The sequence below is a fragment of the Rhizobium chutanense genome (assembly GCF_002531935.1).
Taxonomy (GTDB): Bacteria; Pseudomonadota; Alphaproteobacteria; order Rhizobiales; family Rhizobiaceae; genus Rhizobium; species Rhizobium chutanense.
In genome coordinates, this window is the sequence record NZ_NWSV01000002.1 from 278,396 (window position 1) to 336,066 (window position 57,671).

The following is a 57,671-nucleotide window of genomic DNA, read 5'->3' on the forward strand; positions in this document are numbered from 1 at the left end:
GTCAGCAGTTTTCTGCTCCGGCGGCTTGGCCTGCTCGATACTGGTCGTGGCTTCGCCAGACACGTCCGTCGGCGACCCATTGGGCTTCGGAGAAACGTCTGTTGTCCCAACCTCTGGAAGCTTCACATCGTCTGGGACGGGCTTTGAAGCAGGCGTCTCTGTTTCAGGTTTTTCCGCAGCAGCCTGTGTCGGCATCTGCTGCCGTCCCGCATCGTGCTCCGGCGGAGTTAATGCGGGTTTGACTTCGCCTTGAGAAGATTTTCCTGCTACCGAATTTTCGGGGCCGCGATTCTTATCGCCAAACCCGATGACAGGGTTGAGGGTCGGCATCGGCTTCGCCTGCTCAGGCACTTTCTTAGCCGGCGGTGGAGGTGGTGGCGGCGGTGGCGGTTTCTTCTTAGCCTCTTCCGGCGGCTTCGGGTCCGGTGGCTTTACCTCGGGCTTGGGCTCCGGCTTCTTCTCCTCCGGCGGCGGAACGAGTTCCACCTTGACGCTCTCGTCTTCAGCAGGTTTCGGCTCAATCTTCGGCAGCCCGAAAATGAGAAGTGCAACGATGGGGACATGCAGAAGCACGGACGCGACAACGCCCCAGCGGATTTCAGGCCGCTGTTTTGCCGTTTCGTGATTCGTCTCCGCCAGTTCCACCTCGTCTGTCACAGCGCCGATGTGGCCTCTAAAGCCGGCAGCATCAAGCCACAAAAGCAAAAAACTGCGTGATCGCCATCGCCGTCACTGGTCGGCGGCTCCATCGTCGGCCACCAGATCGTGCTCCTGCCATTCGGCCTGCGGAATGGCATCGCCGAGGAGAAAGGCGAAGGACACCACCTTGCCGGAGCCGGCATCGAGCCCGCATTTGAACTGGATGTTGTACCATTTGCGCTGGCTGCGGAAGGCGCCGCCCCTCACCTCGACGCTATTGCCGCGGACTTTCTCAGCCGCCATCGCATAGGGCGCAAGCGCATCGGGACGCATATCGGGCCGCGCCCGGCGGACCTGCTCCATCGCCTCTAGGTCGCAGAGCTGCAGATTGCGCTCGCCGCCGGCAAGGCCACGCAGCGCTTCGCGGGCGCGCCGGCTGCGCGGATCCGATAACACCGTCTCCGAATACAGCCGGTCCGCCTCAACGAAGGCATCAGGCTTCGGCGGCACAGCAGCGACGGAAGCCACTTCGGGCGACGTCACGACCGCCGGCGCCTTCTCTTGATGCGGCGGAGCGATCTCTCGGGCGGCCGCGCTCACATCCGGCTTTGGCGCAATGCGCGCAGGCGTCGCGACCGGCTGCGCTGTCGCCGAAGGTTTGGCCGCCTCGAGAACGATATCGACCGTAATGCCCTCGTCCGTCAGCGGCGCCGGCGGCTCAGGTCTCGGAAGCAGCAGGAGCAGCAGCGCGAGCATGACGGCATGCAGCGCGAACGAGGCGAGAGCGCCCCGCTCGATGCCTTCCTCCCGATTTTCCCATGCCAATTCCATCGCTCAGGAAACAGCTGTCGGGCAATCGAAGGCGACCATGAAACCCAGGAACACTTTCATAAGAGCCTGCCGATGCACCACGAGGAATGAAGAGCAGAGCGACAGTGCCAGTCTGACGCGAGTTGCGCAACCTTATGATCGCCGATAGCGGTCCCTTGTCGCGAACAACGTCGCGATCAACCAAGCGAGCCGATGATCTCGCGATAGGCGGCCTCCGGAAATGCCTTCAGTGTCTGGGTGCGGACATTGCCGCCCATCGCCAGCGAGAGGCCGAACCGCGCCATGACGGCATCGTCGGGCGCTTCGCAGACAGCCACCATGTCGTGGCCGCCCATCGTCAGAAAGAACTGGTTGAAGGAGCCGCCCATGTCGCCGAGCAGTTTCTTCGCCGCATCCAGCCGCTTTGACGAGTCGCGAACGTTGCGCACACCTTGGTCCGTCCAATTGATCAAGACAATGTAAGTGGTCATCTCGCACCTCCCAACGGAGGATTCGCCCGACACGGGCATGCGTCGGTCCTCGCTCGCGCATCGCGATCGATTTCCTCCCCCGTGGCCGGACTATAATCTTGTCACCACCGAGCGACAAGAAAGCCGCCGGGATCATTGGTATTAGGCGTGTCGCCCGAAAGTGTGGAGCCGTTGGAAATAACCGCCTGCAGGTGAAACAAAGACCAGAAGCAAAAAGCCGGGCACAAGCCCGGCTTCCGCAATCGTAGAAGTCTTGTCGCCCTCAGCTGTCCAGGAAGCTTCTGAGCTTTCTCGAGCGGCTCGGATGCTTCAGCTTGCGCAGCGCCTTCGCCTCGATCTGGCGGATACGTTCGCGGGTGACCGAGAACTGCTGGCCGACTTCTTCGAGCGTGTGGTCGGTGTTCATGCCGATGCCGAAGCGCATGCGGAGCACACGTTCCTCGCGCGGCGTCAGCGAGGCGAGAACGCGGGTCGTCGTCTCGCGCAGGTTCGCCTGGATGGCCGCGTCGATCGGCAGAAGCGCATTCTTGTCCTCGATGAAATCGCCGAGATGCGAATCCTCTTCGTCGCCCACCGGGGTTTCGAGCGAGATCGGCTCCTTGGCGATCTTCAGGACCTTGCGGACCTTTTCGAGCGGCATGGCAAGCTTTTCGGCCAGTTCTTCCGGCGTCGGCTCGCGGCCGATCTCGTGCAGCATCTGGCGCGAGGTACGGACGATCTTGTTGATCGTCTCGATCATGTGCACCGGAATACGGATCGTGCGGGCCTGGTCGGCGATCGAGCGGGTGATCGCCTGACGGATCCACCACGTCGCATAGGTCGAGAACTTGTAACCGCGGCGGTATTCGAACTTGTCGACCGCCTTCATCAGGCCGATATTGCCTTCCTGAATGAGGTCGAGGAACTGCAGGCCGCGGTTCGTGTATTTCTTGGCGATGGAGATGACGAGGCGAAGGTTCGCTTCGACCATTTCCTTCTTGGCGATGCGCGCTTCGCGCTCGCCCTTCTGCACCATGTGCACGATGCGGCGGAATTCCGAGATCGAAATGCCGGTTTCGGTCGCCAGATTCTGGATCTCCTGGCGGATATCGCGGATCGTCGTGTTTTCGCCGCGGGCAAATTCCTTCCAGCCGCGGGCGGCCAGATTGCCGATCGACTTCATCCAGTTCGGATCGAGCTCGGCGCCCTGGTACTGTTCCAGGAAGCTGTCGCGCTTGACGCCGTAGGATTCGGCCAGACGCAGCAGACGGCCTTCGTTGGAAACCAGGCGCTTGTTGATGTCATAGAGCTGCTCGACCAGCGCGTCGATGCGGTTCTGATTCAAGGACAGAGACTTGACCGCCTTGATCAGTTCATCCTTGAGCTCCTTATAGCGGCGCTCCTGGGCAGTCGACAGCGTCCCGGAAGCCGACAGGCGCTGCTCGACCTGCTGGTCCTGCAGCTTGCGCAGCTTCTTGTAGGTCTCGGCGATCGTATCCAGCGTCTCCATCACCTGCGGGCGAAGCTCGGCTTCCATGGCCGCCAGCGAAAGGTTGGATTCGTCCTCGTCCTCTTCCTCCTCCTCGGGAGGCAGGCCCTCGCCGCCGACATCGGTGATGTCGTCGTCGCCGGAGCGGGCGCGGCGGGTCTTTTCCTTCTCCTCGGCGGCCTTGCGGTCGGCCTCGATCTTCTCGGGGCTCTGGAACTGCGGGGCAGCCTTGGCTTCGGGACCGGAATAGGTCGTTTCGAGATCGATGATCTCGCGCAGCAGCGTCGTGCCTTCGTTGAGTTCGTCGCGCCAGATGATCAGCGCCTGGAAGGTCAGCGGGCTCTCGCAGAGGCCTGCGATCATCGTTTCGCGGCCGGCCTCTATGCGCTTGGCGATCGCGATTTCGCCCTCGCGGGAGAGCAGCTCCACCGAGCCCATCTCGCGCAGATACATGCGAACGGGATCGTCGGTACGGTCGGTCGGTTCTTTCTTTTTGGCAGTCGCAAGCGCAGTGCCGCTTGAGGGGGCGAGTTCGCCGCCTTCGCTCTCTTCGTCGCCGCCGCTATCGTCGTCATCGCCGCCGCCGGCAGCGCCGGCTTCCTCGGCTTCCTCGTCCTCGATGACGTTGATGCCCATGTCCGACAGCATCGACATCGTGTCTTCGATCTGCTCGGACGTCACTTCTTCGGACGGCAGGACCGCATTGAGCTCGTCCATCGTCACATAGCCGCGCTTCTTGGCGGCCTTGATCATCTTCTTGACCGCGTCGTCGGAAAGATCGAGAAGAGGGCCGTCGCTTGCGCCGTCGCGTTCGACTTCCGCGTCTTCGTTCTCTTTGACCTTGGTTGCCATTTATATCGTCGCCTTCCTGACGCTATCCAATCTCGCTACGGTGAATGGGCCGTCTCAGGGCCAGACGCGTCGCTCGCGCCGCCCTCGAATCACCTTTGCCCACCTAACGGGATGACATTTAAAGCCTGATTAACCACGATAGCCGGCACCGGACAGCAAAGCTTTTTTGCTTTTGGATTTCCGGCCATGGTTGCGCGATCCGCCTTGACCCAGTTCACCGTTTCAACAAGTCGAACGGTGATTCCCACATTTTTTGCTCTCGTCAAGCTTTTCCACAAAAAAAGCCCACGAAAAATCGGAAAAAGCCTTATCCACAGGCTTTGAACCGCGGCAGCGATTGCGAACCTTATTTAAGAGGCGGCAAACAAAAGACAAGGGCAGCAAGAATTTTGCCTGCTGCGCCAGTTGTTTCTGCCGTTTTGCAGTCCTGCCGGCGATCTATTCGCCTCTGTCCGGACGAATATTGGCTATTTTGCCTTGCCGTCATAGGCCGTCACCGTCAGCGTACCGAGATCGATCGCCGGAATGCAGCGCAGATTGACCGAGGCCATCGCCGCACCGTTCGGGCTCACACCCTCCCCGAACGGCGCGATGCCGCAATTGGCGCAGAAGTGATGCCGGATGACATGTCTGTTGAAAGTATAGGTCGAGAGTTTCTCTTCCGGCGTCTTCAGCACCAGCTTGTCGCGCGGCACGAAGGCCAGAAGCCCGCCGCGCCGGCGGCAGAGCGAACAGTTGCAATCGAGCGCTTCGGTGAATTCGCCTTCGACCTCGAAAGCCACGTTGCCGCAATGGCAGCTTCCTTCATAAATCATGCCTTCCTCCTCACATCCAATCCATGACGACCTTGCCTGAGTTGCCCGACCGCATCGCCTCGAAGCCGTCGCGAAATTCGCCGATCTTGATGCGATGAGTAATGATCGGCGCCAGATCGAGGCCGCCCTGGACGAAGGCGATCATCTTGTACCAGGTCTCGAACATTTCGCGGCCGTAAATGCCCTTGAGATTGAGCATCTTGAAGATCACCTTGTTCCAGTCGATCTCGAAACCGGCCGGCGCGATGCCGAGAATGGCGATCTTGCCGCCATTGTTCATCTTGTCGATCATGTCGCGAAAGGCGGGGGCCGCGCCCGACATTTCGAGCCCGACGTCGAAGCCCTCGGTCATGCCGATCGCCTTCATCACATCGGCCAGATTTTCCTTGGAGGCATCGACGACATGGTCGATGCCGAGCTTGCGCGCCAGATCCAGCCGGTGCGGATTGATATCGGTGATGACGACCTTGCGGGCGCCGGAACGTTTGGCGACCAGCGCCCCCATGATGCCGATCGGCCCGGCACCGGTGACGAGCACGTCCTCGCCGACGAGATCGAAGGAGAGCGCAGTGTGCACGGCATTGCCGAACGGATCGAAGATCGCGGCGATTTCGTCCGAGATATCGTCCGGGATCGGCACCACATTGCTTTCGGGAATGCAGACGAACTCGCCGAAGGAACCCGGCCGATTGACGCCGACGCCGAGCGTGTTGCGGCAAAGATGCCCCCTGCCCGCCCGGCAGTTGCGGCACTTGCCGCAGACGATATGGCCCTCGCCGGAAACCCGCTCGCCGACATGATAACGGGTGACCGCCGAACCGATCTCGGCGATCTCGCCGGAAAATTCATGGCCGACGACCATCGGCACCGGGATCGTCTTCTGCGCCCACTGGTCCCAGTTCCAGATATGCACGTCGGTGCCGCAGATCGCCGATTTCTTCACCCGGATCAGCACATCGTTCGGCCCGACCTCCGGCACCGGCACGTTCTCCATCCAAAGCCCGACTTCCGGCTTCGCTTTGACCAGCGCCTTCATCATGTTCGACATATCTGTGTTCCTTGGCTCCGTATCTGTCGCAGCCCCTCATCCGCCTGCCGGCACCTTCTCCCCGCGCGCGGGGAGAAGGGGTATGTCGCACCGGCTTCGTCAACCCTCGACGCTGCGTTTGGCAGGTCCCCTCTCCCCGTTTTTGACGGGGAGAGGGTTAGGGTGAGGGGCAAACCCCATGCTCAAATCACACCCAGTTCCCGCCCAGCTTCGGCAAAGGCCGCAATCGCCCGCTCCACATCCCCCTTCGAATGCGCCGCCGACATCTGTGTGCGGATGCGAGCCTGGCCTTTCGGCACGACCGGGAAGGAAAAGCCGATGACATAAATGCCCTTCTTCAGCATCAGCCCCGCCATGTCCTGCGCCAGCTTGGCATCGCCCAGCATGACCGGGATGATCGGATGGCCTTGCCCGGCGAGCGTGAAGCCAAGCTTGGTCATCTCGCTGCGGAAGAGATCGGCATTATCAGACAGGCGCTTGCGCAAGGCATCGCCGTTTTCGATCAGGTCGAAGACTTTCAGCGAAGCAGCCGCGATAACGGGCGCCAGCGTATTCGAGAACAGATAGGGCCGCGAGCGCTGCCGCAGCCATTCGACGATCTCCGCCTTGGCCGAGGTATAACCGCCGGAAGCGCCGCCAAGCGCCTTGCCCAGCGTGCCGGTAATGATGTCGATCCGGCCCTCGACGCCGCAATATTCCGGCGAGCCGCGGCCATTCCTGCCGACGAATCCGACCGCATGGCTGTCGTCGACCATGACCATCGCACCATATTTCTCGGCGAGATCGCAGACGCCGCCGAGATTGGCGATGATGCCGTCCATCGAGAAGACGCCGTCGGTGGCGATCAGCTTGAAGCGGCTGCCTTCGGCCTTTTTCAGCTCCTCTTCCAGCGCCGCCATATCATTGTTGGCGTAGCGGAAGCGCTTGGCCTTGGAGAGACGCACGCCATCGATGATCGAGGCGTGGTTCAGCGCGTCGGAAATGATCGCATCCTCTTCGCCGAGCAGCGTTTCGAATAGGCCGCCATTGGCATCGAAACAGGAGGAATAGAGGATCGTGTCTTCCATGCCGAGGAAGGAGGAGATGCGGGCTTCGAGCTGCTTATGCTCCTCCTGCGTTCCGCAGATGAAGCGCACCGAGGCCATGCCGTAGCCATAGCGGTCGAGCGCCCGCTTGCCGGCCGCGGCCAATTCCTCATTGTCGGCGAGGCCGAGATAGTTGTTGGCGCAGAAATTCAGCACGCGCTCGCCGGAGATAACGGCGATTTCGCCAGCCTGCTTCGAGGTGATGACGCGTTCGGACTTGTAGAGGCCGGCATCCCTGAGAGAGGCCAGTTCAGATTGCAGGTGGGAGAGAAATGCTTTTGTCATTGTAAGCGGCCTTTTCTCCAAAACATTCTCCGATCGGCGCTGCAATTAGCACAAAGCAAGTGCAGATGTCGCCGATCCGGTACGAAATATTTTCGTCGCCAAAGACCGCGGACTACTGGTCGTGCGAGAGAATGATCTCCAGGAACGCATCGCCATAGCGCTCGAGCTTCGACTGGCCGACACCCGATATGCCCAGCAACTCCTTGCGGCTCCTCGGCCGTTCGGTGGCAAAGGCGATCAGCGTCGTATCGGGGAAGACGACATAGGGCGGCACGCCGAGCGATTTGGCGATCGACATGCGCTCGGCCCTGAGAGCCTCGAAGAGACTGCCGTCTGCGCCGGACAGGCCCGATTTGCGCTCGCTGCGCTCGGCCTTCTTCGTGCGCCGTTCCGAGGCCGGCCGGTCCTTGCGGAAGAACACCTGCCGCTCGTGCTTGAAGACGGCGCGCGCTTCCGGCTCCAGCTTCAGCGCCCCGTAGGCATCGTGGTCGATACGGATCAACCCCATGGCCAGCAGCTGACGGAAGACCGATTGCCAGGTGCGCGCCGGAAAATCCTTGCCGGCGCCGAAAACAGGCATATCGACATGGCCGAAACGTTCGGTCTTCTCATTGGCATTGCCGACGAGGACGTCGATGACATGGCCGGCGCCGAAACGTTCGCCGGTCCGGTAGACGGCGGCCAGCGCCTTGATCGCTGCTTCCGTGCCCTCCCAGGTCTCGACCGGCTTCAGGCAGGTGTCGCAATTGCCGCATTGGCCGGCATGAGCCTCGCCGAAATGGGCAAGGATCGCCTGCCGGCGGCAGGAAGCGGTCTCGCAGATTGCCAGCAAGGCGTTAAGCTTGGCGCGCTCGACCCGCTTGATCTCGTCGGCGGCATTGCCCTCATCGATCATCCGGCGGCGCTGGATGACATCGGCCATGCCATAGGCCATCCAGACCTCAGACGGCAGGCCGTCGCGCCCGGCACGCCCGGTCTCCTGGTAATAGGCTTCCACCGATCCCGGCAGATCGAGATGGGCGACATAACGGACATTCGGCTTGTCGATGCCCATGCCGAAGGCGACAGTAGCGACCAGGCAGAGGTTTTCCTCCTTGAGGAAAGCGTCCTGATTGGCGTCGCGAACGGCCCTGTCCATGCCGGCATGATAGGCACGCGCGCGGATGCCCTGCCCGTTCAGCCACTCGGCCGTGTCCTCGACCTTGGCGCGTGACAGGCAATAGACGATGCCGCTGTTTCCCTTGTGACCGGAGAGAAACCGCAGGAGCTGCTGGCGCGGCTGGTCGCGCTCGACGATCTCGTAGGCGATGTTCGGCCGGTCGAAGCTGGTGGTGAAGACCTCGGCATTGTCGAGCCCCAGCCGCTCGATGATATCGTCGCGCGTATGCGGATCGGCCGTTGCCGTCAGCGCCACCCTGGGCACGCCGGGATATTGCTCGCCGAGACGGCCGAGCTCGCGATATTCCGGCCGGAAATCATGGCCCCATTGCGAAACGCAATGGGCCTCGTCGATGGCAAACAGCGCGATCTTTTCATTGGCGATCAGCTCGCGGAAACCGTCGGTCAGGATGCGCTCGGGTGTGACGTAGAGAAGATCGAGCTTGCCCGCCGAAAGCGCCCGGCGAACCTCGACGAATTCCTCGCGCGACAGCGATGAATTGAGCGCTGCGGCCCGGATGCCGAGCTGCTTCATCGCCTCGACCTGATCGCGCATCAGTGCAATCAGCGGCGAAACGACGATGCCGACGCCGTCCCGGCAGAGCGCCGGGATCTGGAAACACAGCGATTTGCCGGCCCCTGTGGGAAAGAGCACCACCGCATCGCCGCCGGAAACCAGATGTTCGACCACCTGCTGCTGCTTGCTGCGGAAGGAGGAATAGCCATAGACCTGCTTCAACACCTCGAGCGGCGCGCGGCCGGCGGAAAACAGCGCATCGGAAGCGGAAAAGCCCGGTTCATTGCGTTCGGTCAGCGACATCAGTGGTTCGCCGCCCCTTTGACGCGGCCGGAAAGCACGCCGAAGCCGTCGATGATCGCCTCCTGATTCTCCAGGCGCACGCCTTCGAAATGCACTTCCTGCTGCGCCCGCATCAGCTGAACGATCGCCTCGCCGTCGCCGGCTTCGGTCGCCAGCGCAATCTCGCGTTCGAGTTCCATCTTCTGCCGGCGCAGCGCCTTCGCGCGTTTGTGAAAGGCGAGCGCCTGGCGGTAGCCCTCACGCGCATCCTCCATCGCCGCCTCTTCGGTCGCCGTCCAGAGCCGCGCATTGCGCACCTGCTGGTCGAGGCTCTTGATGAGCGGACCGAAACCTTCGAATTCCAGCCGCTCCGTCAGATATTCGCGCGTCAGGTGCGGGCCGGCGACGGCAGCGGCCGCCCCCAGCATCGCCGACCAGAGCCGCTGCAGCTCGCGGCTGTCATATTCGATTGCAGCGATCTCGTCATAATCGTCGATCATCAGGGCCGGATGATTGACGACGGTCAGCGCCAGCACGCTTTCGCGCAGCGCCGTAATGTCCCGATGTCCGCGCACGGGGCCCGAGCGGGCGAGCCGGTCGGAAATGAGGCTGGGGCTTTTCGGCCCTGCCTTGCCGGCATTGTCGCGGCCGTTCCGGGAATTGCCGTTGCCGTTGAAACCGCGGCGCTCGCCGCTGCCGCGGTTCTGGAACTGCGGCTGGAAGAAGGTGTTCAGCCGGTCGCGTATATCCTGCTGGTAGTGACGGCGCACATTCTCGTCGGCGATGACGGCGACCAGCTGCTTCAGCCGCGCTTCAAGCTCGGCGCGCGCCTCGGGCGTGTCGAATTTGCCGGTATTGACCTCGCGGCTCCACAGCATCTCCGAAAGCGGCTTTGCCTGGCTCATCACCTTGTCGAAGGGCGCGCGGCCTTCGTCGCGCACGAGGTCGTCCGGGTCCTTGCCATCAGGCAGAAGCGCGAAGCGGACGGAACGGCCGGGCTTCAGATGTGGCAGCGCCAGTTCGGCGGCGCGATTGGCGGCGCGGATGCCGGCGCCGTCACCGTCGAAGCAGAGCACCGGCTGCGGCACCATCTTCCAGAGCAGCTCGAGCTGATTTTCGGTGAGCGCCGTGCCGAGCGGCGCGACGGCATTCTCGACGCCCGCCTGATAAAGCGCAATCACATCCATATAACCTTCGACGGCGATGATGGTGCCGCTCGCATTGTCGTCCTGATCGCCGCGGCCAGGGCCCTGGATGGCGCGGCGGGCGCGGGCGAAATTGTAAAGCACATTGCCCTTGTGGAAGAGTTCCGTCTCGTTGGAGTTCAGATATTTCGCCGGCGCGTCGGCCGACATGGCGCGGCCGCCGAAGGCGATCACCTTTTCCCGCGACGAGAGGATCGGAAACATGATGCGGTCGCGGAAGCGGTCGTAAGAAACCGGCACGTTTTCATGGACGACCAGGCCGCAGGCCTCGATCTGCTCCTTGGTGACGCCCTTGCCGGCGAGGAATTCCTTCAGCGCATTGCGGCTGTCGGGCGCATAACCGAGACGGAAAGTCTCGATGGTGCGCCCGGTCAGCCCGCGGTCGCGCAGATAGGCGCGCGCTCTCGCCCCGTTGGCCGTCTGCAACTGATCCTGGAAAAATTGTGTCGCCATTTCCATGACGTCGATCAGCGAGCCCCGCTCCTTCTCGCGCTTCTCCATCACAGGATCGGCAAGCGGCATCGGAACGCCTGCCATATCGGCGATCTGCTGCACCGCCTCGGGAAAACTCAAGCCCTCCAGCTCGGTGAGGAAGCGGAAGTGGTCGCCGGTGACGCCGCAGCCGAAGCAGTGATAGCGACCCTTCCGGTCCTCGCAGTGGAAGCTCGGCGATTTCTCTCCATGGAACGGGCAGCAAGCCCAGTAATCGCCGCGCGACACGTTGGTCTTGCGTTTATCCCAGCTCACGCGGCGCGCGATCACGTTCGAAATCGGAACGCGGTCGCGAATATCATCGAGAAAGGTGTTGGAAAAGCGCATCTATACCTCTTGGCCAGCCTCCATATAAGCTGGTTTGCCGCTCCACGCCACGAAACTTGTCACCAAAACCCGCTATTCACAGGCAAGTGCACCCGTCCCCGGCGGCGTCGGTTATCCAATCAAAAACACGTTATCGCCCCCTGCGACAGGGTGCGACATTATTGTCTTTCAAGCGTTGAAATTCCGCCGCCGTAAATGTCTCGGCAAGCGTGGCGGCCCTTGATGGAGCCGAATTAAATCGTTTTAAAACAGCCACTTATCGTCTGCATCGATTGAACGGCCTTATCCCGCCGCCGCCAGCCGAACCTTCGCTTCGACGGCTCTAAAAACGACGTTTTCGGCAATCATTATTTTTTTGTAATTTGAATAAGCCGCCAGCCCGCAATAGGTTCGATCTCAACAAAGCGATCCCCAAGCGAAGCACCATCCCTACCCCCGGCGCCGCTTCGCAAGGGTGCCTTTGCAAACACCCTCCGGCTTGGGCCTCGGCCCTGCGTGCCGGTGGAAGCAAAGAGCAAGAAGGCAGGAGCGCCCCCAGCTCCTGCCTTCTTAAATTTTAAGCTCCCTTGCGACAACTCTCCCTTTGAAATTAACCGCTTATAGACAAAACCGTTGACAGGCGGCGCTTGCATGAAAGATGTATGCGCCGAACTCCTGGACCTCTCCAAATGGCTTTTACCGCGGACAATCTCGCAGCAGACGATCGCTTTCTCGCGGCGATCCTCAATTGCGCCGATCAGATGCTCTCGATCTATCGCGAGAGCCCTCGCATCGCCTCGATCTTCGCCGCGCAGCAGCGCTGGCTGATGGCCCATGCCGGCTTCGCGCTTCATTACGGCCACCCCGACGACGGCAGGAGCGGCGGCCTCTATTCCGGCCGGTTCATCGATTTCTCGGTCAGGAACGACATCGCCAGCCGCAACACGGCTGCGGCCTTCATGCAGGAAATGCTGGCTTACCGCTTCCTGCGAACGGTTCCCGGCCCCGACAAGCGCACACGCTATCTGGAACCCACGGAGATCGCCGAACAGCATTTCACCCGATGGCTCGTCGCCCATGTGATGATCCTCGACAGTCTCGACGGCGGTGGACGCGCCGACAGGATCACCGCCGATCCCGCGGCAATGATGGCCGCCATCCAACCGCGGATCGCCAAGGCGATTATCGGCAGCGAAGCGGTGCGCAATCCGGGGCCTACCTTCAATCTTTTCAACTGGGCAAATACCGGCGGGCTGGTGATGGATTACCTGATCTCGCGCCTTCCGCAATTTCCCCGGACGGCCGAACGCGTCGTGGTCGGCCCGCTGTCGCTCCGGGAAATCCGCGAGCAGTTCATGATCTCCAACACCCACCTGAAGCGGCTTCTGACGCAGGCAGCGACCATGGAAAGCGTCGGCTGGACCGAGCCCTCCCGCAAGGGCGACTTCTGGCTGTCGGGCCGCTTCATCATGGAATATTGGAATTATCAGGCGGCGAAGTTCGCCATCATCGATGCCGCCGCCGAAGCAGTGCTCGGGCCTGCGGTTCAGGACGAACCGCAGGCGAGACGGGTGGTGTGAGACTTATCCGTTCAGCAGTTCCTTGACGGTCGCCGACGCCTTGGCGAAATCCATCTGGCCGGCATAACGCTCCTTGAGCGCCGCCATCACCTTGCCCATGTCCTTGACACTCGAGGAACCCGTCTCCGCGATAACGGCCGAAATATTGGCGCGCACCTCACCATCAGAAAGCTGCTTCGGCATGAAATCCTGGATGACGGTGATTTCGGCGCGCTCTTTTGCGGCAAGCTCCGGCCGTGAATTCTCCTCGTAGATCTTGGCCGATTCGTCGCGCTGCTTCACCATCTTGGCGAGGATCTGCAGGATCTCGTCCTCGCTCGCCTGCTCCTTGCCGGTGCCGCGATTGGCGATATCGCGGTCCTTGATCGCAGCCTGAATCAGCCGGACGGTGGAAAGCCGCTCCGAATCCTTGGCCTTCATCGCCTCTTTGAGCTGGGTGGCGAGTTGATCGCGCAGCATGGTCTTTTCTCCTTTTTTGATGCCGCTTCATAAACCACGCCGATGCGGCGGATCAAATAAATTGCGCGATCGGCGGGATAAAGGGCAGGAAAACAGCCGCAATCTCGGCTACAAAGAGTTGACCGTAAGCGATTGCGTGGCTATCTACCGCCACCTGCACCAAAATTCGTGATCAGGCCTGAAGACGCGCGGCTTAGCCGTGCCCACACGCCTGCGAGATCAAATGGCGACGAGCGCGGCAACGCGCGCCGACCGCCGGAAACGGGATGAAGATGACCGCGACAGCACCCTGGACAATCGAAAAGCCGACCGCCCTGCTCGTTCTCGCCGACGGCACGGTGATCGAAGGCAAGGGCATCGGCGCTACCGGCAAGGTGCAGGCCGAAGTCGTCTTCAACACGGCGCTGACCGGCTACGAAGAGATCATGACCGACCCTTCCTATCTCGGCCAGATCGTCACCTTCACCTTTCCCCATATCGGCAATATCGGCACCAACGATGAAGACATCGAGGATCTGACGCCTGCCGCCCGCCACGGCGCCGTCGGGGTCATCTTCAAGGCCGACATCACCGAACCGTCGAACTACCGTGCCGCCAAGCATCTCGATCAATGGCTGAAGGCACGCGGTATCATCGGCCTCTGCGGCATCGATACGCGCGCGCTGACCGCCTGGATCCGTGAGAACGGCGCCCCGAATGCGGTGATCGCCCACGATCCGAACGGCGTCTTCGACATCGAGACGCTGAAGGCCGAAGCCAAGGCCTGGAGCGGCCTCGAAGGTCTCGACCTTGCCAAGGTCGCTTCGTCGGGTCAGTCCTCGCAATGGACGGAGACCCCGTGGGTCTGGAACGAAGGTTACGGTGAACTCGGCGCAGCGGATGCGAAATACCACGTCGTCTGCCTCGACTACGGCGTCAAGCGCAACATCCTGCGCCTGTTTGCCGGCCTCGACTGCAAGGTGACCGTCGTGCCGGCAGCAACGAGCGCGGAAGACGTGCTCGCCATGCAGCCGGACGGCATCTTCCTGTCGAACGGCCCGGGCGACCCGGCGGCAACCGGCGAATATGCCGTGCCCGTGATCAAGACGCTTGTTAAAACCGATATTCCGGTCTTCGGCATCTGCCTCGGCCACCAGATGCTGGGCCTCGCCCTCGGCGCCAAGACCGAGAAGATGCATCAGGGCCATCACGGCGCCAACCACCCGGTCAAGGACCATACGACGGGCAAGGTCGAGATCGTCTCGATGAACCACGGCTTCGCGATCGACTCGAGGTCGCTGCCCGATGGCGTTGAAGAGACTCATATTTCGCTCTTCGACGGCACCAATTGCGGCCTGCGCGTGCTCGGCAAGCAGGTCTTCTCCGTCCAGCACCATCCGGAAGCCTCCCCCGGCCCGCAGGACAGCCACTATCTCTTCCGCCGCTTCATCAACATGGTGCGCGAAAAGAAGGGCGAACCGGCGCTCGCCGAACGCTGATTTCAATACCGCCCATTTCAGATGAAGGCTCGTCCCAGGCGAGCCTTTTTCTTTGCCCGCATATTGACCTCAACTTAACTTGAGGAACTACAGAAGCGACTGCAGACATCTCATGCAGGAGAAAAATGGATGAGCGGAGCTTTCTTTCGAGTCGACAAGTTCATCGTGCCGGTGGCAGCGCGCGAGGAATTCCTGGTCAATGTGATGATGACCCACAAGGTGCTGGAGGCCCAGGAAGGCTTTATCGATCACACGGTGCTGGAACAGATCGCCGGTCCCGGCGAATACAATTTCGTGACGATTGCCCAATGGGAAAGCGCTGATGTCGTCGAGCGCGTGCGGGCGGCCGTTGCAGCCGCCCACAAGGCTGCGAATTTCGATCCGCAGGAATTGTTTGCGCGCCTCGGCATTCGCGCCGATATCGCCAGCTACAAGCCCGTCGCGGCTTGAAGATAAGGGATCGCCGGCTCAGGCCTCGGCGGTCGCCCCCTCGCGGCGAAGCAGAAGGTAGAAGCGTGCGCAGAGCATGACGGCGGCGGCCGCCAGCCCGACGAGGAAGCCGAACCAGATGCCGATGCCGCCGAAGCCCAACGGGAAGGCAAAGGCCCAGGCCAGGAAGAAGCCGATCGGCCAATAGGCGATCAACGCCATGATCATCGGCACGCGCGCGTCCTTGAGGCCGCGCAGCAATCCATTGGCGATCACCTGCAGCCCGTCGACGAGCTGGAAAAGCCCGGCAACGACGATGAGAGGCCCGGCATAGGCAAGCACTTCGGGCGCCTCCGGCGAATTGACGTCGAGGAACCAGCTGCCAAGGAATTGCGGCATGCTGGCAAAGAGCACCGAACCCACCGCTGAGATGGCGCAGGCAAGCATGAGCACCATGATCGAAGCCCGCACCAGCCCATCGTAATCGCCTTGCCCGTGGGCGACGCCGATGCGAACCGTCGCCGCCTGGCTGAGGCCGAGCGGGATCATGAAGGCGATCGAGGCCCATTGCAGGGCGATACCGTGGGCGGCAAGCTCGATCGTGCCGATATAGCCCATCAGCAGCGAGGCCACCGTGAACAGGCTGACCTCGGCAAGGATGGTGACGCTGATCGGGAAGCCGAGCCGGATGACCTCCAGCAGCGCATGCCAGTCGGGCTTCCAGAAACGCACGAAGATCTCGTAGCGCCGCGTTTCCTCCCGCCGCTGAACGAAAGCCAGGATGAAGAGGAAGCCAGCCGTCTGCACGACGACCGAAACGATCGCAGCACCTTCGAGCCCCATCGCCGGAAAGCCGAAATGGCCGAGCACCAGAGCATAGGCGAAGATCGCATTCAGCCCCAGCGTGGCGATCGTGACGTTGAGGATGATGCCCGCCTTGCCGATGGCGCTGACCAGCGCCCGCATGACGTTGAAGAGCAGCGCCGGCAGCACGCCAAACTGGCCGATCATGATATAGCCGTGGGCAAGCCTGGCCACCTCCGGCTTCTGCTGCGCGAAGCGAAGGATCTGCTCCGAATTGAAGAAGGCCGGCTGCATGACAAGCCAGTAGGCGATCACCACCCAGAGACCCATGCGCAGCGACCGGCGCACCGAAACGACGTCGCCGCGGCCATAGGCCTGCGCCACCATCGGAATGACGGCGATGGCAAAACCCGAGCCGAAGATCAGGATGGTGAACAGGAACTGGGCCGACAGCACCATCGCCGCCAGATGTTCGGCGCCGAGACGGCCGACGATCATCACGTCGGTGGTGTTGATACCGAGCTGGGCGAGTTGCGCGCCGATCAGCGGAATGCCGAGCGCCAGCGTTGCACGGAAATGTGCACCCCAACGATTATCGGTTGTCGGCGCAAGCCTGCGCGCGTCGATCGGCGTGTCCATGACACTAGTCCTGTGATTGAAATCGCATCGCCGCAGCTCGCGGCAAAATATCATTCCGGACTTAGATCAAAGCCCGGCGAAGAACTACCCCAAAACAGGCAGATGATGAAAAATTCATCATCACATCAGCATTCCTGATCGATCAACCCGCCGCTTCCAGCGCCTCGGCCGGCTGACGGACCCGGACCCGCACGAGGAATACGCCGGCGGCCACCAGGATGAACAGGGCGGCCGTCAGATAGGGGGCGCCGGCAAAGGTGACCGGTGCCTCGGGTCGGGTGAAATAGCTGAACAACTGCGTGAAGATCAGCGGACCGACAATGGTGGTGATGCTGCTGAGACTGGTCAGCGCGCCTTGCAGCTCGCCCTGCGCCGAGGGCGGCACCTTGCCGGCGGCGATGCTGCGCAACGGCGGATCGGCGACGTTTTCCATCACGGTCGCCACGATCACCACATAGACCACCCAGCCCTCCCAGGCAAAGGCGTAACCGGTCAGCCCTGCAGCCGAAAAACAAAGGCCGAGGAGCGCTGTCTTCCATTCGCCGAGCAGAGGCACGACACGCGGCAATACCAGTCCCATCACCAAGGCAGCGCCGATGCCGTAAATGCCGAGCGACAGGCCGATCTGCCCCTCGCTCCAGCCATAGCGATAGGTCGACACGAACGACCAGACGGAGGGATAGACGGCATGCGCCAGAAAGAACAGGAACATCACGAGGCTGACCCAGCCGATGCCGGGGTAATGGCGCATCTGCCGCAGCGCGCCAAGCGGATTGGCGCGTTTCCACTCGAACTGCCGGCGGTTCTTCGCCTCCAGCGTTTCTGGCAGCAGGAAGCAGGCGGCGATGAAATTGAGAAGCGACAGTGCGGCCGCACCGAGGAACGGCACACGCGGGCCGAATTCGCCGAGGAAGCCGCCGATAACCGGGCCGATGGTGAAACCGACGCCGAAGGCGATGCCGATCAGCCCGAAATTCTTTGCCCGGTTCTCCTCCGTGCTGATATCGGCGATATAGGCCGAGCAGGTGGCGAAGCTGCCGCCGCTGATGCCGGCGAGCACGCGCCCGACGAACAGCATCCAGAAGCTGGTGGCGATACCGCAGATGAAATTGTCGATCGCAAAGGTCAGCACCGACAGCAGAAGAACCGGCCGGCGGCCGAACCGATCCGACAGGTTTCCGAGCAGCGGCGCAAACAGGAATTGCATGCCGGCATAGACCAGCATCAGCCAGCCGCCGTCAATCGCCGCCTCGCTGACGCTGCCGCCGGTCAATTGTTCCAGATAGGCGGGCAGCACCGGCATGATGATTGCGATGCCGATAATGTCGAGGAAGAGGATGATGAAGACCAGGAAAAGGCCGCGGCGAACGAATTTAGGGTCAAGCATGAGACATCTCTACAGCGGTTGGCTCTGAAAAGACGATCTCGTCGCCGAGAAATGACATAGCTCAGAAAAGAAACCGAAACAATCCGTGAACATTTCAAAGATTTTGATACTGCCGTACGGGAAATTTATGAAACCCCTCAACCGGAGGGCGCTTCTTCAGGAGATCGAGAGCCAGCGCCAAGCTGCGCGCTCCCTTGCAATCGCTGCGACGGCATCCAGATCACTGACAGGAAGATCGCTCATTGTGCATTTCCCCGCACAGCCTGTTCGAGCCCGCCCGATTATCGCCCGAAAACAAAAGCGGTAGAACGGGATCGACAGCGCCGCTCGGGGCGCGCGCGTTCGGACGAAGGAGAAGGCAATGCAGACCTATCGTTTGGGAAAGACCGGACCCGAAGTCTCGGCCATCGGCCTCGGCTGCATGGGCATGTCCGGCATGTACGGTCCCTCCGACCGCGCCGAAAGCATTGCGACGATCCATGCCGCGCTCGATGCCGGCGTCAACCTGCTCGATACCGGCGATTTCTACGGCATGGGTCATAACGAGATGCTGATCGGCGAGGCATTGAAAGGCCGCAGGCGCGAGAATGCCGTCCTCAGCGTCAAGTTCGGCGCGCTCCGCGATCCCGCCGGCGGTTGGGGCGGCATAGACGCCCGCCCAGCCGCGGTGAAAAACTTCCTCGCTTACACGCTGCAGCGCCTCGGCGTTGACTATATCGATATCTACCGCCCGGCCCGCCTCGATCCCAATGTGCCGATCGAGGATACGGTCGGCGCCATCGCCGATATGGTCAAAGCAGGTTATGTCAGGCACATCGGCCTGTCGGAAGTCGGCGCCGATACGATCCGCCGAGCCGCTACCGCTGCCCCGATCGTCGACCTGCAGATCGAATATTCGCTGATCTCGCGCGGCATCGAGGAAAAGATCCTGCCGACGACGCGCGAACTCGGCATCTCGATCACCGCTTACGGCGTGCTCTCGCGCGGCCTGATCAGCGGCCACTGGCAGAAAGGCCAGGCCACGGCCGGCGACTTTCGTACCCATAGTCCACGCTTCCAGGAGGGCAATATCGACCAGAACCTCGCTCTGGTGGAAAAGCTGCGCGAGATCGCCGAGGCAAAGAGCGTCTCCGTCGCCCAGATCGCCATCGCCTGGGTTGCCGCCAAGGGCGAGGATATCGTTCCGATCATCGGCGCCCGCCGCCGCGACCGGCTGAGCGAGGCGCTCGGTTCACGCGCGGTCGAGCTGTCGGCAGAAGATTTCGCCGCCATCGAACGCGCCATCCCGAAGGATGCGGCAGCCGGCGGGCGTTATCCCGAACAGATGCTGAAGCATATGGATAGTGAGAAGTAGGCAAAGGGCGGACTGAAGGGGCTTGAACGTTGCGCCTGGTAAAACCCCTCCCCAACCCCTCCCCACAAGGGGGAGGGGCTTAACCTACCGCCCCGTTTTCCCTATCTGCGACGTTTCGAGTAGAACGAGGCGGGCGCTCCGGCTTAGTCCCTCCCCCTTGTGGGGAGGGGCTTTCACAAGGTGGACGGAGAGCGCGGAGAGACCGCGGCATGTCCCTTCGCCCCGCGAGCGGGGAGAAGGTGGCGGCAGCCGGATGAGGGGCTGAGCAGCCGAGCTGCGAATGCTCTAAGCGCAAGCGAAGAGCAACAACGGCTGGAAAATAGCGCTTTTCGTCACCACGGGAAAAGCGCTCTATCCTACCCCCTCAAACCGGCCCCGAAAACGTATCGCAAGCCGAGAGCTGGCCGCTGTCGAAACCGCGCTTGAACCACCGGACGCGCTGCGCCGAGGTGCCGTGGTTGAAACTCTCCGGCACGACGTAACCCTGCGAGCGCTTCTGCAGCGTATCGTCGCCGATCTGCTGGGCGGCGTTGAGCGCTTCTTCCAGGTCGCCGCTCTCCAGCAGGCCCTTCTGCTGGGTATACTTACCCCAGATGCCGGCGAAACAATCGGCCTGCAGCTCGACGCGCACCGACATCTTGTTGGCCTCCTCCTCGCTCATGCGCTGGCGGGCCTGGTTGAACTTCGGCAGAATGCCGAGCAGGTTCTGCACATGATGCCCGACCTCGTGGGCGACGACATAGGCCTCGGCGAAATCGCCCGATGCGCCGAAGCGGTCGGAAAGCTCCTGAAAGAATTGGGTGTCGAGATAGACCTTGTGGTCGCTGGGGCAGTAGAACGGCCCGGTTGCCGCCGATGCCGAGCCGCAGGCCGATGCCGTCGAACCCGAGAACAGCACCAGGCGCGGCTCCTCGTAAGTCTGGCCCTGTGCCTGGAAGATGCCCTGCCAGGTATCCTCGGTCTCGGCGAGAACGGTGCGCATGAAGGCGGTCATCTCGTCATTGGCGGGCGCGCGCGTTCCGCCGGACTGGCTCTGCTCGTAGCCGGGGCCGCTCGACATGCCGCCGTTATCCAACACTTGCAGCAGATCGACACCCATCATCTTGAAGATGAAATAGATGACGACAAGGAAGATGATCGTACCGATGCTCAAGCCGCCGCCGGCGCGGCGAACGCCGCCGCCGGAGGGAAAATTGAAGCCGCCGCCACGGCCGAAACCGCCGCTCGCCGGGTCACCGCGGCGATCTTCGATATTGTCGGACTGACGCCGGCCTCTCCATTCCATCTTCGCTCTCCCCGGCAATGCCTCTGCTTGCACTTTAACGAATCTATATATCCGTCGCCGGCCGGAATTCCAGCGACTTCATCCGGGCGATCGGCCCCGCCTCCGCGAGAACGTGGCGGCAAAATACGGGTGCGGTCCTGCCGGACGGGAAATAGACTTTCGCACTATGTCGGGATTCCTGTCGATTCCGCGATTTATGGGGTTCCGTTTGCAAATACATTTGCCTATAAGCCGCTTCTAGCCTGAAAAGACCTCAATGCGCGACCCGACCTGGTGATCTCCCACCCTGGCCGGCTTTTTGCGCAGCCAGACAATGGATATCGCCCATGCCGAAGCGCCAAGACATCAAATCGATCCTCATCATCGGCGCGGGACCGATCGTCATTGGCCAGGCTTGCGAATTCGACTATTCCGGTACCCAGGCCTGCAAGGCGCTGAAGGAGGAAGGCTACCGCGTCATCCTCGTCAACTCCAACCCGGCGACGATCATGACCGATCCGGGCCTTGCCGACGCTACCTACGTCGAGCCGATCACCCCCGAGGTCGTCGCCAAGATCATCGCCAAGGAGCGCCCGGACGCGCTGCTGCCGACCATGGGCGGCCAGACGGCGTTGAATACCGCCCTCTCGCTGAAGCGCATGGGCGTGCTCGACCGATACAATGTCGAGATGATCGGCGCCAAGCCCGCCGCCATCGACATGGCCGAGGACCGCGCGCTGTTCCGCGAAGCCATGGCCCGCATCGGCCTGGAAACGCCCCGCTCGATGCTGGCCAACGCCACCGACATCAAGGACCTCGATCGCAAGACGCACGAGGCCGAGCGCAGCAAGCTGCGCGAAAGCCTCTCCGGCCCCGACCTCGACAAGGCGCTGGACGAGCTGGAAAACCAGTGGAACCTCGGTGAAAGCGACCGCAAGCAGCGCTACATGAACCATGCTGTGGCGATCGCCGCCCAGGCGCTCGACCATGTCGGCCTGCCCGCCATCATCCGCCCCTCCTTCACCCTCGGCGGCACCGGCGGCGGCATTGCCTACAACCGCTCGGAATTCTTCGAGATCGTCGGCGGCGGCCTCGATGCTTCGCCGACCACCGAAGTGCTGATCGAAGAATCGGTGCTCGGCTGGAAGGAGTATGAAATGGAGGTCGTCCGCGACAAGGCGGACAACTGCATCATCATCTGCTCGATCGAAAACATCGATCCGATGGGCGTCCACACCGGCGATTCGATCACCGTCGCCCCGGCGCTGACGCTGACCGACAAGGAATACCAGATCATGCGCAACGCCTCGATCGCGGTGCTGCGCGAGATCGGCGTCGAGACCGGCGGCTCGAACGTGCAGTTCGCCGTCAATCCGAAGGACGGCCGTCTCGTCGTCATCGAAATGAACCCGCGTGTGTCGCGCTCCTCAGCGCTCGCCTCCAAGGCCACCGGTTTCCCGATCGCCAAGATCGCCGCCAAGCTCGCCATCGGCTATACGCTTGACGAATTGGACAACGATATCACCGGCGGCGCCACGCCTGCCTCCTTCGAACCGTCGATCGACTACGTCGTCACCAAGATCCCGCGTTTCGCCTTCGAGAAATTCCCCGGCGCCTCGCCGGTTCTGACGACCGCAATGAAATCGGTCGGTGAAGTCATGGCGATCGGCCGAACCTTCGCCGAATCGCTGCAGAAGGCGCTGCGCGGTCTCGAAACCGGTCTGACCGGCCTCGACGAGATCGAGATCCCCGACTCCGAGGAAGGCGAATCCAGCCACAACGCCATTCGCGCCGCCATCGGCACACCGACACCGGATCGCCTGCGCATGGTCGCCCAGGCGCTGCGCATGGGTCTGAGCATCGAAGAGGTGCATGAGGGCTGCAAGATCGATCCCTGGTTCATTGCCGAACTCAAGAACATCGTCGACACGGAAGCCCGTATCCGCGAGCACGGCCTGCCGGAGGATGCCGCCAACCTGCGCATGCTGAAGGCCATGGGCTTTTCCGATGCGCGCCTGGCAACACTGACCGGCAAGCGCCCGAAGCAGATCGCCGAGTTTCGAAACAGCCTGAACGTCCGCCCGGTCTTCAAGCGGATCGATACCTGTGCTGCCGAATTCGCCTCGCCGACCGCCTACATGTATTCGACCTATGAGACGCCCTTCGTCGGCGCCGTCCGCTCCGAGGCCGAAGTCTCCGACCGCAAGAAGGTCGTCATCCTCGGCGGCGGCCCGAACCGCATCGGCCAGGGCATCGAGTTCGATTATTGCTGCTGCCATGCCGCCTTCGCGCTGAAGGATGCCGGTTACGAAGCGATCATGATCAACTGCAACCCGGAAACCGTCTCGACCGACTACGACACGTCAGACCGCCTCTATTTCGAGCCGCTGACGGCCGAGGATGTGATCGAGATCCTGCGCGCCGAGCAGGAAAAAGGCGAAGTCGTCGGCGTCATCGTCCAGTTTGGCGGCCAGACGCCGCTGAAGCTTGCCGAGGCGCTGGAAAAGAACGGCATTCCGATCCTCGGCACTGCGCCCGATATGATCGACCTCGCCGAAGACCGCGACCGCTTCCAGAAGCTTCTGATGAAGCTCGACCTCAACCAGCCGAACAACGGCATCGCCTATTCGGTCGAGCAGGCCCGCCTGGTCGCCGCCGAAATCGGCTTCCCGCTGGTCGTGCGTCCGTCCTACGTGCTCGGCGGCCGCGCCATGCAGATCCTGCATTCGGAAGGCCAGCTGCAGACCTACCTGCTCGACACCGTTCCGGAACTGGTGCCCGAAGATATCAAGCAGCGTTATCCCAACGACAAGACTGGCCAGATCAACACCCTGCTCGGCAAGAACCCGCTGCTCTTCGACAGCTATCTCAGCCATGCCATCGAAGTCGACGTCGACTGCCTCTGCGATGGCACCGACGTCTATGTCGCCGGCATCATGGAACATATCGAGGAAGCCGGCATCCATTCCGGTGACTCGGCCTGCTCGCTGCCGCCGCGCTCGCTGCCCGTCGAACTGATCGACGAACTCGAGCGCCAGGCAAAGGCGATGGCCAAGGCGCTCAATGTCGGCGGCCTGATGAACGTCCAGTTCGCCATCAAAGACGGCACCGTCTACGTTCTCGAAGTCAATCCGCGCGCCTCGCGCACCGTGCCCTTCGTCGCCAAGACCATCGGCGCGCCGATCGCCAAGATCGCCGCCCGCGTCATGGCCGGCGAGAAACTTGACGCAACCTTCGCCGCTTATGGGCAAAAGCCCGATCCGCGCCGGCTGAAGCACATCGCCGTCAAGGAAGCCGTCTTCCCCTTCGCCCGCTTCCCCGGCGTCGACACGCTGCTCGGCCCGGAAATGCGCTCGACCGGCGAAGTTATCGGCCTCGATACCGATTTTGCCCTGGCCTTCGCCAAGTCGCAGCTCGGCGCCGGCGTTGAGCTGCCGCGTGACGGAACGGTCTTCGTCTCCGTACGCGACGAGGACAAGGCGCGCGTGCTGCCGGCGATCCGCATTCTCGTCGAACAGGGCTTCAAGGTACTGGCAACCGGCGGCACCGCCCGCTTCCTCGGCGAAAACGGCATCACCGCCACCAAGATCAACAAGGTGCTCGAAGGCCGTCCGCATATCGAGGACGCGATCCGCAATCGCCAGGTCCAGCTCGTGATCAACACCACCGACGGCAATAAGGCGATCTCCGACTCGAAATCGCTGCGCCGCGCGACGCTGATGCAGAAGGTGCCCTACTACACGACGATGGCCGGCGCCGAAGCCGCCGCCCAGGCGATCAAGGCGCTGAAAGCAGGCAATCTCGAAGTGCGGCCGCTGCAGAGCTATTTCGCCTGAGATCGATCGAGATAAACGGGGCCACCGCTCGATCGAGCGGTGGCCCATGTCATTCCGGCAGAGGCGCCACATTCCGGAATCAAACTATCCGGTCGCTGTGATAAGCCGCTGTATTTTCAGCATATCGTCTCGAAATCGTGCGAGTTCCTCCGCCTTCAATCGCTCGTCGGGAATCCGCAGCAGATAGGACGGATGCACTGTCACGAACAGCCTCCGCCCACCTTCGATTGCCATCGCCTGCCCCCTGATATCCTGGAGACGCTGCTTCGCATCGGTCAGCGCGGCAAGCGCCGTCGCTCCCATGGCTACAATCAGCTTGGGTTTGACCAGTTTTATTTCCAGATCGAGCCACCAGCGGCAATGCTTCACCTCGCCCATGTTGGGCTTCTGGTGGATGCGGCGCTTGCCGCGCGGCTCATATTTGAAATGCTTGACGGCATTGGTGACATAGAGCCTTGAGCGGTCGATACCCGCCTCCGCTATCACCTGGTCGAGCAACCGGCCGGCCGGACCGACGAAGGGGCGGCCGGCAATATCCTCCTGGTCGCCCGGCTGCTCGCCGACAAACATCACCTCCGCATCGTCCGGCCCCTCCCCGAACACGGTCTGCGTGGCCTTCTCATGCAGCGGACAACGGGTGCAGACGGCAGCTTCGCTGCTGAGGGCTTCCAGCGTGCCGGCCAAAGCCTCGGGCTCTGCGGGATGGTTGCGCGCCGCCGCCTGCAGCCGGTCGTGAAAGGGCAGCGATTGCGTCGCCTCGCGCGCCGCCATCTCCCGCACCTTGCTCTCGGCCGACGCAATCAGCCCGGGGATGAGATCGGCTTCCGGCAGGTTCTTCCAGTATTTCTTCGGCATCTCCGCCTGCATCGCCTTCACCTTCAATCGCGCCGGATTGAAGATGTTGGCGTAGTAGGTACGCCAGAGTTCGTCCGCGGCGTCGCTCAGATTGGGCTTCTCGCACGGTTCGTCTCTCATCGTCAGCCGCTCCCCGTCCCAAGCGGCCGAGCCCTTGGGCGTTGCGATCAGCCAGTCCATGTCGGTGAAGCGCCGCTGGAAGAAGGGCGCCGTGCGCCTGACGATATGGTGGTCCGGCTCGAACCAGGCGATGAATTTTCGCCGACCCTCCGGCTCCGCACCAACTTCCTTGAAACGTACGAAGGCCGTCATCTTGTGCGCATCGCGCCGGACATTTTTCGCCATCAGCCGGACACGCACCACATCCTCGTCGGAGGCCGCTTCGAGCAGCTGCCGGTCCAGCTGCAGCCGCCAGAGCAGGCGGTAAAGCAGCGAGAACCGCGCCGGATCGGAATGGCAAAGAACCGTCTCGGCAAGCTCGATGAAGGCCGGCGGCACCGTCATCGGCTTGCGTGTCGCCGCAGGCTCCGGCGGCATGGCGTCGCGCTGAAATGAAAGATCCGCCTCAGCACTTTTTTCGCGCCAGTCGATCTCCTCAGGCAGGATGCCGGCGGCCGCAAAAGCGCGCGCGGCATCGCGCCACTCGCCAAGATCGCCCCGTCCTGCAAGCACGACCCGGCGCATCACAGCAACGACATTTGTTCAGGTTGCGGCTCGAACATGGCGCGAAGGTCCGCGCGGTCGATCAGCCGGCGCGGCGACCAGCCTTCTGCCGAGATGAAGGATTGAACCTTCTTGATCGAAACGCCGAGCCGCGAGAGATCGTCGAGCCGGAGCCGACGAAAGCGGCGGGCCGAAACGATTGCCTTCACCGTCTTGGTACCGAGCCCGGGTACGCGCAGCAATCGCTCGCGTTCGGCTTTATTGATATCGACGGGAAATTCGCCCCGATTGGCGAGCGCCCAGGCGAGTTTCGGATCGAGATTGAGATCGAGCATGCCGCCCGCCTGGTTGGCCGTGATCTCGTCGATGCCGAAACCGTAGAAGCGATAGAGCCAGTCGGCCTGGTAAAGCCGATGCTCGCGCATCAGCGGCGGCTTGATCAGCGGCAGGTTTTTCGACGAATCCGGGATCGGGCTGAAGGCGGAATAATAGACGCGCTTCAGGCCATAGCTGCTGTAGAGCCGGCCGCTGCTCGCAAGGATAGTCGCGTCACTCGCCCCGTCCGCCCCGACGATCATCTGCGTGCTCTGGCCGGCCGGAACGAAACGCTGGCGTTTCTTCGTCTTAAGCGTCGGTTCGCCCGCCGCCTCGATCTTCAGCCTGAGATCGCCCATCGATCGCCTTATATTGGCGGGTTTCTTCTCCGGTGCGAAGCGGGTGATGCCGCTGTCGGTCGGCAACTCGATATTGAGCGACAGCCTGTCGGCATGAAGTCCCGCCTCCTCGATCAAATGCGGCGATGCTTCGGGGATCGCTTTCAGATGGATATAACCGCGAAAATGATGGGTTACACGCAATTCACGGACGATACGGACCATCTCCTCCATCGTGTAATCGGACGAACGAATGATGCCGGAGGAAAGGAACAGGCCTTCGATATAGTTGCGGCGGTAGAATTCCAGCGTCAGCCAGACGACCTCCTCCGCCGTGAAACGTGCCCGCTCGACATTGCTCGACGAGCGATTGACGCAATAGGCGCAGTCATAGATGCAGAAATTGGTGAGCAGTATCTTCAGAAGCGAAATGCACCGCCCATCCGGAGCATAGGCATGGCAAATACCGGATCCCTCGGTCGAACCCAGTCCTCCGCTTGCGCTCGAATCGCGTCTCACCGTGCCACTGGAGGCGCAGGAAGCGTCATATTTCGCGGCGTCGGAAAGAATGGCCAAGCGTTCGGCAAGCGACTTCTTCATTCTTGTGTTCACTATATGTTCTAATGCGCCCAGTCAACCGAAACCATCCCGCCGCTGCCCATTTCGCCCGATGCCGCAGTGGGTTGTATTTCACCTATGCGAATTTTCTGGAAATCGGCCTTGCCGATCTGCTATAAGCACTTAACTAGAATTGTGGCACGGTTCCGAAGCTCCCCTTCGGGACCTGTTTTCTTTTGTGTGGGCGCCTGATTGCGCAAACACAAGGAGTGAAGGACAAAAAAATGGTTGAAAAGGTACCGATGACACAGGGTGGTTTCGTCAAGCTGCAGGAAGAGCTGCGCTGGCGTCAGCAGGAGGAGCGCCCCCGAATCATCGAGGCGATCGCCGAGGCCCGTGCTCATGGCGACCTTTCCGAAAACGCCGAATATCACGCCGCCAAGGAAGCCCAGAGCCACAATGAAGGCCGCATCAGCGAGCTGGAAGACCTGACGGCGCGCGCCGAGGTTATCGACCTCACCAAGATGTCCGGCGACAAGATCAAGTTCGGCGCCAAGGTGAAACTCGTCGACGAGGACACCGAGGAAGAAAAGACCTACCAGATCGTCGGCGACCAGGAAGCCGACGTCAAGGCCGGCCGCATCTCGATCTCCTCCCCGATCGCCCGCGCGCTGATCGGCAAGGAAGTCGGCGATTCCATCGAGGTCAATGCGCCGGGCGGCTCGAAGGCCTATGAAATTCTCCAGGTGACCTGGGGCTGATCGCCCGCCAGACGCGAGACCCCATCCCTTGCCGGATATTCGTGACGTCGAGATCATCGCGCCCAATTTCAAGCGCCGGCTCTCCGGCGTCACGTCGACCATCGTCCAGCTCATCCCATGCCAGATCCGCCTCGGTTTCAGGATCGCGACACTCGGCCCCGGCCTGCCGGAAGGCCTGCCGAAGCTGAAGTGGCGCCAGCTCGCCGGCCTCTGGCGCCCGCCGGCGCGCCGGCGCCAGCGCGTCTGGCACGCACGCCGCAACAATGAGATGGCCGTCGGCATCCTGCTTCGCCATGTCCTGCGCATGCCGCTGAAACTGCTCTTCACCTCGGCCGCGCAACGCCGCCACACCGCCTACACAAAATGGCTGATCCGCCGCATGGACGCGGTGATCGCAACCAGCGACCGGTCCGGCTCCTTCCTTGAGATGCCCCACACGGTCATCCAGCACGGCGTCGACCTTTCACTGTTCCATCCGCCGGAAACGGCAGAGGACGGCATTGCCGCCACCGGCCTGCCCGGACGCTATCTCGTCGGCTGCTTCGGCCGCGTGCGCCATCAGAAAGGCACTGACCTCTTCGTCCAGGCGATGATCGAGCTGCTGCCGAAGCACCCGGAATGGACGGCTGTTGTTTCCGGCCGGGTGACCGCGGAGCACACCGCCTTCGGCGACAAGCTCAAGGCCGATGTCGCCGCCGCCGGCCTCGGCGATCGCATCCTCTTCCTTGGCGAAGTGCCTGACATCAAGGTCTGGTACCGCCGCCTGACGCTTTACGTCGCGCCCTCTCGCAACGAAGGCTTCGGCCTGACGCCGCTCGAAGCCATGGCCTCACGGACGGCGGTGGTGGCATCGGATGCGGGCGCCTATGCCGAACTGATCGCCGAGGGCGAGGCCGGCTCGGTCGTCGCCGCCGGCGACGGTGAGGCGCTGACCCGCGCCATCGCCCCCTATATCGCAGATCCCGCATTGGCGATCGCCCGTGGCGAGAACGCGCTGCGGCATGTCAGGGCGAATTTTGCGCTGGAAAAAGAAGCAAACGCGATCGGCGCCGTTTATACCAGACTTCTCGGCGACAACCGCGGCTGAAGCCGAAAAAGAAACGGCCGGTTGGACCACGGAAATAGCCGCGCCAACCCCTCCTCCGTCATGCTCGGGCTTGTCCCGAGCATCTGCCTTCGGTCGATAGGGCAGCAGATCCTCGGCACAAGTGTAAAGCCCGGATACATACCTGACAGATGTTCGGAGACATGCCTGACACTTTCGAGATGATTTTTCGGGAGGTCGGCATGGTTTGGCGGTCGAGGTCAGTTGTGGATGAGCGATTGGAATTCTGCCGGTTGGCGGGGCTTGAGGGTGCGAACGTCTCTGCGCTTTGCCAGCGCTTCGGCATCAGCCGGCAAACGGGCTATGTCTGGCTGCAGCGCCTGCAGGCGGGCGAGCCCGTAGAGGACCGCTCCCGCCGGCCGCATGCGAGCCCGCGGCGCACCGCAGCCGATCTCGAAGGCGCGGTGCTTGATATACGCGACGAACATCCGGCCTGGGGAGCGCGCAAGATCGCCCGCCGGCTGCAGGATCTCGGGACCGCGCCGCCGTCAGCCTCCACTGTCCATGCCATACTGGTGCGTCACGACCGTATCGGGCCGCAGATGGGCGGGCAGCCGGCGCTCGGCCGCTTCGAGCGCGAGGCGCCCAACCTGCTATGGCAGATGGACTTCAAGGGTCGCACGCAGCTCGTCTCGGGCCTCTGGTGCCATCCGCTGACTGTCATCGACGACCATTCCCGCTTCGCCGTCGGGCTCGAAGCCTGCGCCGACGAGCGCCTGCAGACCGTCCGCGGCCGGCTGGAGACGATCCTGCGCCGCCACGGCCTGCCGATGGCCATCTATACCGACAACGGCAATCCATGGGGCACCGGCGTGCCCAACCAATGGACAAGGTTGCGCGTCTGGCTGCTCAAGCTCGGCATCGACCTCATCCATGCCAGGCCCTACCACCCCCAGGGCCGCGGTAAGAACGAACGCTTCCACCGCAGCCTCAAGGCGGAGGTCTTCGACTTCGCCGCACTCGCCAGCCACGCCCAGGCGCAACAAGCCTTCGACCGCTGGCGTGACATCTACAACCACTACCGTCCCCACCAGGGCATCGACATGGCCGTACCGGCCAGCCGCTACCGGCCTTCACCGCGCCCCTTCCCCGACCGCCTGCCCGAACCAGACTATAACAGCGGCGAAATCGTGCGCCGCGTTGGAACAACCAAGGGCTATGTCAGCTTCAAGGGACGGGCCTGGCGCGTGCCCAACGCCTTCAAAACCGAATGCCTCGCTATCCGCCCGCTCCAGCAAGACGGTCTCTACGGCGTCTTCTTTGGCGCAACCCAGGTCGCAAAAATCGACCTCAAAAGCCAGGACTAAGTGTCAGGCATGTCTCCGAACATCTGTCAGGTATGTATCCGGGCTATACAACAAGGCCGAGGATGACGAAAGTGGAGAGCTAACAAGCGAACGGCCCGTCGGATGACGGGCCGCTGCAATATCCAGGGATGACGAATTATCAGGCCGGTTATTCCGCCGGCTGAAGCCCGGCAGCCGGAGCGCCCTCTTCTGCCTGGCCGCCCAGCGCTCTAGCAAGCTGGGCCGTATCAAGCTCGTTTTCCCAGCGGGCCACGACGATCGTTGCGACCGCGTTGCCGACGAGATTGGTCAGCGCCCGGCATTCCGACATGAAACGGTCAATGCCGAGGATGAGCGCCATGCCGGCGACCGGCACGGAGGGCACGACGGAGAGCGTTGCGGCAAGCGTGATGAAGCCGGCGCCGGTGATACCTGCGGCACCCTTGGAGCTCAGCATCGCCACCAGGAGCAGCAGGATCTGGTCACCCCAGGAGAGGTTGATGCCGGTTGCCTGGGCAATGAAGAGGGCAGCCAGCGTCATGTAGATGTTGGTGCCGTCGAGATTGAAGGAATAGCCCGTGGGGATGACGAGACCGACGACCGAGCGCTTGCAGCCGGCCTTTTCCATCTTGTTCATTAGGCCCGGAAGCGCGGCTTCCGAAGACGAGGTGCCAAGGACCAGCAGCAGTTCTTCCTTGATGTAGCGCAGCAGCGCCAGGATCGAGAAGCCGTTGTAGCGGGCGACGGCGCCGAGAACGACCAGAACGAATAGCAGCGAGGTGATGTAGAAGGTGCCGATCAGCATGGCGAGATTGGCGATCGAGCCGATGCCGTACTTGCCGATGGTGAAGGCCATGGCGCCGAAAGCGCCGATCGGGGCGGCCTTCATCAGGATGGCCACCAGCTTGAAGACCGGAGCCGTCAGGGCATTGAGGAAGCCGACGACCTGCTCGCCCTTTTCGCCGACCATGGCAAGCGCGATGCCGAACAGCACCGAGAAGAACAGCACCTGCAGAATGTCGCCATCGGCAAAGGCGCCGACAATCGTCGTCGGGATGATGTTGGTGAGGAAACCGACGATGCTCTGCTCATGCGCCTTCGAGGCATAGGTGGCGACGGCGGTGGGATCGAGCGAAGCCGGATCGATGTTCATGCCGGCGCCGGGCTGGACGACATTGGCGACGATCATGCCGATGACGAGCGCCAGCGTCGAGAAGGTCAGGAAGTAAAGCATCGCCTTGCCGGCGACGCGGCCGACCTTTTTCAGGTCGCTCATGCCGGCAATGCCGGTCGCAACCGTCAGGAAGATGACCGGTGCAATGATCATCTTGACGAGCTTGATGAAGGCATCGCCAAGCGGCTTCAATTGCGCCCCGAGTTCGGGGTAGAAATGGCCGAGCAGGATGCCGGCGGCGATGGCCGCGAGAACCTGAACGTAAAGATGGGAATAAAAGGGCTTCTTGCCCTTGCTGTCTGCGACTGCATCGAATGGTGCTGCGATCATGATGTCCTCCTAAAGGCTCGTCCGGAACGAACTCCGGCCTCCCGAGCCGTTCGCTTCAAGTCCAACAGCTCAGCCGTTGTTGCCATCTCCTTCGCAATCACCGTGCCAGTTTTGGAAATAAAATTAAATAATTGATTTTACTATATAAAATTTATCAAAGTCGCCGACGACCCGTTGAACTATGCGGAAATCCGCACAAATCCATTTGCATCCCGTGCAGAAAAATGCACAATCCGCCATGTCCTTGTCCCTGTCGCCGCTGTGGTCTTCCCTGCCCCTGCAACACCGCATCCGCCGGATGTGGTGGGCCTTTGCAGCGATCGCACTTGTCGCCGTCGTCGCGAGCCTGTGGGCCGGCGGCGAGATTGGCCGGTACCGGGCCGAGACCGCCCTCGAAGAACAGGCGCGCACGGATGCAAGGCTGAATGCGGCATTGCTGCGCACGGTTCTCGAAAAATACCGGGCGCTTCCCTTCGTGCTGTCGCAGGACGCTGCACTCGCAGCAGCGCTGACGGGAAACGATGCCGCCACGTTCGAGCAGCTCAGCCGGAAGCTGGAAATGTTGGCAGCGGGCACGAAGGCTGCCGTCATCTATGTCATCGACAAGGACGGCATGGCGGTTTCGGCCAGCAACTGGCGCGAACCCACGAGCTTCGTCGGCAATGACTATCGCTTCCGCGAATATTTTCAGGGGGCGGTCGCGATGGGACAGGCCGAGCACTTCGCGCTCGGCACCGTCAGCAAGAAACCCGGCCTCTATATATCCGAGCGGATATCAGGCGGCAGCGGGCTCCTCGGCGTCGTCGTGGTCAAGGTGGAATTCGACGACGTCGAGGCGGATTGGAATGCCTCGGACGCGCCGTCCTACGTGATTGACGATCGCGGCATCGTCCTCATTACCAGCGTCCCGTCGTGGCGGTTCATGACGATCGGCCGGATCGCCGACGATCGGTTGACGGCGATCCGCGAAAGCCTGCAGTTCGGCGATGCGCCGCTGCAGCCGTTGCCGCTCGATACCATCCGAAGCCTCGGCGACAGGCTCGACGTCGTCGAGATCGTCATGCCGGGCGGCGCCGGGAAAACCAGGTTCCTCGATGTCGCAATGCCGGTTCCCGCCACTGCATGGCATTTGCAGCATCTGGTGGCGCTGGGGCCGTCGGTCGATGCGGGCATTCGCGAAGCCCGGATGCTGGCATTGCTGATGCTCCTGCCGCTGCTGTCGGGCACAGCGTTCCTGTTGCGCCGCCGCCAGGCGATCACCCTCAAAATTTTCAGGGAACAGCAGGCTCGGGAGGAACTGGAACGGCGGGTCGTCGAGCGGACCCAGGATCTCAGCCAGGCGCGCGACCGATTGCAGGCCGAAATCACAGACCACAGGAGCACGGAGCAGAAGCTGCAGGCGGTACAGCAGGATCTGGTGCAGGCGAACCGCCTGGCCATTCTCGGTCAGGTGGCGGCCGGTGTCGCCCACGAGATCAATCAGCCGGTGGCAACCATCCGCGCCTATGCGGATAACGCCCGCACCTTCCTCGATCGCGGTCAGACGGCGCCCGCAGGCGAAAATCTCGAAAGCATCGCGGCGCTGACGGAGCGCATAGGCTCGATCACCGAGGAGCTGAAGACCTTTGCCCGCAAAGGCCGCGGCAACGCCGAACCGACGGGATTGAAGGACGTCATCGAGGGTGCGGTGATGCTGTTGCGCAGCCGCTTTGCCGGCCGCATGGATACGCTCGACATCGACCTGCCGGCTGCCGAGCTGCAGGTGATGGGAAACCGGATCCGTCTCGAGCAAGTGCTTATCAACCTGCTTCAGAACGCGCTCGAGGCGGTGGCGCCGAAAGCCGAAGAAGGTCGCGTCGAGATCAGGACATCAACCGATGCAGGCATGGTAACGGTGACGGTCGCCGACAACGGCCCCGGTATTTCGCCCGATATCCGCAAAGGCCTGTTCACGCCGTTCAACACCTCGAAGGAAAGCGGTCTCGGCCTGGGATTGGTCATCTCCAAGGATATCGTCGGCGATTACGGCGGGCGGATGGAGGTGGAGAGCGATGGCAGCGGAACCCGCTTCATGGTTCATCTGAGGAAGGCTTGAGATCATGGCCACACCGTTGCCCGTTGCGCTGATCGACGACGACAGGGATTTGCGCCGCGCCACCGCCCAGACGCTCGAACTCGCCGGATTTTCCGTTTCCGCCTATGACGGCGCGAAAGCCGCTCTGGCCGACCTGCCGGCGGACTTTGCCGGCCCCGTGGTCACCGATATCCGCATGCCCGAGATCGACGGGCTGCAGCTCTTCGCCACGCTGCAGGGCATGGACGCCGACCTGCCGGTGATCCTGATGACCGGCCACGGCGATATTCCGATGGCCGTTCAGGCGATCCAGGACGGCGCCTATGATTTCATCGCCAAGCCCTTCCCGTCCGACCGGCTGGTGCAGAGCGTGCGCCGCGCCAGCGAAAAGCGCCGGCTCGTTCTGGAAAACCGCATGCTGCGGAAAGCGGCCGAAGATGCGCAGGAGAATTCGCCGCTGATCGGCCAGACGCCCGTGATGGAAAACCTGAGAAACATTCTTCGCCACATTGCCGATACCGATGTGGATGTGCTGGTCGCCGGCGAAACCGGCAGCGGCAAGGAAGTGGTCGCCCAGATCCTGCATCAATGGAGCCACCGCCGGAAGGGCAATTTCGTCGCGTTGAACTGCGGGGCGCTCCCCGAAACCGTCATCGAAAGCGAGCTGTTCGGCCATGAGGCGGGCGCTTTTACCGGCGCCCAGAAGCGCCGCACCGGCCGCATCGAACATGCAAGCGGCGGCACGTTGTTCCTCGACGAGATCGAAAGCATGCCGGTCGCCACCCAGGTCAAGATGCTGAGGGTGCTGGAGATGCGCGAAATCACCCCGCTCGGCACCAATGAAGTCCGCCCGGTCGATCTTCGTGTCGTCGCCGCCGCCAAGATCGACCTCGGGGATCCCGATCTGCGCGGTGATTTTCGTGAGGATCTCTATTACCGGCTGAATGTGGTGACGATCTCCATTCCGCCGCTCAGAGAACGGCGCGACGATATTCCACTGCTGTTCTCCCACTTCGCCGCCCGCGCCGCCGAGCGTTTTCGCCGCGATATCCCGCAGCTCTCAGAGAATATTCGCCGCCATCTCGCCACCCATGCATGGCCGGGCAATGTCCGCGAGCTCTCCCACTATGCCGAACGCGTGGTGCTGGGCGTCGAAGGCGGCGGAGCGGCGGCGGTGCCTGCGCAGCCGACGGGCGCCACGCTGCCCGAACGGCTCGAACGCTACGAGGCGGAGATCATCCGCGATGCGCTCGCGGCCAATGACGGCGACGTGCGCCGCACCATCGAAGCGCTCGGCATTCCGAGAAAGACCTTTTACGACAAGCTCCAGCGCCACGGCATCAACCGCGGCGGCTATGCGCGCAAGTAAGCCGCTTCAGACTTCCACCAGTCCGAGCTTCTTCACCTGCCGGATCGTCAGCATGGTGCGCACGGTGTCGACATGTTCGTTCGCCGTCAAAATCTCGATGACGAAATCCTGGAAATGGGTGAGATTTTCAGCCACGCAATGCAGCAGGAAATCGCTGTCGCCGGAGACCATCCAGGCCTGGCGCACCAGCGGCCATTCGGCTGTGGCGGCTGCAAATGCCTTGAGATTGCCTTCCGACTGGTGCTTGAGGCCGACCATGCAGAAAGCGACCAGATCGAAGCCGAGCCTCGGGCTGTTCAGCATTGCGTGGTAGCCCTCGATGATGCCGGCTTCCTCAAGCTTGCGCACTCGGCGCAGGCAGGGCGGCGCCGAGATGCCGACGCGATCGGCGAGCTCCACATTGGTCATGCGGCCATCGGCCTGCAATTCCCGGAGTATCTTTATGTCGATGACGTCGAGCTCGGCGCGACCCACATCATTGCCTTTCTTTAATTCTCCGCGGGGAGCTTCTATATAAAGCGGCGGAATACGCAAGAATGTTTCACGCCGATGACGGATTCTTGCACATCCGGGCGATTTGCCTTGTTGGTAACGCAAGGCTGCCCTTGAATAAAAGCATTGGACGTTCATAAATGGCGCATGGACCGCGAAACGGCCGTAATCTCCATCTAGCCGCCGCCCTCCTGCCCAGTCGAAAGGAAATGACATGCCTGCCCGCCACACCAAGGTGCTCATCATCGGTTCCGGACCAGCAGGCTATACCGCCGCAGTCTATGCCGCGCGCGCCATGCTGAAGCCGGTTCTGATCGCCGGTCTCGAACAGGGCGGCCAGCTGATGATCACCACCGACGTCGAGAACTATCCGGGCTTTGCCGATCCGATTCAGGGGCCCTGGCTGATGGAGCAGATGCTGCAGCAGGCAAAACATGTCGGCGCCGAGATCGTCAACGACCTCGTCACCGAAGTCGACATGAACCAGCGCCCCTTCGTCGCCCGCACCGACAGCGGCCAGGTCTGGACTGCAGATACGCTGATCATCGCCACCGGCGCCAAGGCCAAGTGGCTCGGCATCGAGAGCGAACAGCATTTCCAGGGCTTCGGCGTTTCGGCCTGCGCCACCTGCGACGGTTTCTTCTATCGCAACAAGGATGTGATCGTGGTCGGCGGCGGCAACAGCGCCGTCGAGGAAGCGCTCTATCTCTCCAATATTGCGAAATCGGTCACATTGGTGCACCGCCGCGATTCTTTCCGGGCAGAGAAGATCCTGCAGGAACGCCTGTTCTCCAAGGAGAACGTCAAGGTGGTGTGGAACACCGAAGTCGCCGAGATCACCGGTACGCCGGCAAAGCCCCCGATGCCGCCGTCCGTTTCCGGCGCGCGCCTGCGTGACGTGCGCACCGGCGCGATCACGGAAGTGCCGGTCGACGGCGTCTTCGTTGCGATCGGCCATGCGCCGGCCACCGAGCTTTTCAAGGACAAACTGAAGCTGAAGGACAACGGCTACCTCTGGACCGCACCGGATTCGACCGCGACCAGCCTGGAGGGGGTCTATGCCGCGGGCGACGTGACCGACGATACGTTCCGCCAGGCGATCACGGCCGCCGGCCTGGGATGCATGGCCGCCCTTGAAGCCGAGCGATATCTGACGGGGCACATGCCTGTCGCCGTGGCAGCGGAGTAAGATCGGCATGAGGGGTGGGGGAATGCCATTGGATTGGGACAAGCTGCGTATTTTTCACGCAGCTGCCGAGGCGGGTTCGTTCACGCATGCGGCGGATAAACTGCATTTGTCCCAATCCGCTATCAGCCGCCAGGTCAGCGCGCTGGAGCAGGATGTCGGCACCAAGCTGTTTCACCGCCATGCGCGCGGCCTGATCCTGACGGAACAGGGCGAGCTGCTTTACCGCACCGCCCATGACGTGCTGCTGAAGCTCGAAACCGTGAAGATGCAGCTCACCGAGACGAATGAGACGCCGTCCGGCAAGCTGCGCGTGACGACGACGGTCGGTCTCGGCCAGGGCTGGCTGACCGACAAGATCCAGGAATTCCTGCAGCTTTATCCCGATGTGCAGATCCAGCTCATCCTCGACAACGAGGAAGTGGATGTGAACATGCGCCATGCCGACTGCGCAATCCGTCTGCGCCAGCCACAGCAATCCGACCTCATCCAGCGCAAGCTCTTCACCGTGCACATGCACGTCTATGCGGCCCCCTCCTACATCAATCGCCATGGCGAGCCGCAGAAGATCGAAGATCTCGACAATCACCGCATCATCACCTTCGGCGAGCCGGCGCCGAGCTACCTGCTCGACGTCAACTGGCTCGAAGTCGCCGGCCGCTCGTCCGACAACAAGCGGATCCCGCATCTGCAGATCAACAGCCAGACCTCGATCAAGCGCGCCTGCCTGCTCGGAATCGGCGTCGCATGCCTGCCCGATTATATCGTCGGCCGCGACCCCGGCCTGATTCAGCTGGCAATCAATGCCGACGTCCCCTCTTTCGACACCTATTTCTGCTATCCTGATGAAATCAAGAACGCCGCCAAGCTGAAAGCCTTCCGCGATTTCATCGTCAGCAAGGCCAGAAACTGGAACTTTTAAGCCCTGAATTGTCGACGTTTTGCATACTATGCAGAAAGCGCATGACTGGCATGCGCAAATAAGGGTTGCCGTTTGCCCAATAAACCACCATATCGCACATAGCTGATGCACATGGTGGCTTTTCCTCCCAGTTCCACCGCATTAGCTGTTCCCCTCTGGAGGTTTTTGACCTTCACACTTATAAGGGCCCTGGTTTTCCAGTGGCCCTCTTTTTTTGCCTTGCCCCCTCAGGAAAATACCGCACCGCAAAAAAATTGTGCGGCGCATAGCAGACATGCACAAAAAAGCATTGAAACCTGCCTAGGGAAGCACCATATCTCTCTCAGCTGATGCATCTTGTGGTTTCTCTCCCAGTACCACCGCATTAGCTGTTCCCCTCTGGAGGTTTTTGACCTTCACAATTACAAGGGCCCTGGTTTTCCGGTGGCCCTCTTTTTTTGCCCAAATTTTGCTCATTCGATAAAATTCGCCGCCTCACGCCTCCGTGATTTGCATATCGAAGTCCGACGATCAATATATCGACCAGACACGATTTATAATTCGGCGAACAACGATGGACAAAGACGAGATCATCAAGGCACTCGGTCACCCCACCCGGATGGACATTCTGAGCTGGCTGAAAAATCCCGAGGCACATTTCCCCTCGCAGGAGCACCCCTTCGAGATGGGCGTCTGCGCCAGCCAGTTCGAGCGCTGCGGCCTGTCGCAATCCACTGTCTCGGCCCATTTGGGAACGCTGCATCGCGCCGGCCTCGTCACGACCAAACGCGTTGGCCAATGGATCTTCTACAAGCGCAACGAAGAAACGATCGCTGCATTCCTCAAGCAGCTGGCACAGGATCTCTAATATGCCCCTCGCCCTTTTCGTCCTTGCCTTGAGCTCTTTTGCGATAGGCACAACGGAATTCGTCATCATGGGTCTGCTGCCGGAAGTCGCGGCCGATCTTTCGGCGACCATCCCGCAAGCCGGATGGCTGGTCACCGGCTATGCGCTGGCAGTTGCGATCGGCGCGCCCGTCATGGCCATTTCCACGGCAAAGCTGAAGCGCCGCACCGCCCTGATCGCGCTGATGGCCTTCTTCATCGCCGGCAACCTGCTTTGCGCTCTGGCGAGCGATTACTGGGTGCTGATGATCGCCCGCATCGTGACCGCGCTCTGCCACGGCGCCTTCTTCGGCATCGGCTCGGTCGTCGCCGCCGGACTGGTCGCCGAAGACCGCAAAGCCCGCGCCGTCGCGCTGATGTTTACCGGACTGACACTCGCCAATGTCCTCGGCGTGCCGCTCGGCACCGCGATCGGCCAGGCTTATGGCTGGCGCGCCACCTTCGGCGTCGTCACCGTCATCGGCATCGTCACCATAGCAGGCCTGATCGCCATCCTGCCCAGGGATAAGCAGCAGGAAAACGGCAGCATCCTGCGCGAGATCGCGGCACTGAGGAATGGCGGCCTTTGGCTGGCGCTCTCCACGACCGTCTTCTTCGCCGCCTCGATGTTCGCCCTCTTCACCTATATCGCGCCGCTCTTGCGTGAGGTCACCGGCGTTTCGCCTGAGGGAGTCACCTGGACGCTGTTCCTGATCGGCCTCGGCCTGACCGTCGGCAATCTCGTCGGCGGCAAACTTGCCGATTGGCGCCTCGGCGTCACACTTGCCGGCGTCTTCGCCGCGATCGCCGTCACCTCGCTTGCCTTCAGCTATACGAGCCGCTTCTTCATCCCGGCCGAGATCACCCTCTTCCTCTGGGCGACGTCAAGCTTTGCCGCCGTGCCGGCGCTTCAGGTCGGCGTCGTCGGCTTCGGCAAGGACGCCCCGAATCTTGTCTCCACGATCAATATCGGCGCCTTCAACACCGGCAATGCGCTCGGCGCCTGGGCAGGCGGCCTGGTCATCGATGCCGGCTTCGATCTCACCCGCGTCCCACTCACCGCAGCCCTGATGGCCCTGATCGGCCTCGGTGCTACGGCGCTCACCTATCTCTCCGCCAGGGGCCGGGCCGCCCTCGCCCCTGCCGAGTGATCCTCCCGCAAAAGAAAGGACCATCATGGCCAAGCTTTTCGAACCCACCAAGGTTGGCGACATCGCAGTCAAGAACCGCATCGTCATGGCGCCGCTCACCCGCAACCGCTCGCCGGGCGCGATCCCGAACGACCTCAATGTCGAATACTACCGCCAGCGCGCCACCGCGGGCCTGATCATCACCGAAGCGACCCCGATCACCCATCAGGGCCAGGGTTATGCCAACGTGCCTGGTCTCTATAGCAAGGAAGCGCTCGACGGCTGGAAGCGCGTGACCGATGCCGTTCACACCGCCGGCGGCAAGATCGTCGTCCAGATGTGGCATGTCGGCCGTATCTCGCACACGACGCTGCAGCCGGACGGCGGCAAGCCGGTCTCCTCGACCAACCGCACCGCCAAGTCCAAGACCTATCTGGTCAATGCCGACGGCAGCGGCAGCTTTGCCGATACGTCGGAGCCGCGTGCGCTCGAAACGGCCGAAATTCCCGGCATCATCGATGATTACCGCAAGGCCGCCCGCGCCGCGATCGATGCCGGTTTCGACGGCGTCGAAATCCACGGCGCCAACGGCTACCTGCTCGATCAGTTCATGCGCGACGGCATCAACGACCGAACCGACCGCTATGGCGGCTCGATCGAAAACCGTGCGCGCCTGACTTTCGAGGTCGTCGATGCCGTGGTGAAGGAAATCGGCGCCGGCCGCAGCGCAATCCGCATCTCGCCGGTCACGCCGTCGAACGATAGCTACGATTCCAACCCGCAGGCGACCTTCACCCACGTCGTCGAGAGGCTGGCCAAATACGACCTTGCCTATATCCACATCGTCGAAGGCCAGACCGGCGGCGAGCGCGATTACAAGCAGGGCGACAACCCCTCCTTCGACTATAAGGCGCTGCGCCAAGCCTATGAAAAGGCCGGCGGCAAGGCCAACTGGATGGTCAACAACGGCTATGACCGCGATCTCGCGATCGACGCCGCCGAAAGCGGCCGCGCCGATCTCGTCGCCTTCGGCAAGCCCTTCATCGCCAATCCCGATCTCGTCGAACGGCTGGCGAAGAACCTGCCGCTCAACACGCCCGACCAGTCGACCTTCTACGGCGGCACCGCCAAGGGCTATGTCGACTATCCCACTCTTGAAAAGGTCGCCTGAGTCTTTCGATAGGAACGACGAAATCCCGCCGAAAGGCGGGATTTCTGCATTCAGTATCCCTATATAGAACGCCATGTTCGCTCCCTATCTCGATCGCTGGTCGCTCATTTCGGACGGCGAGCCCATCATCACCCATTCGAGCCGCCTGCTGCCGGTCCTCTGGCAGAAGAGGCCTGCCATGTTGAAGGTCGCCACCGATATCGACGAGCGATATGGCGCGCTGCTGATGCAATGGTGGGACGGCGACGGCGCAGCGCATGTCTATGCCCACGAGGGCGAGGCCGTATTGCTGGAACGGGCAACCGGCAAACGCTCGCTGCTTGCCATGGCGATGGACGGCGAAGATGACGAAGCGAGCCGCATCCTCTGCCGCACCGCGGCACGGCTGCATGCACCGCGCCAAAAACCGATTCCCGATCCCATCCCCCTCAGTCGCTGGTTCCGCGATCTCGAACCGGCCGCCGGCAGATATGGCGGCACGCTTGCCGATTGCTCGGCTGTCGCCAATGCCCTGCTTGCCGATCCGCGCGACCTCGCCGTCCTCCACGGCGACATCCATCACGGCAACATCCTCGATTTCGAGGCGCGCGGCTGGCTGGCGATCGATCCGAAGCGGCTCCATGGCGAGCGCGGCTTCGATTTCGCCAATATCTTCGCCAACGAGGAACTGCCTGTTATCACCGACCCCGCTCGCTTCCGCCGCCAGCTCACCATCGTCTCTGCCGAGGCCCGGCTCGAGCCAAAGCGGCTGCTGCAATGGATCGCCGCCTATTCCGGCCTTTCCGCCGCCTGGTTCCTCGGCGATCCCAAGATCGAGCAGGCCGAGACCGCTTTGACGGTCGCGCGGATCGCGCTGGCCGAGCTTCAGATCTAAACGATTGCCAATTCAAGGCCCCAAATGATGTTCGCACCTCAAGAGAAGATCTCCCTGGCCACGGACTGCTTCCTCTAGAGATTTTCCTTGAGAAGGACCTCGATCCTGATTCTCTCTTGTTCAGCCAGCGGCTCCCGCGCATCGGTGCGAGCCCGCATGATGCGGATTGCACTTCGCACCGCGTGCCCGGGATCTTGTGCAATCACGGCATCGATGCGGTCGTCGCGCAAGGCTTCCTCACTGAACGGCGTACGCTCATGGGCGACCACCGCGAGGTTGACGAGGTCGACTTTTGCAGCGGTTGCCGAAAGCGGAATGCGCGCCTCCGAACTCAGAACATAAACGGCAATGATATCCTTGTTGTTTTCGAGCATGCGCCCGATGATCTCATTCGCGCGCCGTTCGTCCGCATGCGTCTCTATCGAAGGAAGAGCCCTCAGGAACGGGAATCGTTCATTAATTATGGTATCGAAACCGTGCCGGCGTTGGATGCTGTCGAGCGATTGCATCGTCTCTGCGACAACCATCACCTTGCCCGGCTTCCGGCAGGCAAATGTGCCGATCAGCTTTCCGGCGGTCGCCCCAGCCGCAAAATTGTCCACGCCGACGAAATCGGCCGCGGGAAGCTTTTCCTGGCCGGACAGAAACTGCACAACCCTGATGTTTCGTTCGAGCAGTCGCGCCACGGCATCGCGCACCTGGGGCGACTCCGGAGCCATCAAAGCAACCCCGTCGAGCTCTTCCTCACCTATTCCGGCAAGATACTTCGCCACCCCATGCGCGTCGTCGGTGGGGATCTGAACATAATCGATATCGGTGAGATCGCCCTTGAGGGCTTGCCCCAACTCCCTCACCCGCCGCAAAAGCTCGCGAAGATAAAGATCGCCTGACTTGGGCAGGACGAATCTGAACCGATAGCTTTTGTTGCGCGCCAGGCTTACAGCCGCCGGGTTGCGAATAAAGCCAATCCGTTCAATGGCTTCGTGGACGCTATGAACAGCTTTCCTGCTCACGTTCGGGCGGTCGTTCAAGACGCGATCGACGGTCGCGAGGCTGACGCCGGCGGCTTCCGCAAGATCTTTTGCCGTTGGCCGCATAGAGGCTCCTGATGCGATTTGGACGTTCACGTTTCTCTCAAAAAAACAAAAAATGCAAGAATTGAAGTGCGCACCTCAAAATTTGCTTGCACTGAGGTGCGCACCTCAGTTATGAATTGTTTACGGCGGCCTTTACGGCCAGGCCGGAAAGGACAGTCGATAAAACTCAGGTCGCGGCGCGCCCTGCATATGCGCCCTCGCCGCAACAGTTTTTCACTTGCCCCTCTCGATGGAGGTCGGGAGGCTCAACGGGAGGATCCCAGTCATGAAGTCTCTTTTGACGAACTCGGCACTGGCTGCCGGGATGTATATTGCCGTGTCCGCAGGTACGGCTTCGCATGCCCAGGCCGCAGACCTCACGCTCTGCTGGGCGGCATGGGATCCTGCCAACGCGCTGGTTGAACTCAGCAAGGATTTCGAAGCCAAAAGCGGCAACAAGATGCATTACGAATTCGTGCCCTGGCCGAACTTCGCCGACCGCATGCTCAATGAACTGAATTCCGGCGGAAAGCTCTGCGACCTGCTGATCGGCGACAGCCAGTGGATCGGCGGCGCCGCCGAGAACAGCCAGTACGTCAAGCTCAACGATTTCTTCGACAAGGAAGGAATCAAGATGGAGGATTTCATTCCGGCGACCGTCGTCGGATATGCCGAGTGGCCGAAGAACTCGCCAAACTACTGGGCGCTGCCGGCCTTCGGCGACGTGGTCGGATGGACCTACCGCAAGGACTGGTTCTCACGTCCCGAGCTTCAGGCCGAATTCAAGAAGAAATACGGCCGGGATCTCGGGATTCCGAAGACCTGGGACGAACTGACCGACATCGCCCAGTTCTTCCAGGGGCGTGAAATCGACGGCAAGAAGGTCTATGGCGCGGCGATCTACACGGAGCGGGGCTCCGAAGGCATCACCATGGGCGCCATGAATGCGCTCTACAGCTACGGCTTCGAATATCAGAACCCGAAGAAGCCCTACGATCTCGAAGGTTTCGTCAACTCACCGGATGCCGTTGCAGGGCTTGAAGAATACAAAAAGCTCTACGATTGCTGCACGCCACCCGGCCATTCCGACGCCTACATGACCCAGGACGTCGACGCCTATAAATCAGGCCAGGTCGCATTGCAGATGAACTTCACCTTCACCTGGCCGGGGATCAACGCCGATGGCAATGTCGGCGGCGACAAGTCTGGCTACTTCCCCAATCCCGCCGGCCCGAAGGGCGTGCAGTTTGCCCAGCTCGGCGGCCAGGGCATTTCCGTCGTCGCGGCCTCCGACAAACAGCAGGAAGCACTCGACTACATCAAGTGGTTCGGGCAACCCGAAATCCAGCAGAAATGGTGGAAGCTCGGCGGCTATTCGGCGCTCCGGGCGGTCGTGGAAGACTCGAGCTTCGCTTCCAGCCAGCCCTATGCCAAGCCGTTCCTCGATTCCATGGCGATCGTGAAGGACTTCTGGGCCGAACCTGCCTACGCCTCTCTCCTCCAGGCATCGCAGAAACGCTTCCACGACTATGTGGTCGCAAACCAGGGCAGCGCAAAAGATGCTCTCGACGGTCTCGTGAAGGACTGGAAGGACGTCTTCGAGGACGACGGAAAATACTGACGCTTACGCCTGCCTCCTCCCAGCAGTGAGCGTCGCGCAGGGCTAGCCATGTGGACCGAGCCGGCCCTGCACACCACCATTTTCATGCCAAGGAGACGAACATGCTCCATTCACCGATCGATCGGGTCGCCAGCGCGACTCCGCCCGCAATCGCGGCCCGCGTCAGAGGCCTGTCCGATCGCGCCCTCGCCTGGCTCTTCGTAGCACCCTCGATCGTGTTGCTGCTCGCCATCAACATCTTTCCATTGATCTGGACGATCAGGCTCAGTTTCACGAATTTTAGGGTGAACCGGCCCAACGCGCCGATCGAGTTCGTTGGTTTGCGGAACTACATCAACATCCTGACGGATAACGATATTTGGCAGAGCATGCAGGCCACCGCTCATTTCCTGATCTGGACCATCGTGCTGCAGGTGCTGATCGGCTTTTCGCTCTCCTATCTGATCAACAAGAAGTTCCGCGGCAACGATCTTTGGACGACAATCATCGTGCTTCCGATGATGCTGAGCCCGGCGGTCGTCGGCAACTTCTGGACCTTCCTCTACCAGCCGCAAATCGGCCTGTTCAACTACGTGGTCGGCTTCCTCACAGGGAACGACCCTTCCAGCTTCTCGATGATCGCGAGCACCTCGCTGGCGCCGTGGGCCATCGTCATCGTGGACACCTGGATGTGGACGCCCTTCGTGATGTTGATTTGCCTTGCGGGACTGCGCTCCATCCCAGACAGCATCTATGAGGCGGCCGAATGCGACCGTGCCAGCAAGTGGCGACAGTTCTGGACCATCACCATCCCGATGGTGCTGCCCTTCCTGATGCTGGCCGTCCTCTTCCGCGGCATCGAGAATTTCAAGATGTTCGACCTCGTGGTTCAACTGACCGGCGGCGGCCCGGGATCGATCACCGAACTGACTTCGATCAATTTGAAGCGCGCCGCTTTCGAGCAATGGCGAACCGGTTACGCATCCGCCTACGCCGTCATTCTTTTCGTCACCGTCTTTGGCCTTGCGTCGATCTACGTCAAAGCCCTGAACAAGGTGAAACAACGATGAGCAGCTATTCCGTAACCGAACCATCAGGGCGTCAGAAGTGGGTTGCCGGTATTCTGGTCGTCTTCTACGCCGTCGTCACCCTTCTTCCGCTGCTGTGGATCATCGGGACCGGTTTCAAATCCCCCGAGGATGCAATCGCCTACCCGCCCAAAATGGTGTTCCAGCCGACGGTCGAGGGATATGTCAACCTCTTTACGACCCGGACCCGCGTGCCTGAGGATCAACTCAAGGCGCTTGGGGAGCCGACGACCTGGTATGATAAACTTGTCCGTAAAGAGGGCGTTGTCATTACCGGCGCTTCGCGCTTTGCCGAGCGCTTCTATAATTCGGTGATCATCGGATTTGGCTCGACCGTCCTGTGCATCACGCTGGGTACGGCGGCAGCCTATGCCTTCTCGCGGTTCAAGGTGCCCTTGAAGGACGACCTTCTCTTCTTCATTCTTTCGACGCGTATGATGCCGCCGATCGCCGTCGCGATCCCGATCTTCCTGATGTTTCGATCGCTTGGCCTCAGCGATACGCATGCCGGCATGATCCTCCTCTACACCGCCGTCAACCTGTCTCTCTCGGTTTGGCTGCTCAAGGGCTTCATCGACGAAATCCCGATCGAATATGAAGAGGCGGCACTGATCGACGGCTACACGCGCTTCCAGGCCTTCTACAAGGTCGTGCTGCCCCAAGCCGTCACCGGCATCGCATCGACCGCGATCTTCTGCCTGATCTTCGCATGGAACGAGTACGCCTTTGCAGTGCTGCTCACGTCAGGCAATGCCCAGACGGCGCCGCCGTTCATCCCAACGATCATCGGCGTCAGCGGCCAGGACTGGCCCGCCGTCGCCGCCGGCGCCACCATCTTCCTGGTTCCGGTCATGGTCTTCACGATCCTGCTTCGCAAACATCTCCTGCGCGGCATTACCTTCGGAGCGGTACGCAAATGACGACGTTTCTCAATCGGTTATTTCGCCTGCGCCGCGATGCATGGGAAATGGTGGCGTCGATCCTGATCGCGCTCGGCGTCGTCATGCTGATGCAGCCCCTGTCGCTGTCGCTCTACTCCTACTCTTTCATCGTGACGCTTGTGGGCACAGTGATGTTCGTCGTCGTCAGCCATTTCCCGGAGTGACGCATGGCACAGATCAGAATTCAGAATGTGCGCAAGGATTTCGGAGCCTTCAACGCGGTGAAGGCTTCCACCTTCACCGTCGAGGACGGCGAATTCTTCATGCTTCTCGGCCCGTCCGGATGCGGCAAGACGACGACGCTGCGGATGATGGCCGGACTTGAGCTTCCAACCAGCGGTGAAATCTACATCGGCGGCGAAGAGGTGGGGATGAAGAGGGCGAGCGAGCGCGACATCGCGTTCGTTTTCCAGATGTTCGCTCTCTATCCCCACATGAACGTCCGTAAGAACATTTCCTATCCCTTGGTAAGCCAGGGAATGAGAAAGACCGAGGTCAGGGCGCGCGTCGCGGAAGTCGCGAAGATCCTGAAGATCGAGAACATCCTCGATAAGCCGGTCGGCGGCCTTTCCGGCGGCGATCGGCAGCGCGTCGCGCTCGGTCGCGCCATCGTGCGCAATCCGAAGGCCTTCCTCATGGACGAGCCGCTCGGCGCTCTCGACGCCGAGTTCCGCGAACATATGGCGGAAGAATTGCGGGCGCTGCATGATCGCATGGGCGCCACCACCGTCTATGTGACCCATGACCAGATGGAAGCCATGCAGATGGGCGACAAGATCGTGGTGATGAACCATGGGGTCGTGGAGCAATTCGGCAAGCCCCAGCAGATTTACGACTGGCCGGCGACGAAGTTCGTCGCAAAGTTCATCGGCTCGCCACCAATGAATTTTCTCGAATTCGAGGGCTCGATCAAAGCCGGCGGCGACCAGGTCAGCCTCTCCGGAAACGTGGTGAAGGTGCCGGTCTCCCGCGACGAACGTTTCGGCAAACTCGCCTTGGGCGTGAGACCCGAACATATCAGGTTCAGCGACGATTCGGCCTATCGCGGGCGAGTGATTGCCGTCGAATATCTCGGCACGACGCAGATCGTCACGATCGAAACCGCCCACGGTGAGATCAAGGCCCGCACCCCATCCAATCAATCCGCACGCGTCGAGGAACTGATCGGCCTGGACTTCGATTCCAGAAACCTGACGATTTTCGACTCTGCGACCGGAAACGCGCTTGTTTCCGAGGCCAACGAAGGAGTGTTGCGCCGTGGCTGAGGTCATCCTGAAAAACATCACGAAATCCTTCGCCGGCCACCGCGCGCTCGATGACGTCTCGATGATCGTTCCGGACGGGTCGTTCGTGGTCCTTCTCGGGCCGACGGGCGCAGGCAAGACGACGACGTTGCGGATGGTGTCGGGCCTCGACAACCCCGATATCGGCGAGGTCATGATCGGCGGACGGTCGATGCGCGGCCTGACGCCCGCCCAGCGCAATGTTGCGATGGTGTTCCAGCAATATTCGCTCTATCCGCATCTGTCGGTGCGCCAAAATCTCGAATTTCCGCTGAAGTCGCCGTTGCTGAAGACGCCGCAGCGCGTGATCGACGAGAAAGTGAACGCGATTGCGGAAATCCTGCAGATCTCGCACAAGCTCGACAACAAGGCGACCGCGCTATCGGGCGGGGAAATGCAGCGTGTATCGATCGGGCGCGCACTGGTCAGAAATCCGCAGATCTATCTGATGGACGAACCGCTGAGTTCACTCGACGCCAAGCTCCGCGCCGATCTCCGGATCGAGCTGAAGAATATCCAGGCCAAATCCGGTGCGACGCTGCTCTATGTCACTCACGATCAGGTCGAGGCGATGACGATGGCAACCCATGTCGGCGTTCTCCACGAGGGCAGGCTCGTCCAGTTCGGCTCGCCGCGTGACATCTATGAACATCCGGTCAGCATCTACGCCGCAACGCGTCTTGGGCAGCCCCGCATCAATGTCGTTCCCGCGGAGATCTTTCCAGGCGCGCCGGCGAAGGCCAAATCGATCGGCCTGCGGCCGGAGCATATCGATCAGGGCGATGGCCAGGACGCGACGGTTACCCGCGTCGAGCATCTCGGCGATCAGACGCGCCTGCATCTGACGTTCAAGACGTACAATCTGATCACCGTCACCGACGCCCATACCGAACTCAAGGGCGGCGAAACCATCAAGATCCAGCCGAACAAGCCGCTCTATTTCGACGCGGCCGGCATGCGCTTAGTTTAAGGGAGGCGAGAATGTCACAGTTCCTCAACAGCAAGGAAAACGCAGTCACCGAAGCAATCGACGGTCTTCTGGCCGCATCCGGTGGCGCGCTCAGCCGTCTCGACGGATATCCGCATATTCGCGTCGTCGTCCGTTCGGACTGGGACAAGAGCAAGGTTGCGATCGTCTCCGGTGGCGGCTCCGGGCATGAACCCGCTCACGCCGGTTTCGTCGGCAAGGGCATGCTCACCGCAGCCGTGTGCGGCGATGTCTTCGCATCGCCCAGCGTGGACGCGATCCTTGCCGGCATCCTGGCCGTCACCGGACCGGCCGGCTGCCTGCTCATCGTCAAGAACTATACTGGCGACCGTCTCAATTTCGGTCTTGCGGCCGAGCGCGCACGCGCCTTCGGCTTGAACGTCAGCATGGTCATCGTGGACGACGACATCGCATTGCCGGACCTGCCGCAATCCCGCGGTGTGGCGGGAACCCTGTTCATTCACAAGATTGCGGGTGCTCTCGCGGAAAGCGGTGCCGACCTCGAGGCGGTGAGCAAAGCCGCACGCCGGGTGATCGAAAACACCAGTTCGATCGGCATGTCGCTCGATACGTGCACGGTGCCGGGCTCTCCGAAGGAAAACCGAATTCCCGACGGCCATGCCGAGCTCGGTCTCGGCATTCACGGAGAAGCCGGCGTCGAGCAGGTCGAATACACAGGTGCGAAGGGGGCGGTCGCAGCAATGGTCGAGCGTCTTGCACCATCGATGGATGACAGATCTCACGTCGTCCTCGTGAACAACCTCGGCGGCACGTCGGTCCTGGAAATGTCGGTCGTCGTTCACGAACTCCTCCAATCCGCCATCGCGGGCAGGATTTCGCACATCGTCGGACCGGCGCCGATGATGACGTCGCTCGACATGCAGGGATTTTCGATTTCGGTCTTCCCGGCCAGCAAGGCGGAGCTGGAGCTTCTTTCCAAGCCCGTTGAACTTGCCGCCTGGCCGGGCGTGACCGCCGTCAAACCCGTTGCGGTGCTTTCGCTGCCGGACGGACTGACGCCGATTGCCCCGCTCGCCTCCAGGCACGAACCCACACGCCAGTTCCTGACGGACTGCTGCAACCTTCTCATCGCCGCGGAGAGGGATCTGAATGCGCTCGACGCGAAATCTGGCGACGGCGATACCGGTTCGACTTTGGCGGGTGCCGCCCGCGCGCTCATCGAGGCGCTCGATCGTCTCCCCCTTTCCGATCACACCCAGCTCTTCCGGGCCATGGGGCAGGAGCTCAGCCAGACCATGGGCGGCTCGTCGGGCGTGCTTCTCGCAATCTTCTTTGCCGCAGCCGGCGATGGCGCCTCCAGCGGGCTGAACATTCGCGAAGCCCTGAAGGCCGGCCTCTCCCGAATGCAGGAGATCGGCGGCGCGCGTCTGGGCGACCGGACGATGGTCGATGCTCTCTCGCCGGCCCTGGACGCCCTCGACGTAGGCTTTGCCGCGGCTGCCGAAGCGGCGCGCGCCGGCGCGGAACTCACCGCCACGCTCGTCCATGCCAAGGCCGGACGCGCCGCCTATATCAATGCCAAGCAGCTCGAAGGCCATACCGATCCCGGTGCGGAAGCGGTAGCCCGGCTCTTCGAATTCCTGGTTCTCCGCCCCGATGAGGTCGGAGAGCGCCTGGCCGATCAGGCGACCGGCAGGCGCGTCACGGGCTGAATCTCGGCAATCGAAACCATGGCGAAGGTCTGCAGCGTCCGTTACGCACTGTTCGGCACGGCCGGACATGCCTCCGCCATCCGGCCGTGACCGCTTGCCGAAATCGGCGCTAACCAGGGGAAACCGGCGAATCCGCAATGAAGGCGGCCGTGGTGTCGCGATGCGCAGCGGGCAGGCAGCCGAGCGCGACGAGTGAGGCTCTCACCGCCTCGTCGATCGGTGTGCGCGGCTCCTTGCCGAGTTCGGCCACAAGCTTGGCGTTGCTCATCCTGAGCGGCACCGTCCACAGATAACGCATCTCCTTGATCTCCCGCATCAGGGGAATGAAGGGCGCGGCGAGCGGCACGATCCACCAGGGAAAACGGCCGATCTTCGCCTTGCCGCCGGCAACGCGCCTGATCGCTTCGGCCATCTGCATGCCGTCCGCATCCCAGAAACCGTCCATATGATAAACGGCAAAGGGCGGCAGCCGATCGGCCCGTTCGATGAGCTGGGCAATGGTTTCCGCCATATCGGGCAGATAGGTCCACTGATGACCGACGCCGCACCGCCCCGGATTCTTGATCGTGCCAACCGGCTTGCCCGGTGTCACGAGCCCCGATGAGAACCAGCTATTGGCCGTTGCGCCGGGGCCGAAGAAATCTCCGGCCCTGACGATGATGGCGCCGACACCGGCCGCCTCCAGCCGCCTCTCCATCTCGACGCGGATCGCGCCCTTCCTGGTCAGCGGATGCTGCGGGCTTTCTTCCGTCGGCGCCGGCAGGGCATCGGGACCGAAATTATAGACATTGCCTGGCAGCACGATGCGCGCACCGACGGTGCGGGCAGCGGCGATCGTATTGTCGAGCATCGGCAGCACCAGCCTTTCCCAGTCACGGTAACCGGGCGGATTGACGGCGTGAACAATCAGGCCGACCCCATATGCCGCCCTCAGCACGTCGCCGGCATTCATCGCGTCACCCTGCACCCAGTCGAAAGCCGGCTCGCTCCTCGAGGCCTTGGCGACATCGCGGTTGAGCGCCCGGATGCGCCAGCCGCGCGCCAGCAAGGTGCGGGCAATTGCGCCGCCGATACCGCCCGTCGCGCCGAGGACCAGTGCCGTCGTGTTCACATCTTTGCTCATGACAATCATCTCTCTTCGATCGGATGAGATGAGTATGTGCCTAAAGGGAGATAAACGAAATTGACGAAATAAGTGCAGCTGCTATACAAAAATATATGAGCGTTGAACCGAACTGGGATTTCTACCGCAGTTTTCTAACCGTGCTCCAGCAGGGGTCGCTTTCGGCCGCTGCCCGCGAATTGGGGCTGACCCAACCGACGATCGGCCGTCATGTCGATGCCCTGGAACTCGCGGTCGGCGCCGAGCTCTTCATCCGATCGACGAACGGCCTGCTGCCGACCGACGCCGCACTGGCACTGAAGCCCTACGCAGAAACGCTGGCGGCAACGGCCGCCGCGCTTTTGCGCACCGCATCCGGCCAGCGCGAGCACGTGGCCGGAACCGTCAGGGTCAGCGCCAGCGAGGTCATCGCCGTCGAAGTATTGCCTCGGATTCTCGGACCGTTGCTGGAGACCCATCCCGAACTCCAGATCGAGCTCTCGGCGTCGGACACCATCGAGGATCTGGTGAACCGGGAGGCCGATATCGCCGTGCGCATGGCCGAGCCGCAGCAGGATGCGCTCGTCGTGCGCCGCATCGGCGATATTCCGCTCGGCTTCCATGCCCACCACCGCTATCTCGACCGGCACGGCATCCCGCAAACCATCGCAGATCTTGCAAACCACCGGCTCATCGGCTTCGATCGGCAGACGGCCTATGTCCGCATGGTGATGAAACGCTATCCGGTGCCTGAGGGCATCAAATTCTCCTACAGAACCGACAGCAATCTTGCCCAGCTTTCGGCGATCCGCGCCGGCGTTGGCATCGGCATCTGCCAGACTGGGCTCGCCCGGGAAAATCCCGACCTGGTTCACATCCTGCCCGACGCATTCGAGATCCTGCTCGGCACATGGGTGGCGATGCATGAGAGCCTGAAGACTTCGCCGCGCTGCCGCGCCACCTTCGACGCGCTGGTCAGAGGGCTGCAAGATTATCACCGATATTCCACAAGCGCATGACCCGGCATCCGGCCCGACCGGTGACGGAACCTATCGAAGAAGGTGGGTTTTCCGGGATTGTGCCATCGCGCATCCGCAGGCGGCGGCTGATGATGCCGCGCTCAAATGAAGGCTGGCAGCCGGATTCGGGATGAATAGCAATAGTCGCATGAGCGTCGATAGGCGATGGTTCGCATCAAATGCCTTGCGAGGCCTCGGCCGCGCGGCCCTTCCACTGGCCGTCCACCACCTCGGTTTCCGGCCGATCGCCGCCCTCGGCGTATTCCTCATGCCACTTGCCGTGCTCGTCCTGCCAACTGATCTCGGCTGAATCGCCGCCGACCTGCTGTTCGGCCGCGACGATGCGCGCAGCTTCGAGGGCCTCGGCATGGGTCGGGAATGCCTCGGAATAGACGCCTCCGAGCCTGTAGGCCCACCCGCCGTCATGCGGCACGACTTCGTAGACCACCTTTATCATGCATCCGTCTCCTCATCTTCTTGTTGCGCATTCGCACGCTTCCGGACAGGATCCGGATCATCGCGGCCGCTTGACGAGAATACGAGGACGCCGCGATCTGCTTTCCGGCCCCGATAGCGTTCAGTATTCCATTAAACGCCGAAGACTGCAAATAGCAGAGTGCTGTCGCATGCTTCCCATCCGAAATCAGTGACTTAGTTAAGAGGCGTGGATCGGAATGGGAGCTGAAACTTGGGCATCGCGTCACACCTCAAGGAAGAAAAGTTTCTGGTCATTGCGCTTGTCGTCGCGGTGACTGCCACTCTTCTGGAGCATTCGGTTGTGGAGATGGGGCGCGGCTTGGCGCTCATCGCAGCTGCGGCACTTGTCGCCACCATCGTGCTCGCCTCAATCCGAGTCGCCCACCATGCCGAACTGCTCGCCGTCAAGGTCGGCGATCCATACGGCACGATGATCCTGACGCTTTCGGCTCTCGCCGTCGAAGTCATCATTCTCGCCATCATGATGAGCGGCGAGAGCTCGCCAACACTCGTGCGCGACACGATCTACTCGGCCCTGATGCTCGATATCAACGGCATTCTGGGTCTTGCCGCCTTGCTCGGCGGCCTCAAGCATGGCGAACAGCCCTATAACGACAATTCGGGCAAGACCTACGGCGTGATGATCCTCACCGCCATGGGCATTTCGATGATCGTGCCGGAATTCGTGCCGAGCGATAAGTGGCACTATTATTCCGCCTTCACCATCGTCGCCATGATCGCTCTCTACGGCCTCTTCCTGCGCATGCAGGTCGGTCAGCACAGTTATTTTTTCAGCTACAGTTACCCGCGCTCCGAACGGAAGAAAGAAAGCCCGGAGGAGCATGGATTCGAGGAGTCGGCCGCAATGTCGATCGCCACCATCCTCGTCGGCGTCGTCATCATCGGCCTGCTGGCGGAGTTCATGTCGGCCTTCATGACCGAAGGCCTGCGCGATAGCGGCGCGCCAATCGCGGTGACGGCCGTCGTCGTGGCGGCGATTTCGGCCGCGCCCGAAATCCTGACCGCCTTGAGGGCTGCGCTCAAGAACCGCATGCAGGCGACGGTCAACATTGCCATGGGCGCCTCGCTGTCGACGGTGATCCTGACGGTGCCTGTCATGGAGGCGATTGCACTCTATACGGGCCAGCCCTTCGTCATGGCGATGACCCCGGTGCAGACGGTGATGGTGACGATCACCTTGATTGCCGCCGCGATCAACCTCAACGACGGCGAGACCAACGCCATAGAGGGCATGACGCATTTCATCCTGTTCGCCACCTTCATCATGCTGACGGCGCTGGGGCTTTGAAGGTTTCCCGCGAAAAAAGGGAAAGACAAGTTGTTTAGGCGCGCTGTTGGGCGAAGAGCAGTCGTTCGCGGGCCGCGAACCATTCCTCGGCGTAATCGTCATTCTTGTATTCTTCGAAATACGGCCCGCCATCGGTGAAATGGACGTTCTTGGCGTCTTCACGGTAGTCGTATTCGTTGACGAGGTAGTTCCACGTCACCGGCAGTTCGCCGATGAGGTCGTCGTTCTCAAGCCATTTGAACTGATGCAGCTGCAGCCCGGTCGCCGTATTGACATAGTCAGGCGTCAGCGCGCGGCATTTGTCGTTGTTGAAGAGAATGAAGCTCGACCAGTTCTTCTTTTCGTACTTGGTCTGCGTCTGGCCGAGGAACTTCGTGTCGATCTTCGGTTGATAGTCGTGCTTGACGCACATGGCGGCGTAGCAATCGTCGCGCAGCGCCCAAAGCTCGGCAATATCGGCGCGCATCAGCATGTCACAATCCATGAAGATGCTCCAGCCCTCGAAACCGCTGAGATAGGGCGTCAGGAAACGCGAGAAGGAGAACTCCGTGGATTGGAGCGCGTTGCGCTGACGGGTGAAAATCCCGCCGAGATTGGAAAGCGCAATGGGCGAGAACGCAACCGGGACCGACGACTTCTCGATGATGCTCTGCACGAGAACGTGGTAGGCGACCACTTCCTTGGGATCGAATCCCACGAAAATTCGGACGTTCTGTTGTTCCATTGTCCACCTCGATGGCCAGCAGAGAGTTGAATTGATTGGTATGGGAAACGGCTTACTTGGCCACGCACACCTGTTAGCAAGTCATCCCTTCGACTTTTCGAGAAAACGCTGCTTTCGGGTTTTCGGTTTGAACCGCCGAAAAAAACTGTCGATGGCGCGGATGAATTTAGTGACGGACATCAGCCTGTCGATCTGGCTGTTGGTATTGTCGAGCCGCTCCGACAAGACCTCAGCCGCAGTCATCGCGATCTCGATCGGCGGCACCGCTGGAAACCGTTTGGCAAGCGCCGAATAGGGGCTGGCATCGACGCCGCCCATCATCGAGATCGACCCCATGCGCGCAAAGAGACGCAGGAAAATCTGCTCGAACGTCCAATCGTGCACGTCGAACACCTTCCACTTCTCGCTCCGCTTCGCCGAAAAGCCGGCAAGCAGAATCTTGCCGGGCAACTGCAGATCGGCGAGCCACAAGGCTACCGCAAAGCCGCTCGTCGCTATCTTGCCGATCGGATAGAGATCGGCAAGCATTTGCGTCAGATCGAGGTGACGGGCCTCAGCGCCTTCGAAGCAATTCTTTTTGCTAAGATTTTCCTCGACCGAGACCCGGATGTTGACGACGCCGAGGAAATCGTCGCCGCCAAAGAAGCGTAAGACATCTGCCGCCTCGCGCCGGTGGACGATATGGGCGCCCATCACGTCGCTGCGGGCAACCAGCATGGAATGGCCGACGAAGGGTTCGTCGAGCACCTTGTAGACCTTGTTGAAGAAGACGTAGAGCGCCGTCTCCGGCAATTCGCTCCGCAACCGTTCGAGATCGACTGCTTCACTGTTTGCTACCAGCACAATATGGGAATAACCCGACAACAGCGCCTTCCACGCTTCCGGCGTCAGGAAATTGAAGCCGCCATCCGGAGCGGTCGTAGCCTTGTTATCCCTCGGGATTGCTTCCATATCGCCTCACATGCACTTTCCAAGGACGACGCGCTCCGTCCGCCCGACTAGCTGTTGCTGAAATAGGCGCGCATCCGGGCAAGCCGCGTCAGGCCGCCGATCTGCTTTCCCACATGCGAGAAGAAGCCCGCCACTCGGTCCGTCATCGATGGCCGCCGGCAGAAAGATGCCCAGGGCGTGTTGCGAAGATCTTCGGCATAACGCTCGGCCATTCGCCGGTGCACCCAGGGAACGTTCGCCTGCCACGGTTTCTTGCGGCCGGTAAAATGAAAGATGGCCGGCCGGTCGACGAAAGGCAGCAAGCCCGTCTGCGTGTTCCAGCGCGGATCGAGCACCAGCCAGTTGCCATCGAAAGTGACGTTCAGCGCATCCTGGTCGTTGTTCTCGAACAGGTGCGACCGCTCCTCGAAGATTTTCCGGGTCCTGGCGAAAAGCCCCTTCGTCCGGCAGACCGACCAGTCGAACAGCAGCACGCCGGCATTGAAGTAACGGCCGCCCTCGCCCATGCCGATCTTGCGCTGGCGCGCGCCGGCCTTTTCGGGAAAGGCCATGACATAGTCGTCGACGGCGGCGAGTGCCCTGCCTTGAAAATCCCGGGTGAAGAGTTCATCGACGGGCGCGACCGCCAGTACGTCGGCATCGAGATAAAGCAGGCGCCCGATATGGTCGGGTATATCCCGATCCATGTAGAGCCGCGCCAGCGTGGCGGCGGACCAGCGGCCCCGCGCCTGGAGGCCGGTATCGGGCGTCTTATAAGGCAGCACCCTGATCGCCATACCGTGAAGCCGCCCAAAATTATCGACCTCGACGACCTCGTTCGGCTTAAGGTCGATGCCGAGAAGCAGGAACTCGATGCCTGCATTCGCCAGATTGCGCTTGACGGAAAGCAGAGTACAGCAGGCGGCCGGCAGCATGTTGACATCAGAACATACGATGACGGCACTCTGCTGCAAAATCCGGCCCCCCGAAGCGGCAAATTGAACTGATGCCGGATATCTAGTTGGTTTGGCGTCCGCCCGCAACCGCAGAACACCCGCCGAACCGGCACTTCCCGTCACGTTTTGAATCGGAATTCAACGACTTGCGAGGCGAAGTGGATTCAATGCGGCAACGCGTTGAATCGGAATGTGAGCTATAGCCGCAATGCCAGCGGATGATCGACGAGCAGCCGGTCGACGGTGGCGAGTTGCAAGCCTTCGACCTTGCACTGCGCCAGCAGCAGCCGATCAAAGGGATCACGTGTCTCCGGCTCGGGATCAGCGGCAGTGATGACGTGCTGAATTTCGATCC

Annotated in this window: 48 protein-coding genes and 1 pseudogene (2 of these 49 running past the window's edge); 25 read left to right on the plus strand and 24 right to left on the minus strand. The window is 61.6% G+C overall.

Annotation, left to right across the window (positions count from 1 at the left end; genetic code table 11):
• The 9 genes from CO666_RS03930 to dnaG form a co-directional block, all read right to left on the minus strand.
• On the minus strand, window positions 1–699 hold the 5' portion of the coding sequence (locus CO666_RS03930) for a DUF930 domain-containing protein (protein ID WP_097611026.1). It extends 387 nt beyond the left edge of the window; 699 of the gene's 1,086 nt are visible here — the first part of the coding sequence; it begins with the start codon at window positions 697–699; the stop codon falls past the left edge of the window.
• 30 nt (window positions 700–729) lie between these two features.
• Window positions 730–1,470, minus strand: a complete 741-nt coding sequence (locus tag CO666_RS03935; RefSeq protein ID WP_097610831.1) for a DUF930 domain-containing protein — start codon at window positions 1,468–1,470, stop codon at window positions 730–732.
• Between the two features lie 176 nt (window positions 1,471–1,646).
• Window positions 1,647–1,940, minus strand: a complete 294-nt coding sequence (locus tag CO666_RS03940) for a GYD domain-containing protein (RefSeq protein ID WP_018242976.1) — start codon at window positions 1,938–1,940, stop codon at window positions 1,647–1,649.
• Window positions 1,941–2,202: 262 nt separating this feature from the next.
• Window positions 2,203–4,260: an RNA polymerase sigma factor RpoD gene (rpoD, locus tag CO666_RS03945; RefSeq protein WP_097610832.1), complete on the minus strand. Its 2,058-nt coding sequence runs from the start codon at window positions 4,258–4,260 to the stop codon at window positions 2,203–2,205.
• A gap of 467 nt (window positions 4,261–4,727) precedes the next feature.
• The gene (locus tag CO666_RS03950) at window positions 4,728–5,075 is read right to left on the minus strand and encodes a GFA family protein (protein WP_097610833.1); all 348 of its coding nucleotides are present in this window, start codon (window positions 5,073–5,075) and stop codon (window positions 4,728–4,730) included.
• Between the two features lie 10 nt (window positions 5,076–5,085).
• Window positions 5,086–6,123, minus strand: coding sequence for an L-threonine 3-dehydrogenase (gene tdh / locus CO666_RS03955; protein WP_097610834.1), 1,038 nt, complete (start codon window positions 6,121–6,123; stop codon window positions 5,086–5,088).
• Window positions 6,124–6,305: 182 nt separating this feature from the next.
• Window positions 6,306–7,493, minus strand: coding sequence for a glycine C-acetyltransferase (locus CO666_RS03965; RefSeq protein WP_097610836.1), 1,188 nt, complete (start codon window positions 7,491–7,493; stop codon window positions 6,306–6,308).
• 112 nt (window positions 7,494–7,605) lie between these two features.
• Window positions 7,606–9,471 (minus strand): DNA helicase RecQ, encoded by a 1,866-nt coding sequence (gene recQ / locus CO666_RS03970; RefSeq protein WP_097610837.1) that lies wholly within the window; start codon window positions 9,469–9,471, stop codon window positions 7,606–7,608.
• On the minus strand, window positions 9,471–11,474 hold the full coding sequence (dnaG, locus tag CO666_RS03975) for a DNA primase (protein ID WP_097610838.1): 2,004 nt from the start codon (window positions 11,472–11,474) through the stop codon (window positions 9,471–9,473). Before dnaG ends, recQ begins: the two co-directional genes overlap by 1 nt.
• 668 nt (window positions 11,475–12,142) lie before the next feature.
• Here dnaG and CO666_RS03985 point away from each other — a divergent pair.
• A complete protein-coding gene (locus CO666_RS03985; RefSeq protein ID WP_097610840.1) occupies window positions 12,143–13,033 on the plus strand; it encodes a hypothetical protein in 891 nt (296 codons plus the stop codon).
• Between the two features lie 3 nt (window positions 13,034–13,036).
• Here CO666_RS03985 and CO666_RS03990 read toward each other — a convergent pair whose 3' ends face one another.
• Window positions 13,037–13,492, minus strand: a complete 456-nt coding sequence (locus CO666_RS03990) for a GatB/YqeY domain-containing protein (protein WP_097610841.1) — start codon at window positions 13,490–13,492, stop codon at window positions 13,037–13,039.
• A 272-nt stretch (window positions 13,493–13,764) separates the two neighbouring features.
• On the opposite strand from CO666_RS03990, the gene carA reads away from it, so the two are divergent.
• Together carA and CO666_RS04000 are read left to right on the plus strand one after the other, a co-directional pair.
• Window positions 13,765–14,970: a glutamine-hydrolyzing carbamoyl-phosphate synthase small subunit gene (carA, locus tag CO666_RS03995; protein ID WP_097611027.1), complete on the plus strand. Its 1,206-nt coding sequence runs from the start codon at window positions 13,765–13,767 to the stop codon at window positions 14,968–14,970.
• A 129-nt stretch (window positions 14,971–15,099) separates the two neighbouring features.
• Complete coding sequence (locus CO666_RS04000; protein WP_097610842.1) at window positions 15,100–15,420, plus strand: antibiotic biosynthesis monooxygenase family protein; 321 nt, start codon at window positions 15,100–15,102, stop codon at window positions 15,418–15,420.
• 18 nt (window positions 15,421–15,438) lie between these two features.
• On the opposite strand, the gene CO666_RS04005 is transcribed toward CO666_RS04000, so the two are convergent.
• Entirely contained in the window at window positions 15,439–16,842 is a 1,404-nt protein-coding gene (locus CO666_RS04005; protein WP_097610843.1) for an MATE family efflux transporter, read from the minus strand.
• A 142-nt stretch (window positions 16,843–16,984) separates the two neighbouring features.
• Complete coding sequence (locus CO666_RS04010; protein WP_097610844.1) at window positions 16,985–18,229, minus strand: TCR/Tet family MFS transporter; 1,245 nt, start codon at window positions 18,227–18,229, stop codon at window positions 16,985–16,987.
• Window positions 18,230–18,590: 361 nt separating this feature from the next.
• Here CO666_RS04010 and CO666_RS04015 point away from each other — a divergent pair, with 361 nt between their 5' ends.
• A complete protein-coding gene (locus tag CO666_RS04015) occupies window positions 18,591–19,583 on the plus strand; it encodes an aldo/keto reductase (protein ID WP_097610845.1) in 993 nt (330 codons plus the stop codon).
• Between the two features lie 364 nt (window positions 19,584–19,947).
• Here the strand turns inward: CO666_RS04015 and ypfJ are convergent, their stop codons facing one another.
• The gene (ypfJ, locus tag CO666_RS04020; RefSeq protein WP_097610846.1) at window positions 19,948–20,868 is read right to left on the minus strand and encodes a KPN_02809 family neutral zinc metallopeptidase; all 921 of its coding nucleotides are present in this window, start codon (window positions 20,866–20,868) and stop codon (window positions 19,948–19,950) included.
• A 326-nt stretch (window positions 20,869–21,194) separates the two neighbouring features.
• On the opposite strand from ypfJ, the gene carB reads away from it, so the two are divergent.
• The gene (gene carB, locus CO666_RS04025; protein WP_097610847.1) at window positions 21,195–24,683 is read left to right on the plus strand and encodes a carbamoyl-phosphate synthase large subunit; all 3,489 of its coding nucleotides are present in this window, start codon (window positions 21,195–21,197) and stop codon (window positions 24,681–24,683) included.
• A gap of 84 nt (window positions 24,684–24,767) precedes the next feature.
• On the opposite strand, the gene CO666_RS04030 is transcribed toward carB, so the two are convergent.
• Both CO666_RS04030 and CO666_RS04035 read right to left on the minus strand, forming a co-directional pair.
• Window positions 24,768–26,222 (minus strand): UdgX family uracil-DNA binding protein, encoded by a 1,455-nt coding sequence (locus CO666_RS04030; RefSeq protein ID WP_097610848.1) that lies wholly within the window; start codon window positions 26,220–26,222, stop codon window positions 24,768–24,770.
• Complete coding sequence (locus CO666_RS04035) at window positions 26,222–27,454, minus strand: putative DNA modification/repair radical SAM protein (RefSeq protein ID WP_097610849.1); 1,233 nt, start codon at window positions 27,452–27,454, stop codon at window positions 26,222–26,224. Before CO666_RS04035 ends, CO666_RS04030 begins: the two co-directional genes overlap by 1 nt.
• A 242-nt stretch (window positions 27,455–27,696) precedes the next feature.
• Between CO666_RS04035 and greA the strand changes: the two genes are divergently transcribed.
• The 3 genes and pseudogenes from greA (at window position 27,697) to CO666_RS04050 (ending at window position 30,668) form a co-directional block, all read left to right on the plus strand.
• Entirely contained in the window at window positions 27,697–28,173 is a 477-nt protein-coding gene (gene greA, locus CO666_RS04040; protein WP_085739005.1) for a transcription elongation factor GreA, read from the plus strand.
• A gap of 28 nt (window positions 28,174–28,201) precedes the next feature.
• Complete coding sequence (locus CO666_RS04045; RefSeq protein ID WP_097610850.1) at window positions 28,202–29,260, plus strand: glycosyltransferase family 4 protein; 1,059 nt, start codon at window positions 28,202–28,204, stop codon at window positions 29,258–29,260.
• 200 nt (window positions 29,261–29,460) lie between these two features.
• Window positions 29,461–30,668, plus strand: a pseudogene (locus CO666_RS04050) (IS481 family transposase).
• A 65-nt stretch (window positions 30,669–30,733) separates the two neighbouring features.
• Here the strand turns inward: CO666_RS04050 and CO666_RS04055 are convergent.
• Window positions 30,734–32,068: a dicarboxylate/amino acid:cation symporter gene (locus CO666_RS04055; protein ID WP_097610851.1), complete on the minus strand. Its 1,335-nt coding sequence runs from the start codon at window positions 32,066–32,068 to the stop codon at window positions 30,734–30,736.
• 238 nt (window positions 32,069–32,306) lie between these two features.
• Here CO666_RS04055 and CO666_RS04060 point away from each other — a divergent pair, with 238 nt between their 5' ends.
• On the plus strand, window positions 32,307–34,163 hold the full coding sequence (locus CO666_RS04060) for a sensor histidine kinase (RefSeq protein ID WP_097611029.1): 1,857 nt from the start codon (window positions 32,307–32,309) through the stop codon (window positions 34,161–34,163).
• A 4-nt stretch (window positions 34,164–34,167) separates the two neighbouring features.
• The gene (locus tag CO666_RS04065) at window positions 34,168–35,511 is read left to right on the plus strand and encodes a sigma-54-dependent transcriptional regulator (RefSeq protein ID WP_097610852.1); all 1,344 of its coding nucleotides are present in this window, start codon (window positions 34,168–34,170) and stop codon (window positions 35,509–35,511) included.
• Window positions 35,512–35,517: 6 nt separating this feature from the next.
• Here CO666_RS04065 and CO666_RS04070 read toward each other — a convergent pair whose 3' ends face one another.
• Window positions 35,518–35,985 (minus strand): Lrp/AsnC family transcriptional regulator, encoded by a 468-nt coding sequence (locus tag CO666_RS04070; RefSeq protein WP_097610853.1) that lies wholly within the window; start codon window positions 35,983–35,985, stop codon window positions 35,518–35,520.
• 232 nt (window positions 35,986–36,217) lie between these two features.
• Here CO666_RS04070 and trxB point away from each other — a divergent pair, with 232 nt between their 5' ends.
• From trxB to CO666_RS04100, 6 genes are all read left to right on the plus strand, one after another.
• The gene (gene trxB, locus CO666_RS04075) at window positions 36,218–37,192 is read left to right on the plus strand and encodes a thioredoxin-disulfide reductase (RefSeq protein WP_097610854.1); all 975 of its coding nucleotides are present in this window, start codon (window positions 36,218–36,220) and stop codon (window positions 37,190–37,192) included.
• A gap of 22 nt (window positions 37,193–37,214) precedes the next feature.
• A complete protein-coding gene (locus tag CO666_RS04080; RefSeq protein WP_097610855.1) occupies window positions 37,215–38,111 on the plus strand; it encodes a LysR family transcriptional regulator VtlR in 897 nt (298 codons plus the stop codon).
• 553 nt (window positions 38,112–38,664) lie between these two features.
• Window positions 38,665–38,958: an ArsR/SmtB family transcription factor gene (locus CO666_RS04085; RefSeq protein WP_097610856.1), complete on the plus strand. Its 294-nt coding sequence runs from the start codon at window positions 38,665–38,667 to the stop codon at window positions 38,956–38,958.
• A 1-nt stretch (window position 38,959) separates the two neighbouring features.
• The gene (locus tag CO666_RS04090) at window positions 38,960–40,126 is read left to right on the plus strand and encodes an MFS transporter (RefSeq protein WP_097610857.1); all 1,167 of its coding nucleotides are present in this window, start codon (window positions 38,960–38,962) and stop codon (window positions 40,124–40,126) included.
• Window positions 40,127–40,151: 25 nt separating this feature from the next.
• Entirely contained in the window at window positions 40,152–41,276 is a 1,125-nt protein-coding gene (locus CO666_RS04095; protein WP_097610858.1) for an alkene reductase, read from the plus strand.
• A 73-nt stretch (window positions 41,277–41,349) separates the two neighbouring features.
• Entirely contained in the window at window positions 41,350–42,150 is an 801-nt protein-coding gene (locus CO666_RS04100) for an aminoglycoside phosphotransferase family protein (protein WP_097610859.1), read from the plus strand.
• A 74-nt stretch (window positions 42,151–42,224) separates the two neighbouring features.
• On the opposite strand, the gene CO666_RS04105 is transcribed toward CO666_RS04100, so the two are convergent.
• A complete protein-coding gene (locus CO666_RS04105) occupies window positions 42,225–43,247 on the minus strand; it encodes a LacI family DNA-binding transcriptional regulator (RefSeq protein ID WP_097610860.1) in 1,023 nt (340 codons plus the stop codon).
• A 265-nt stretch (window positions 43,248–43,512) separates the two neighbouring features.
• Between CO666_RS04105 and CO666_RS04110 the strand changes: the two genes are divergently transcribed.
• The 7 genes from CO666_RS04110 to CO666_RS04140 all read left to right on the plus strand — a co-directional run bounded on the left by CO666_RS04110 (window position 43,513) and on the right by CO666_RS04140 (window position 50,799).
• Window positions 43,513–44,847 (plus strand): ABC transporter substrate-binding protein, encoded by a 1,335-nt coding sequence (locus CO666_RS04110; RefSeq protein WP_097610861.1) that lies wholly within the window; start codon window positions 43,513–43,515, stop codon window positions 44,845–44,847.
• A 101-nt stretch (window positions 44,848–44,948) separates the two neighbouring features.
• The gene (locus tag CO666_RS04115) at window positions 44,949–45,896 is read left to right on the plus strand and encodes a carbohydrate ABC transporter permease (RefSeq protein ID WP_097610862.1); all 948 of its coding nucleotides are present in this window, start codon (window positions 44,949–44,951) and stop codon (window positions 45,894–45,896) included.
• Window positions 45,893–46,834 carry a carbohydrate ABC transporter permease gene (locus CO666_RS04120; protein WP_097610863.1) on the plus strand — a complete coding sequence of 314 codons (942 nt, stop codon included), beginning with the start codon at window positions 45,893–45,895 and terminating at the stop codon, window positions 46,832–46,834. The genes CO666_RS04115 and CO666_RS04120 overlap by 4 nt, the downstream gene beginning before the upstream one ends.
• A complete protein-coding gene (locus CO666_RS04125; RefSeq protein ID WP_097610864.1) occupies window positions 46,831–47,019 on the plus strand; it encodes a hypothetical protein in 189 nt (62 codons plus the stop codon). Before CO666_RS04120 ends, CO666_RS04125 begins: the two co-directional genes overlap by 4 nt.
• Before the next feature lie 3 nt (window positions 47,020–47,022).
• Window positions 47,023–48,120 (plus strand): ABC transporter ATP-binding protein, encoded by a 1,098-nt coding sequence (locus CO666_RS04130; protein WP_097610865.1) that lies wholly within the window; start codon window positions 47,023–47,025, stop codon window positions 48,118–48,120.
• Window positions 48,113–49,108, plus strand: coding sequence for an ABC transporter ATP-binding protein (locus CO666_RS04135; RefSeq protein WP_097610866.1), 996 nt, complete (start codon window positions 48,113–48,115; stop codon window positions 49,106–49,108). The genes CO666_RS04130 and CO666_RS04135 overlap by 8 nt, the downstream gene beginning before the upstream one ends.
• An 11-nt stretch (window positions 49,109–49,119) precedes the next feature.
• Window positions 49,120–50,799, plus strand: coding sequence for a dihydroxyacetone kinase subunit DhaK (locus tag CO666_RS04140; protein ID WP_097610867.1), 1,680 nt, complete (start codon window positions 49,120–49,122; stop codon window positions 50,797–50,799).
• A gap of 109 nt (window positions 50,800–50,908) precedes the next feature.
• On the opposite strand, the gene CO666_RS04145 is transcribed toward CO666_RS04140, so the two are convergent.
• Window positions 50,909–51,922, minus strand: coding sequence for an NAD(P)H-binding protein (locus CO666_RS04145; protein WP_097611030.1), 1,014 nt, complete (start codon window positions 51,920–51,922; stop codon window positions 50,909–50,911).
• Between the two features lie 95 nt (window positions 51,923–52,017).
• On the opposite strand from CO666_RS04145, the gene CO666_RS04150 reads away from it, so the two are divergent.
• Window positions 52,018–52,920 carry a LysR family transcriptional regulator gene (locus CO666_RS04150; protein WP_097610868.1) on the plus strand — a complete coding sequence of 301 codons (903 nt, stop codon included), beginning with the start codon at window positions 52,018–52,020 and terminating at the stop codon, window positions 52,918–52,920.
• Window positions 52,921–53,095: 175 nt separating this feature from the next.
• On the opposite strand, the gene CO666_RS04155 is transcribed toward CO666_RS04150, so the two are convergent.
• Window positions 53,096–53,377, minus strand: coding sequence for a DUF2188 domain-containing protein (locus tag CO666_RS04155; protein WP_097610869.1), 282 nt, complete (start codon window positions 53,375–53,377; stop codon window positions 53,096–53,098).
• A 231-nt stretch (window positions 53,378–53,608) separates the two neighbouring features.
• On the opposite strand from CO666_RS04155, the gene CO666_RS04160 reads away from it, so the two are divergent.
• Window positions 53,609–54,706 (plus strand): calcium:cation antiporter, encoded by a 1,098-nt coding sequence (locus CO666_RS04160; protein WP_097610870.1) that lies wholly within the window; start codon window positions 53,609–53,611, stop codon window positions 54,704–54,706.
• Window positions 54,707–54,740: 34 nt separating this feature from the next.
• Here the strand turns inward: CO666_RS04160 and CO666_RS04165 are convergent, their stop codons facing one another.
• The 4 genes from CO666_RS04165 to CO666_RS04180 all read right to left on the minus strand — a co-directional run.
• Complete coding sequence (locus CO666_RS04165) at window positions 54,741–55,430, minus strand: glycosyltransferase family protein (protein ID WP_097610871.1); 690 nt, start codon at window positions 55,428–55,430, stop codon at window positions 54,741–54,743.
• A gap of 81 nt (window positions 55,431–55,511) precedes the next feature.
• The gene (locus CO666_RS04170; protein WP_097610872.1) at window positions 55,512–56,381 is read right to left on the minus strand and encodes a 3-deoxy-manno-octulosonate cytidylyltransferase; all 870 of its coding nucleotides are present in this window, start codon (window positions 56,379–56,381) and stop codon (window positions 55,512–55,514) included.
• Window positions 56,382–56,428: 47 nt separating this feature from the next.
• A complete protein-coding gene (locus tag CO666_RS04175; RefSeq protein ID WP_097610873.1) occupies window positions 56,429–57,334 on the minus strand; it encodes a glycosyltransferase family 8 protein in 906 nt (301 codons plus the stop codon).
• Between the two features lie 179 nt (window positions 57,335–57,513).
• A protein-coding gene (locus CO666_RS04180; RefSeq protein WP_097610874.1) for a type II toxin-antitoxin system VapC family toxin crosses the window boundary here: on the minus strand, window positions 57,514–57,671 show its 3' portion. The gene runs 229 nt beyond the window's last position; the window shows 158 of its 387 coding nt (coding positions 230–387); its start codon lies off the right edge, out of view — the gene reads right to left on this strand; the stop codon is at window positions 57,514–57,516.

Bases quoted from the DNA above. Each gene is read 5' to 3' on its own strand.
- CO666_RS03935 (WP_097610831.1), bottom strand. From the start codon at position 1,470: ATGGAATTGGCATGGGAAAATCGGGAGGAAGGCATCGAGCGGGGCGCT.
- CO666_RS03940 (WP_018242976.1), bottom strand. From the start codon at position 1,940: ATGACCACTTACATTGTCTTGATCAATTGGACGGACCAAGGTGTGCGC.
- rpoD (WP_097610832.1), bottom strand. From the start codon at position 4,260: ATGGCAACCAAGGTCAAAGAGAACGAAGACGCGGAAGTCGAACGCGAC.
- CO666_RS03950 (WP_097610833.1), bottom strand. From the start codon at position 5,075: ATGATTTATGAAGGAAGCTGCCATTGCGGCAACGTGGCTTTCGAGGTC.
- tdh (WP_097610834.1), bottom strand. From the start codon at position 6,123: ATGTCGAACATGATGAAGGCGCTGGTCAAAGCGAAGCCGGAAGTCGGG.
- CO666_RS03965 (WP_097610836.1), bottom strand. From the start codon at position 7,493: ATGACAAAAGCATTTCTCTCCCACCTGCAATCTGAACTGGCCTCTCTC.
- recQ (WP_097610837.1), bottom strand. From the start codon at position 9,471: ATGTCGCTGACCGAACGCAATGAACCGGGCTTTTCCGCTTCCGATGCG.
- dnaG (WP_097610838.1), bottom strand. From the start codon at position 11,474: ATGCGCTTTTCCAACACCTTTCTCGATGATATTCGCGACCGCGTTCCG.
- CO666_RS03985 (WP_097610840.1), top strand. From the start codon at position 12,143: ATGGCTTTTACCGCGGACAATCTCGCAGCAGACGATCGCTTTCTCGCG.
- CO666_RS03990 (WP_097610841.1), bottom strand. From the start codon at position 13,492: ATGCTGCGCGATCAACTCGCCACCCAGCTCAAAGAGGCGATGAAGGCC.
- carA (WP_097611027.1), top strand. From the start codon at position 13,765: ATGACCGCGACAGCACCCTGGACAATCGAAAAGCCGACCGCCCTGCTC.
- CO666_RS04000 (WP_097610842.1), top strand. From the start codon at position 15,100: ATGAGCGGAGCTTTCTTTCGAGTCGACAAGTTCATCGTGCCGGTGGCA.
- CO666_RS04005 (WP_097610843.1), bottom strand. From the start codon at position 16,842: ATGGACACGCCGATCGACGCGCGCAGGCTTGCGCCGACAACCGATAAT.
- CO666_RS04010 (WP_097610844.1), bottom strand. From the start codon at position 18,229: ATGCTTGACCCTAAATTCGTTCGCCGCGGCCTTTTCCTGGTCTTCATC.
- CO666_RS04015 (WP_097610845.1), top strand. From the start codon at position 18,591: ATGCAGACCTATCGTTTGGGAAAGACCGGACCCGAAGTCTCGGCCATC.
- ypfJ (WP_097610846.1), bottom strand. From the start codon at position 20,868: ATGGAATGGAGAGGCCGGCGTCAGTCCGACAATATCGAAGATCGCCGC.
- carB (WP_097610847.1), top strand. From the start codon at position 21,195: ATGCCGAAGCGCCAAGACATCAAATCGATCCTCATCATCGGCGCGGGA.
- CO666_RS04030 (WP_097610848.1), bottom strand. From the start codon at position 26,222: ATGCGCCGGGTCGTGCTTGCAGGACGGGGCGATCTTGGCGAGTGGCGC.
- CO666_RS04035 (WP_097610849.1), bottom strand. From the start codon at position 27,454: ATGAAGAAGTCGCTTGCCGAACGCTTGGCCATTCTTTCCGACGCCGCG.
- greA (WP_085739005.1), top strand. From the start codon at position 27,697: ATGGTTGAAAAGGTACCGATGACACAGGGTGGTTTCGTCAAGCTGCAG.
- CO666_RS04055 (WP_097610851.1), bottom strand. From the start codon at position 32,068: ATGATCGCAGCACCATTCGATGCAGTCGCAGACAGCAAGGGCAAGAAG.
- CO666_RS04060 (WP_097611029.1), top strand. From the start codon at position 32,307: ATGTCCTTGTCCCTGTCGCCGCTGTGGTCTTCCCTGCCCCTGCAACAC.
- CO666_RS04065 (WP_097610852.1), top strand. From the start codon at position 34,168: ATGGCCACACCGTTGCCCGTTGCGCTGATCGACGACGACAGGGATTTG.
- trxB (WP_097610854.1), top strand. From the start codon at position 36,218: ATGCCTGCCCGCCACACCAAGGTGCTCATCATCGGTTCCGGACCAGCA.
- CO666_RS04080 (WP_097610855.1), top strand. From the start codon at position 37,215: ATGCCATTGGATTGGGACAAGCTGCGTATTTTTCACGCAGCTGCCGAG.
- CO666_RS04085 (WP_097610856.1), top strand. From the start codon at position 38,665: ATGGACAAAGACGAGATCATCAAGGCACTCGGTCACCCCACCCGGATG.
- CO666_RS04090 (WP_097610857.1), top strand. From the start codon at position 38,960: ATGCCCCTCGCCCTTTTCGTCCTTGCCTTGAGCTCTTTTGCGATAGGC.
- CO666_RS04095 (WP_097610858.1), top strand. From the start codon at position 40,152: ATGGCCAAGCTTTTCGAACCCACCAAGGTTGGCGACATCGCAGTCAAG.
- CO666_RS04100 (WP_097610859.1), top strand. From the start codon at position 41,350: ATGTTCGCTCCCTATCTCGATCGCTGGTCGCTCATTTCGGACGGCGAG.
- CO666_RS04105 (WP_097610860.1), bottom strand. From the start codon at position 43,247: ATGCGGCCAACGGCAAAAGATCTTGCGGAAGCCGCCGGCGTCAGCCTC.
- CO666_RS04110 (WP_097610861.1), top strand. From the start codon at position 43,513: ATGAAGTCTCTTTTGACGAACTCGGCACTGGCTGCCGGGATGTATATT.
- CO666_RS04115 (WP_097610862.1), top strand. From the start codon at position 44,949: ATGCTCCATTCACCGATCGATCGGGTCGCCAGCGCGACTCCGCCCGCA.
- CO666_RS04120 (WP_097610863.1), top strand. From the start codon at position 45,893: ATGAGCAGCTATTCCGTAACCGAACCATCAGGGCGTCAGAAGTGGGTT.
- CO666_RS04125 (WP_097610864.1), top strand. From the start codon at position 46,831: ATGACGACGTTTCTCAATCGGTTATTTCGCCTGCGCCGCGATGCATGG.
- CO666_RS04130 (WP_097610865.1), top strand. From the start codon at position 47,023: ATGGCACAGATCAGAATTCAGAATGTGCGCAAGGATTTCGGAGCCTTC.
- CO666_RS04140 (WP_097610867.1), top strand. From the start codon at position 49,120: ATGTCACAGTTCCTCAACAGCAAGGAAAACGCAGTCACCGAAGCAATC.
- CO666_RS04145 (WP_097611030.1), bottom strand. From the start codon at position 51,922: ATGAGCAAAGATGTGAACACGACGGCACTGGTCCTCGGCGCGACGGGC.
- CO666_RS04150 (WP_097610868.1), top strand. From the start codon at position 52,018: ATGAGCGTTGAACCGAACTGGGATTTCTACCGCAGTTTTCTAACCGTG.
- CO666_RS04155 (WP_097610869.1), bottom strand. From the start codon at position 53,377: ATGATAAAGGTGGTCTACGAAGTCGTGCCGCATGACGGCGGGTGGGCC.
- CO666_RS04165 (WP_097610871.1), bottom strand. From the start codon at position 55,430: ATGGAACAACAGAACGTCCGAATTTTCGTGGGATTCGATCCCAAGGAA.
- CO666_RS04170 (WP_097610872.1), bottom strand. From the start codon at position 56,381: ATGGAAGCAATCCCGAGGGATAACAAGGCTACGACCGCTCCGGATGGC.